General features: G+C 44.6%; 43 protein-coding genes and 1 riboswitch (2 of these 44 cut by a window edge). Of the genes, 25 read left to right on the top strand and 18 right to left on the bottom strand.

Going from position 1 to position 57,671, the window contains the following annotated elements; translation table 11 throughout:
* The 4 genes in view from eboC to ABID99_RS09410 are tightly spaced (at most 30 nt apart) and all read left to right on the top strand, a layout consistent with a single transcriptional unit that may run on beyond the window.
* On the top strand, positions 1 to 196 hold the end of the coding sequence (gene eboC / locus ABID99_RS09425) for a UbiA-like protein EboC (RefSeq protein WP_255485360.1). The gene continues 689 nt to the left of window position 1, outside the view; 196 of the gene's 885 nt are visible here — the last part of the coding sequence; its start codon lies beyond the left edge, outside the window; it ends in the stop codon at positions 194 to 196.
* A gap of 30 nt (positions 197 to 226) precedes the next feature.
* The gene (locus ABID99_RS09420; protein ID WP_176627211.1) at positions 227 to 1,399 is read left to right on the top strand and encodes a 3-dehydroquinate synthase; all 1,173 of its coding nucleotides are present in this window, start codon (positions 227 to 229) and stop codon (positions 1,397 to 1,399) included.
* 21 nt (positions 1,400 to 1,420) lie between these two features.
* Entirely contained in the window at positions 1,421 to 2,632 is a 1,212-nt protein-coding gene (eboE, locus tag ABID99_RS09415) for a metabolite traffic protein EboE (RefSeq protein ID WP_373613537.1), read from the top strand.
* A 13-nt stretch (positions 2,633 to 2,645) separates the two neighbouring features.
* Positions 2,646 to 3,998, top strand: a complete 1,353-nt coding sequence (locus ABID99_RS09410) for an alkaline phosphatase family protein (protein ID WP_176627215.1) — start codon at positions 2,646 to 2,648, stop codon at positions 3,996 to 3,998.
* A gap of 101 nt (positions 3,999 to 4,099) precedes the next feature.
* Here ABID99_RS09410 and ABID99_RS09405 read toward each other — a convergent pair whose 3' ends face one another.
* The 7 genes from ABID99_RS09405 to ABID99_RS09375 all read right to left on the bottom strand — a co-directional run bounded on the left by ABID99_RS09405 (position 4,100) and on the right by ABID99_RS09375 (position 10,922).
* Positions 4,100 to 5,188 (bottom strand): MBL fold metallo-hydrolase, encoded by a 1,089-nt coding sequence (locus ABID99_RS09405; RefSeq protein ID WP_373613536.1) that lies wholly within the window; start codon positions 5,186 to 5,188, stop codon positions 4,100 to 4,102.
* 302 nt (positions 5,189 to 5,490) lie between these two features.
* The gene (locus ABID99_RS09400) at positions 5,491 to 5,724 is read right to left on the bottom strand and encodes a hypothetical protein (RefSeq protein ID WP_176627219.1); all 234 of its coding nucleotides are present in this window, start codon (positions 5,722 to 5,724) and stop codon (positions 5,491 to 5,493) included.
* A 116-nt stretch (positions 5,725 to 5,840) separates the two neighbouring features.
* Entirely contained in the window at positions 5,841 to 6,215 is a 375-nt protein-coding gene (locus ABID99_RS09395) for a DoxX family membrane protein (RefSeq protein ID WP_090526117.1), read from the bottom strand.
* A gap of 45 nt (positions 6,216 to 6,260) precedes the next feature.
* Complete coding sequence (locus ABID99_RS09390) at positions 6,261 to 7,652, bottom strand: MATE family efflux transporter (RefSeq protein ID WP_176627221.1); 1,392 nt, start codon at positions 7,650 to 7,652, stop codon at positions 6,261 to 6,263.
* Positions 7,653 to 7,814: 162 nt separating this feature from the next.
* On the bottom strand, positions 7,815 to 9,029 hold the full coding sequence (locus ABID99_RS09385) for a PEP-utilizing enzyme (protein ID WP_373613535.1): 1,215 nt from the start codon (positions 9,027 to 9,029) through the stop codon (positions 7,815 to 7,817).
* Positions 9,030 to 9,045: 16 nt separating this feature from the next.
* Complete coding sequence (locus ABID99_RS09380; protein ID WP_373613534.1) at positions 9,046 to 10,461, bottom strand: PEP/pyruvate-binding domain-containing protein; 1,416 nt, start codon at positions 10,459 to 10,461, stop codon at positions 9,046 to 9,048.
* Between the two features lie 5 nt (positions 10,462 to 10,466).
* Positions 10,467 to 10,922, bottom strand: coding sequence for a MarR family winged helix-turn-helix transcriptional regulator (locus tag ABID99_RS09375; RefSeq protein ID WP_090526120.1), 456 nt, complete (start codon positions 10,920 to 10,922; stop codon positions 10,467 to 10,469).
* 132 nt (positions 10,923 to 11,054) lie between these two features.
* On the opposite strand from ABID99_RS09375, the gene ABID99_RS09370 reads away from it, so the two are divergent.
* On the top strand, positions 11,055 to 11,288 hold the full coding sequence (locus tag ABID99_RS09370) for a hypothetical protein (RefSeq protein WP_373613533.1): 234 nt from the start codon (positions 11,055 to 11,057) through the stop codon (positions 11,286 to 11,288).
* A 44-nt stretch (positions 11,289 to 11,332) separates the two neighbouring features.
* On the opposite strand, the gene ABID99_RS09365 is transcribed toward ABID99_RS09370, so the two are convergent.
* The 4 genes from ABID99_RS09365 to ABID99_RS09350 all read right to left on the bottom strand — a co-directional run bounded on the left by ABID99_RS09365 (position 11,333) and on the right by ABID99_RS09350 (position 22,141).
* A complete protein-coding gene (locus tag ABID99_RS09365; RefSeq protein ID WP_373613532.1) occupies positions 11,333 to 13,492 on the bottom strand; it encodes an FG-GAP-like repeat-containing protein in 2,160 nt (719 codons plus the stop codon).
* Positions 13,493 to 13,677: 185 nt separating this feature from the next.
* The gene (locus tag ABID99_RS09360; protein WP_373613531.1) at positions 13,678 to 17,250 is read right to left on the bottom strand and encodes a VCBS repeat-containing protein; all 3,573 of its coding nucleotides are present in this window, start codon (positions 17,248 to 17,250) and stop codon (positions 13,678 to 13,680) included.
* Between the two features lie 109 nt (positions 17,251 to 17,359).
* Positions 17,360 to 18,919: a RagB/SusD family nutrient uptake outer membrane protein gene (locus ABID99_RS09355; RefSeq protein WP_090526123.1), complete on the bottom strand. Its 1,560-nt coding sequence runs from the start codon at positions 18,917 to 18,919 to the stop codon at positions 17,360 to 17,362.
* 24 nt (positions 18,920 to 18,943) lie between these two features.
* Positions 18,944 to 22,141 (bottom strand): SusC/RagA family TonB-linked outer membrane protein, encoded by a 3,198-nt coding sequence (locus ABID99_RS09350; RefSeq protein WP_373613530.1) that lies wholly within the window; start codon positions 22,139 to 22,141, stop codon positions 18,944 to 18,946.
* 1,278 nt (positions 22,142 to 23,419) lie between these two features.
* On the opposite strand from ABID99_RS09350, the gene ABID99_RS09345 reads away from it, so the two are divergent.
* Positions 23,420 to 24,313: a sialate O-acetylesterase gene (locus ABID99_RS09345; RefSeq protein WP_373613529.1), complete on the top strand. Its 894-nt coding sequence runs from the start codon at positions 23,420 to 23,422 to the stop codon at positions 24,311 to 24,313.
* A 37-nt stretch (positions 24,314 to 24,350) separates the two neighbouring features.
* Here the strand turns inward: ABID99_RS09345 and ABID99_RS09340 are convergent, their stop codons facing one another.
* Complete coding sequence (locus ABID99_RS09340) at positions 24,351 to 28,535, bottom strand: two-component regulator propeller domain-containing protein (protein WP_373613528.1); 4,185 nt, start codon at positions 28,533 to 28,535, stop codon at positions 24,351 to 24,353.
* 562 nt (positions 28,536 to 29,097) lie between these two features.
* On the opposite strand from ABID99_RS09340, the gene ABID99_RS09335 reads away from it, so the two are divergent.
* Positions 29,098 to 30,219, top strand: a complete 1,122-nt coding sequence (locus tag ABID99_RS09335) for an alpha/beta hydrolase-fold protein (protein WP_091164058.1) — start codon at positions 29,098 to 29,100, stop codon at positions 30,217 to 30,219.
* 160 nt (positions 30,220 to 30,379) lie between these two features.
* Here the strand turns inward: ABID99_RS09335 and ABID99_RS09330 are convergent, their stop codons facing one another.
* Positions 30,380 to 32,932 (bottom strand): glycoside hydrolase family 9 protein, encoded by a 2,553-nt coding sequence (locus ABID99_RS09330; RefSeq protein ID WP_229701548.1) that lies wholly within the window; start codon positions 32,930 to 32,932, stop codon positions 30,380 to 30,382.
* Between the two features lie 478 nt (positions 32,933 to 33,410).
* On the opposite strand from ABID99_RS09330, the gene ABID99_RS09325 reads away from it, so the two are divergent.
* From ABID99_RS09325 to ABID99_RS09300, 6 genes are read left to right on the top strand one after another with little or no spacing between them, the layout of a single operon-like run.
* Positions 33,411 to 35,321, top strand: coding sequence for an alpha/beta hydrolase-fold protein (locus ABID99_RS09325; RefSeq protein ID WP_373613527.1), 1,911 nt, complete (start codon positions 33,411 to 33,413; stop codon positions 35,319 to 35,321).
* Positions 35,322 to 35,358: 37 nt separating this feature from the next.
* Entirely contained in the window at positions 35,359 to 36,702 is a 1,344-nt protein-coding gene (locus ABID99_RS09320) for a family 43 glycosylhydrolase (RefSeq protein ID WP_373613526.1), read from the top strand.
* 29 nt (positions 36,703 to 36,731) lie between these two features.
* Positions 36,732 to 37,913: an endo-1,4-beta-xylanase gene (locus ABID99_RS09315; RefSeq protein ID WP_373613525.1), complete on the top strand. Its 1,182-nt coding sequence runs from the start codon at positions 36,732 to 36,734 to the stop codon at positions 37,911 to 37,913.
* A gap of 10 nt (positions 37,914 to 37,923) precedes the next feature.
* Entirely contained in the window at positions 37,924 to 39,498 is a 1,575-nt protein-coding gene (locus tag ABID99_RS09310; RefSeq protein WP_373613524.1) for a glycoside hydrolase 43 family protein, read from the top strand.
* 54 nt (positions 39,499 to 39,552) lie between these two features.
* The gene (locus ABID99_RS09305; protein ID WP_373613523.1) at positions 39,553 to 40,590 is read left to right on the top strand and encodes a hypothetical protein; all 1,038 of its coding nucleotides are present in this window, start codon (positions 39,553 to 39,555) and stop codon (positions 40,588 to 40,590) included.
* A complete protein-coding gene (locus ABID99_RS09300) occupies positions 40,562 to 41,656 on the top strand; it encodes an alpha-L-arabinofuranosidase C-terminal domain-containing protein (RefSeq protein ID WP_373613522.1) in 1,095 nt (364 codons plus the stop codon). The genes ABID99_RS09305 and ABID99_RS09300 overlap by 29 nt, the downstream gene beginning before the upstream one ends.
* Positions 41,657 to 41,894: 238 nt before the next feature.
* On the opposite strand, the gene ABID99_RS09295 is transcribed toward ABID99_RS09300, so the two are convergent.
* Positions 41,895 to 43,577, bottom strand: a complete 1,683-nt coding sequence (locus ABID99_RS09295) for a S41 family peptidase (RefSeq protein ID WP_090527561.1) — start codon at positions 43,575 to 43,577, stop codon at positions 41,895 to 41,897.
* A 198-nt stretch (positions 43,578 to 43,775) separates the two neighbouring features.
* Between ABID99_RS09295 and ABID99_RS09290 the strand changes: the two genes are divergently transcribed.
* Positions 43,776 to 44,861, top strand: coding sequence for a sensor histidine kinase (locus ABID99_RS09290; protein WP_090527556.1), 1,086 nt, complete (start codon positions 43,776 to 43,778; stop codon positions 44,859 to 44,861).
* The gene (locus tag ABID99_RS09285; RefSeq protein WP_373613521.1) at positions 44,854 to 45,546 is read left to right on the top strand and encodes a LytR/AlgR family response regulator transcription factor; all 693 of its coding nucleotides are present in this window, start codon (positions 44,854 to 44,856) and stop codon (positions 45,544 to 45,546) included. Before ABID99_RS09290 ends, ABID99_RS09285 begins: the two co-directional genes overlap by 8 nt.
* A 48-nt stretch (positions 45,547 to 45,594) precedes the next feature.
* Here ABID99_RS09285 and ABID99_RS09280 read toward each other — a convergent pair whose 3' ends face one another.
* From ABID99_RS09280 to ABID99_RS09270, 3 genes are read right to left on the bottom strand one after another with little or no spacing between them, the layout of a single operon-like run.
* A complete protein-coding gene (locus tag ABID99_RS09280) occupies positions 45,595 to 46,305 on the bottom strand; it encodes an SDR family oxidoreductase (RefSeq protein WP_090527550.1) in 711 nt (236 codons plus the stop codon).
* Positions 46,306 to 46,311: 6 nt separating this feature from the next.
* Entirely contained in the window at positions 46,312 to 47,520 is a 1,209-nt protein-coding gene (locus ABID99_RS09275) for a PLP-dependent aminotransferase family protein (protein WP_373613520.1), read from the bottom strand.
* Between the two features lie 31 nt (positions 47,521 to 47,551).
* Entirely contained in the window at positions 47,552 to 47,803 is a 252-nt protein-coding gene (locus ABID99_RS09270; protein ID WP_373613519.1) for a GntR family transcriptional regulator, read from the bottom strand.
* Positions 47,804 to 47,977: 174 nt separating this feature from the next.
* Here ABID99_RS09270 and ABID99_RS09265 point away from each other — a divergent pair, with 174 nt between their 5' ends.
* The 5 genes from ABID99_RS09265 (at position 47,978) to ABID99_RS09245 (ending at position 52,572) form a co-directional block, all read left to right on the top strand.
* Positions 47,978 to 48,418 carry a carboxymuconolactone decarboxylase family protein gene (locus tag ABID99_RS09265; protein ID WP_373613518.1) on the top strand — a complete coding sequence of 147 codons (441 nt, stop codon included), beginning with the start codon at positions 47,978 to 47,980 and terminating at the stop codon, positions 48,416 to 48,418.
* 483 nt (positions 48,419 to 48,901) lie between these two features.
* Entirely contained in the window at positions 48,902 to 49,093 is a 192-nt protein-coding gene (locus ABID99_RS09260) for a cold-shock protein (protein ID WP_090527544.1), read from the top strand.
* A gap of 70 nt (positions 49,094 to 49,163) precedes the next feature.
* Positions 49,164 to 49,616, top strand: coding sequence for a cold-shock protein (locus tag ABID99_RS09255; RefSeq protein ID WP_090527541.1), 453 nt, complete (start codon positions 49,164 to 49,166; stop codon positions 49,614 to 49,616).
* A gap of 58 nt (positions 49,617 to 49,674) precedes the next feature.
* Positions 49,675 to 50,001, top strand: a complete 327-nt coding sequence (locus ABID99_RS09250; RefSeq protein ID WP_090527538.1) for a hypothetical protein — start codon at positions 49,675 to 49,677, stop codon at positions 49,999 to 50,001.
* Between the two features lie 165 nt (positions 50,002 to 50,166).
* A complete protein-coding gene (locus ABID99_RS09245) occupies positions 50,167 to 52,572 on the top strand; it encodes an outer membrane beta-barrel protein (protein ID WP_373613517.1) in 2,406 nt (801 codons plus the stop codon).
* Positions 52,573 to 52,836: 264 nt separating this feature from the next.
* Here the strand turns inward: ABID99_RS09245 and ABID99_RS09240 are convergent, their stop codons facing one another.
* Positions 52,837 to 53,766: a rhodanese-like domain-containing protein gene (locus tag ABID99_RS09240; RefSeq protein ID WP_176627256.1), complete on the bottom strand. Its 930-nt coding sequence runs from the start codon at positions 53,764 to 53,766 to the stop codon at positions 52,837 to 52,839.
* Positions 53,767 to 54,053: 287 nt separating this feature from the next.
* A riboswitch (TPP riboswitch) is annotated at positions 54,054 to 54,145 on the top strand.
* Positions 54,146 to 54,210: 65 nt separating this feature from the next.
* Between ABID99_RS09240 and thiS the strand changes: the two genes are divergently transcribed.
* The 5 genes in view from thiS to ABID99_RS09215 are tightly spaced (at most 17 nt apart) and all read left to right on the top strand, a layout consistent with a single transcriptional unit that may run on beyond the window.
* Complete coding sequence (gene thiS, locus ABID99_RS09235) at positions 54,211 to 54,414, top strand: sulfur carrier protein ThiS (protein ID WP_176627258.1); 204 nt, start codon at positions 54,211 to 54,213, stop codon at positions 54,412 to 54,414.
* Between the two features lie 17 nt (positions 54,415 to 54,431).
* Positions 54,432 to 56,315, top strand: a complete 1,884-nt coding sequence (thiC, locus tag ABID99_RS09230; protein ID WP_176627260.1) for a phosphomethylpyrimidine synthase ThiC — start codon at positions 54,432 to 54,434, stop codon at positions 56,313 to 56,315.
* The gene (locus ABID99_RS09225; RefSeq protein WP_373613516.1) at positions 56,315 to 56,923 is read left to right on the top strand and encodes a thiamine phosphate synthase; all 609 of its coding nucleotides are present in this window, start codon (positions 56,315 to 56,317) and stop codon (positions 56,921 to 56,923) included. Before thiC ends, ABID99_RS09225 begins: the two co-directional genes overlap by 1 nt.
* Positions 56,920 to 57,564 (top strand): thiamine phosphate synthase, encoded by a 645-nt coding sequence (locus ABID99_RS09220; RefSeq protein WP_176627264.1) that lies wholly within the window; start codon positions 56,920 to 56,922, stop codon positions 57,562 to 57,564. Before ABID99_RS09225 ends, ABID99_RS09220 begins: the two co-directional genes overlap by 4 nt.
* 10 nt (positions 57,565 to 57,574) lie before the next feature.
* On the top strand, positions 57,575 to 57,671 hold the 5' portion of the coding sequence (locus ABID99_RS09215; RefSeq protein ID WP_373613515.1) for a thiazole synthase. 671 nt of this gene lie beyond the right edge of the window; only the first 97 of its 768 coding nucleotides appear in the window; its start codon is at positions 57,575 to 57,577; its stop codon lies off the right edge, out of view.

Here is a 57,671-nt window from a genome sequence, read left to right as displayed (position 1 = left end):
ATTCAAACCGTTGCTCAGAGCTATAAGAGAGCCTATCGGCAAAAATATTGGTAATGCCGTAAAGGCCGGGGTGATCTCCCTGATATTGATGGACGCTTCCTGGTCTGCCACATTCAGCTCACTCACATTCGCCCTGATGATCGCCTGCCTCTTACCGCTCTCCATGTGGCTGTCGAAAACCTTTGCAGTCACCTAATTAATTTCAATAACAATAGATCTTCCTCCGATGGAACATTTGCAACAGAACTTCAGCGTAAAATATAGTTATAACGTCTTTTTTACTTCGGCTTTATTCGCAAAGGACAATCCCCTTCTGAACGATTTTCTGACAAACGCTGCTACTTCAGGCGCGTTAAGGAAGATTCTTTTTGTGGTGGATCAGGGGGTGGCCGACGCCCACGAGCATTTATGCTCTGATATCAGTTCTTATTTTCAGGCGCATACTGCTGTTCATCTGGTGCCCGAGATCTTGCTGATACCCGGCGGCGAGTACGTAAAGAATGATGAACGCTATTTTGATATGATCCTCGAAGCGGTAAATAATTACGGTATAGACCGGCATTCATACATCGCAGCAATTGGTGGCGGGGCCGTATTGGATATGGCAGGTTATGCTGCTGCAGTAGCCCACCGGGGAGTAAAGCTTATCCGCATACCAACAACTGTGCTGTCTCAGAACGATTCAGGGATCGGGGTGAAGAACAGCATCAATTATTTTGGGAAAAAGAATTTCCTGGGCACATTCGCACCCCCTGCCGCTGTTTTTAATGATGACCAGTTTTTGACCACGCTGACCGACCGAGACTGGCGTTCCGGAATATCCGAAGCTATCAAAGTTGCCCTAATCAAAGACCCTGTTTTTTTCAACTGGATAGAACAGAACGCACCCGCCCTCGTGAGCCGCGACGCGACAGCAATGAATTACCTGATTTGGCGCTGCGCGCAGCTGCACATGCAGCACATTGCCGGCGCCGACCCCTTTGAAAGCGGCTCATCACGCCCTTTGGATTTCGGGCATTGGAGCGCGCACAAACTGGAATATCTCAGCGGCTTCGACGTTCGACATGGTGAAGCGGTAGCCATGGGGATAGCCCTGGATACGGTTTATTCCTGCCTTTGCGGCCGTTTAACCGCTGCGCACAGTGAGCGCGTGGTAAGCCTGATCCAAAACTTAGGTTTTGAAATCAGCCATGGGCTCTTAAAGATCAGCAGAGATGACAGCCCATTATTGCAGGGCATGGAGGAGTTTCGCGAGCATTTGGGCGGAGAGCTCACTATTACGTTACTCAATGCTATTGGCGAAGGTGCCGAGGTGCATGAAATTGATACCGAGCTTTTGAAACAAGCGAGTATTGAACTATACAACCGGCAATTCGAACTTCAGCAAACGCAAATTTAAACAATATAAACATCTGCCCTCATGAAAATAAATGTAGCGCACCTGACCTATTGTACCAATATCCATCCCGCGGAGAACTGGCCGGAAACTTTCGGAGCCCTGAAAAACCATTTCCCGGCAATCAGGGCGGCCCTTGCAGGGAAGGAACAAATGGGTATTGGCCTGCGCCTTTCTAATATGGCGAGCCTGGGTTTGCTGGCAGAGGAAGATAACTTAGCGGAGTTCAAACAATGGCTGTTTGATCATGATGCTTATGTTTTCACGATGAACGGTTTCCCCTATGGCGGTTTCCACAACACCGTGGTCAAGGACGAAGTGCATGCGCCGGATTGGACAACAGTTGAGCGCGTGGATTATACCTTACGCCTGTTTCATATATTGGCCGAATTACTTCCTGAAGGTTTGCAGGGAGGAATTTCAACCTCACCCTTAAGCTATAAGCCATGGCATGCGGCCGGTGAAGCCCGGAACACTGCAAGGGCGATCGCCACGGAGAATATTTTAACGGTGGCGGCCGCACTTTTTGAAAAATACAGTTCGACTGGAATCCTGATGCACCTGGATATCGAACCCGAGCCGGATGGCTTCCTGGAATCAGGCCGGGAGTTTATAGATTGGTTTGAAAACGACCTGCTGCCGCGGGGTATTTTAGTGCTGGGAGAACAGTTTGGCCTGTCTCCGGCTGATGCAGAAGCAGTTGTAAAACAACATATTAACCTATGCTATGATGTTTGCCATTTTGCTATCGGCTATGAAGAACATGAGCGCGTCATTGATGAACTGGCCGCGAAAGGTATCCAGGTAGGCAAGATACAAATCAGTGCTGCCTTGAAGGCCCATCTTCCGGTGGATTTGGCAATGAGGGACGAGGTGACCGACGCGCTTGCCAGATTCAACGAGCCAACCTATTTGCACCAGGTGATCGCGAAAACTGCAAATGGAGAATTGATCCGCTATCCCGATTTACCGGAAGCCCTGGCAGATAGCCGGAACCCGGTAGTCAATGAATGGCGTGCGCATTTCCATGTACCTGTTTTTGTGGAGGATATGGGTGTGGTGCAATCAACACAAAACGATATTATCAGGGTGCTCAACAAGTTCAGGAACGCTGCTTTTACACAACACCTGGAGGTGGAAACATATACCTGGAGTGTATTGCCGGATGAGCTGAAGGCCCCCCTAACGCAATCGATCATCCGGGAATTGGATTGGGTTAAAGCGCAGATATCATAAGAAAGAAACTAATATGAATAAAACGGTAGTTATCGATGTAGTAGGTTTATCCACGTCTCTGATCGGCGAGCATACGCCATTTCTTAAATCTTATACCAAAGACAGACATCTGACGCATATAACACCTGTATTACCTGCTGTTACCACCGCCATGCAGTCCGCCTACGTCACCGGTAAATTTCCTGTTGACAATGGCATTGTAGGTAATGGGTGGTATGACCGCGCGGATTGTGAAGTAAAATTCTGGAAGCAGTCAAACAAACTTGTGGAGGGACAGAAAATATGGGAAAAGGCCAAGAGCGAAGATCCATCTTTCACGAGCTCGATAATGTTTTGGTGGTACAATATGTACTCCTCTGCGGATTACTCCGTGACACCCAGGCCAAACTACCTTGCCGACGGACGAAAAATACCGGATTGTTACTCGGAGCCTGCCGATCTGCGTGACCACCTTCAGGCGAAGTTGGGGCAGTTTCCGCTTTTTCAGTTTTGGGGGCCCGGCGCCAATATCAAATCAAGCCGTTGGATAGCTGACGCTGCAATAGAAACAGATACGTTGCATGACCCGACGCTAACGCTGATATACCTGCCGCATCTGGACTATTGCCTGCAAAAATTTGGTCCGGATTTACCGGTTATTGCCAAGGACCTGAATGATATTGATAAAATTATCGAAGATCTGGTTTCGTTTTACAAGAAAAAAAATGCCGAGATCATCATCCTTTCCGAATATGGTATCTCCCCGGTGGACCGCCCGGTTCATTTAAACCGGGTATTGAGGCAAAACGGCTTGTTAGGCATCAGGATTGAACGTGGACTGGAGATACTTGATCCGGGTGCTTCCAAAGCCTTTGCGGTAGCTGATCACCAACTGGCACATGTCTACATCAACGATGCGAGCGTAACGGCAAAAGTCAAAGCGCTGCTTGAAGCCGTGCCTGGTGTTGAACGGGTGCTTACCCGGGAAGAGCAGGCCGCATATCACATCGACCATCCCCGGGCCGGCGACCTGGTCCTGATCGCTGATGAAAGAAGTTGGTTCACTTATTACTTTTGGCTGGATGACGCGCTTGCCCCGGATTACGCGCGCGTAGTTGACATCCATAAAAAACCGGGTTATGATCCTGTTGAGATGTTTATGAGCTCAAAGCTCCGCGCCGGCTACAAGTTGCTGCGCAAAAAGGCTGGTTTCAGGTATGTGATGGATGTCATTCCCCTGGATGCCGCCCTGATTAAAGGCTCTCATGGCCGGGTGGATGTACCGTCAGAATATCAGCCGGTGATCATTACCGATAACCCATTGGAAAAACAGGACCTGATAGCGACCGACATTCATGATATCATCTGGAGGCACCTGAAAAATTGATTAGCTAAGCTGGCCTTGTATACTGATTGCCGGTTGTTCAAATGATTATCCTGCCATCCGATATGGTCCTTTTTATTAACTGTTCAATATTACAAAAGCAGTTATTCAAAATTCCACCACGCAACCTGTTTGAGGGGGCTGCCTAAAGTGTAAGGCTCCCCAATACGCGGAACGTTTAGTTCGACACCCAACTCCTTTGCTGCAGGCACAAGCCTTTTTATCGGTTCGTTCCAGGGCTGGTTAGCTTCAATAAACTTAGCCCAGTGAATAGGCTGTAACAAACGGGCATGCAGGTCAGCAGCAGCCTGTGCGGGTTGCCCTAACCACAGGTGCGTCCATGGCCAATTGGGGCTATACTGTCCGCATTCCAAAAACGCCAGATCAAATGGCCCGAATTGCTGGCCTATTTGTTTAAAATGCGGCCCGTACCCGCTATCGCCACTGTAAAACAGCCTATAACTGCCAATCTGAAAAACGTAAGAGGCCCATAATGTTTTATTCTCATTCTTATACGTACGATTGCTGCGATGTTGGGCTGGGGTGGCGGTAATCCGAATACCACCGGACAACGTAATCGATTGGTTCCAATTAAGTTCGATGATCTTTTTAGGGTCAAACCCCCAGTATACCAGATCAGCGCCTACTCCCATCGGCACGATAGCCATTTTAATACGATCTTTTAATTTTTTCAAAGTTCGATAATCCAGATGATCGTAGTGATCATGAGAAATGATCAGCGCATCTATTTGAGGCATATCATCGGCGTGATAATGCTTTGTACCCGGGAATGCGGTAATCAATCCGGGCACCGGTCCGGCATGATTGCTAAAAACCGGATCAATGAGCATATTAAACTGCTCGCTTTTTATAAGTAAAGATGAATGTCCAAACCAAACGATCGTAGGTGCAGGAGCAGCTAATGAATTCAGATCGGTTTTAATCCACGGAAGTGCATGAGATGGCCTGATGGTTTCAGGACGTCTGCTCAAAAAAAGAAATTTACGTTTGACCGTCGAATCGGAAAGTTCAGCCAAATTTATAAAAGCTCCATTTTTATAATTTGGTAAAGAATCCAACCGGGTAAGTTCTTCGCCATCCGGATTTTTACCCAGAGATTTAACTACGCCGCAACCACCGACCGTCAATAATAACAGTGCAGCCAACACAATTCCCAAACACGCTCTTTTCATGCACTAAATGATGAATGTAACGTTAAAAAACAACATTTATTTTATAAATGCGTAATCTGTCTTCCCGGCTGCCATATTCCCGCAATTTGAGCCGGCCGTTCTGAATTTATTTCAAAACATAACAAAAGACGAATTTTAAGGCAGGTGAGTTTCCGACGCAAGCCGGCCAGTGTCCGAGAACGATATTGTTGGCTATCGACGGCGAGACGAAATTATCGTGGGAACAAGGGCAGACTCAGAAACAACTCTGATAACACTTTACTCCACCTCAATTCAACGTAACCGGATCCCCCAGGGACGTGCTAATATTCGCGATTTTTAATTACAAGGTTATCTACGCTGAGATTACCGACATGGAGGTTTCTGATTACAGCTTTTTTAACCATGATTCGGCTAATCACCAATGCGCCTATAGCAATCGCGCCAATAGCCATAGATCCCAATGCTAACACAGCAATTGCTGATGCCCCGGTTGCAGAAGCTCCGGTTACCCCGACACAGTTTGTTTTGCCCGTTTCCTTTTCAAAAAGTTTCATGTGATTTTTAATAAAGTCTCTCAAATACGTAACACGACTTGCCTATAATCATTTGTAATTTCCAATTCACCGGACGGTTATTATTTAGTTGCGGAATAGCCAGACTATGCCATCCGCTACCGGATCATGTGAAAATATTTCTCCCTGTTTTCAAATAGCACCCAGATGAGCACCGCCCAAAGCACAAGCACCATCGGTATTCCCGAAGATAAAGAAATAACAGTTAACAATATGCCAACCATAACTGGAAAAATGATCACCGCGCCTAAAGCCCTGAAACGGGGAATAATCACCAGTATCCCTCCAATAATTTCGGCGATGCCGATAAGTGGCATCAGCCATTTGATCTGCATAATGGCGCCAAACATGGCCATAGCATTTGGCGGCATATCTTTTGGTACAGGCATGTAATTTAAAAACTTGTTCAGGCCTGCATTGATAAACATCAGCCCGAATAACAGGCATGCAATGAATAGGATTTTGTTTTTCATTTTTATGTGGTTTAATTGTTTTTTAGTAATTCAATATGGACGGCCTTACACTTTCACCTTTTTCCAGTTCCCTTTTTTAAAGTAATACCAGGAAACCAGGGCTAAAAGCGCCTCCGCCGCGGGCACCGCTGCGATGGCGCCTGCCGAATGCCATCCTAAGCCTTTTGCGAGTAAGTAAGCTAAAGGCACCTGAAAAAGCCAGAAGCACCCAAAATTGATCCATGTAGGCGTTTTGGTGTCACCGGCCCCGTTTAAGGCCTGGCTCATGACCATGGCTATAGCATAAAAAATAAATCCCGAACCGATGATCCGGAGCGCCGTACTGCCAAAGTTCAAAATAACGGGTTCGGTTGTAAATATGCTGATGATGGGACGGGCAAAGAACAGGAACAGCAGCATGACGAAACTCATCAATACAGCATTATATCGCGCCGTAAGCAACACACTTTGAGCCGCCCTTTCAACATGACCTGCACCTAAATTTTGCCCTACCAGGGTCGCAGCAGCATTACTTAACCCCCAGCATGGTAAAATAAAGAAAACAAAATTCCGAAAAGCGATCTGGTAGCCGGCTGAAGCTGCTGTACCGCCGGTTTCAGCAACCAACCGCGTCAAGATGATCCAACTGCCGCTTGCAATGATAAATTGAAAGGTTGCCGGCCAGGCCACAGCGATGATGGTTTTTACCACAGCCGGATCCCAATTAAAGTGAGCACTGCGAAACTTCAGAATGCCGCTGCCTTTAAACAGGTGATATACCTGGAAGGTCACCCCGCAACTCCTTCCAATTACGGTGGCCATAGCAGCGCCCTTCAACCCAAAAAAGTGAATGAAAACCGGGCAGAGAATAATGTTTATAATGCTTGCAATCCAAAGGCTCTTCATCGCCATGGCGGCGTCACCCGCGCCGCGAAAAATTCCGTTGATCAGAAACAACAGGATAATAATAAGGCTGCTGCCCAGCATGATCCGGGTAAAAATAGCTCCGTCCCTCACCACTTCTTCGCTTGCTCCCATTAACTTTAAGATCTCAGGTGAATATAAAACACCAGCCATACTTACTATTATAGTTGTGATCAGGCAGATTACCAGCGCCTGGGCTCCTGCATGCGCAGCGGCTTCCGGTTTCTTTTCACCAATCCTTCGTGCTACGATTGCCGTTGCCGCGGTGCTTAAACCAATAGCGATGGAATAGACAATGGTGATCACCGACTCCGTTAAACCTACCGTGGCTATAGCGTTTTGCCCAAGTTTGCCTACAAAGAACATATCTACCACCGCAAAAACGCTTTCCAGGCTTAATTCCAGGATCATTGGGATAGCCAGTAAAAAGATGGCTTTCGGAATACTGCCTTGCGTATAATCCTGCTGCTCGCCATTAAGAGAAAGCTTAATGGCGTTCCAAAGCTTTGAGCTTGTGATCTGTAATGTACTCATCGTTGCTTATTTAAAAATTTTGTACGATTGCCGGTTTACTTTGTTGTTTTCGTAACACGATCCTGATTGATCATAAACTTAATCAACGATACAAAGATGGGACGCACGCCGTTGTTTCGCAGTGTGCAAAAGCGACAATCCCGGGGGTAATTCGCGACAAGATTATTTCCACAATGCATCCACTTCGCTCATAATCTCCACGTACCCTGCGGTTCCATGCACACGAATGCGTTGACCATCTTTAATTAGTTTGGTTGCGTTTTCCACGCCAACAACCGCAGGCAAACCGTATTCACGGGCTATTACAGCGCCATGTGTCATTAGTCCGCCAACTTCTGTAACCAGGCCCTTGATGGCTAAGAATAAAGGGGTCCAGCTTGGGTCGGTAAAGGTTGTAACCAAGATATCGCCATCTTCCAGATCAGCACCTTCTACGTTTAGCACCATGCGTGCGCGCCCTTCAACTATGCCGGAAGAAACGGCGAGACCGGCCAGGGCCCCTGCCGGGATATTTTCACGGCTGTAATGACCGATTATCGCTTCACCTTCAGAAGTAATAACTCGTGGCGGTGTCAGCTTTTCATAAAATTGATAATCCGTTTTGCGCTGGTCAATAAGCTGGTAATCTACTTTTCCGGTACGCACCGCCTCCTGCAACTCTTCAAAATAAAGATAATAGCTATCTTTTTCATCATGAAGCACACCGGCTTTTACGAGGCGTTCGGCTTCCTGAAGCAAAGTCTGCTTGTAGATAAAGTACCTGCTCACGATATCGTATTTCGGATATTCGCGGTAGCCGATAAAATTCCGCAACAGGTCAATCATCTGCTTCGTTTCCCGGGTTTTTTCTTCACCATCGTGCAATTGTTTCAGGCGCAACATTAAGTCTTGTTCTTTTTCTAAGGCTGCCTGCTTCCCCTGCTCAAATCTTCGGGTACTCTCTCCCGGTTTAAGGTTTTTGATATTGCTCAAGATTATCGGAACCAGCGCAGCTGGATTTTCCCTCCATCGTGTACGGGTAATATCGATCTCGCCGGCGCAACGCATGCCATATTTGTTAAGATAAGCAATGAAAGCGTCGTGTACTTGCGATCCGCCCTCCAACTGGCATAACCCATTCAATAAATTATTCTGTTTTGCCCCTTGCAGATAGGCGATGACCTCCGGATAGGGACGAATCACATCCGCCAGGTCCAAAAGTTCAAGGCCCATTTCTGAGGTAATGTTGTTTGGAACAGAAAGCGACAGAACATCTGCTGCGTTGATTTCACCAAGCCACTCTTTCATCTTGTCATTGATCCAGGCCGATGCATGGATGGCCGCCATGATCACGTTCAGATTTTTCTTTTCTAAAGACAGCTGCCTCCGTTGCTGCATATCGTCCAGGATGTAATCAAATACATCGGGGCCTGTTTTTTGCCCGGATGTTATCTTTCAATGCTGATACCGACCTTTCGCTGCTGCTGATGAGATCGGCCACAATCCCGGCATCGGCTCCCGCTTCCGCAAGTATATCCGCCGCCGACATCCCGTGATGACCTTTAACCTGTCCGGGAATATTGGCTCCAGGGTCCTCTTTTACAAAGTTTCGATCGATTACAGTCATCAGGGCATCTTTTATGAGTGGATCTGAATGCCCCAATACATTTAAAAGATTCTCCCTGCCTGCCGGCGAAGCCAGCCCCTTCGAGATATCAACAAATAACCTTCCGCCAGCCATTTTGAATATCGCGCGGTTTCCGGTTAACATCCAAACGGATATGCCGAGTGGTTTAAATGCGTCAGTCATCATTTGTTGATGTCCTACAGATACATAAACCCGGTTCTCCAAGTCGTCTGCCGCTGGCACAGGATATAATGTGGTGATTGGCCGGCTTTGTACAACATAGAATTTATCGTCACTTAAACACCATTCAATATCCTGGGGATGGCCGAAATGTGCCTCGATCATCCTGCCGGTTTGTTCGAGTTGTAAAATTTGCTCGTCAGTTAGCGCTTGCTTATTTTGTTGCTCCGGCCCTATCTCTTTTTGCTCAGTACCGCCATTTTTAATGATCTCAATAGCGATCCTTTTCTCCGAAATCTTCTTTTCAATAATTCTTGAAGCACGGACCTGGTAATTATCGGCGTTAACCAAACCAGAAACCAGTGCTTCCCCCAAGCCGAAGCTCGCATCTATCGAGCTCACTTTCCTGTTACCAGTAACAGGATGGGCCGTAAATAGCACGCCGGCTACCTTTGCAACTACCATTTGCTGTATAATAACAGCCAGGTAAACCTTGCGGTGGTCAAAGCCATTCTGAAGCCGGTAGATGATGGCACGTTCTGTAAAAAGAGATGCCCAACATTTGCTGATGTGTTTTAAAATAGCGGCTTCGCCGATAACGTTCAGGTAGGTATCCTGTTGTCCGGCGAACGATGCGGTGGCTAAGTCCTCCGCTGTCGCACTTGAACGAACGGCGTAAGCGTAATCACTTCCATATTGGTCCATATGCGCAACGATCTGGTTTTTCAGTTCCTGAGAAAGAGCTATCGATTCTATCAGCGTTCTGATCTTTTTGCTTATTTCATTGATCTCATTCTTTTGGTTTTCGGTTAGCAATGCTAATTGCTCCAGCAGTGAATTAAACTCCTGGTCGTTCCCAACAGTTTCTTTAAACGCTTCAGTGGTTATACAAAAACCGTCAGGCACATTAAGCGCCTTAATTTTGTATAATTCTGCCAGATTTGCCCCCTTGCCCCCGATTAACTTAATAAACGTTTTATCGGCCTTTTTTAAATCAACAATGTATAAACTTCTGTTTTTCATATACCTCACTTGTCTTTAAACTGATTGGCTGTTTCATTCATAATTGCAATCGATCCTTCCAAAAATTTTTCGATAATTTTCAAATCTTCTTCAGCGAAAGAACCGATCAATTGCTCCGAATGGCTGCGATAATCCTTGTAAAGCGGAGCCATGAGCTGCATTATCTTTTCAGTATCCGGCACTACCAATACTTTTCGCCTGTCCGTTTTCGCAAATTCTCTTTTGACCAGGTCTTTTTTCTCAAACCGGTCAATCAAACCTGTAACAGCGCCGCTGGTAAGCCCTGTTACTTCCATAAGCTCACCGGCTGTCATGGCCCCTTTCACCAGGAAAAAGCCCAGGTATTTTTGATCGGTACCTGATAGTCCGGCTTTTCGAGCGATATTTTCATGCATTTGAATGGATGTATAAGCATACAACTGGCTTAGTTTTCTTATCCGGGTAATAGCTTCGCTTTTCACAATATCTTTGTAACTTTGATTATCTTAGTTACAAAGATAATTTTATTTTATTAATTGAAAGAAGTAATTTAGAAATCGGTGAATATAATTACGTTGTTTCCGCCTCCCGACCTTGACGAATATGTCACTGGTATGCTGATCATTGAAAGCAAAACCCTCAGTGCTGATTTTATTTTGCCGCTTTATGCCAATGGCTGCCCTACACTAGTGTTTCAAACGGCGTTAGGAAAACGTTCTGGATCGGATACCGGATATCTTAACCTCTATGCACAAACAATCCAACCGGAAACGCTCATGATCAAACAGCCTTTTACGTTGATTGCCTTTTTATGCTCCCACATATCGTCCAGAGCTTATTTGGTGTAAGTGACCGTGAATTAACCGATAGCTATCTCGACTTAAGCGAGATCTCACATTTTTATCGCCATATTATTGATACTAAGTTTTTTTAATTGAACCACGGCCACTTTCCCTTTTCCTTCTGTAATATGGTCGAACTGGTTTACCTGCAAATTACGAAACCGTTGAACAGTATGGCTGCCAGCCCATGTTATTTCAAGCTCTTCGATAAGCCCGGCATGCCCTACCCCTATTTCCGCCTGTATGGGCGATGAACCAAAACTACCACCCGAGTTTAAGTCGCGGTAAACACTTCTTTTAACACCATTGTCAACAAATGTTATTTTTAACCGACTGCCAATGGCAGCTTTATTACTTTTTATCCCTTCTGCCTTTATACTTATCCAGTTGTTATCATTTTGACCAGGGTTTACATACAATGCACTGGTATAGGCATCGCCGGCGTAAGCCCCGCCCATTTCAATGAAGATATCCTGTAAGCCACGGTTCCTGAAATCTGCAAACGCTACACCGTGGCCTTTTTGCAAGTTTCCCGTTCCGGACGCGCTTGTAACTTCCTCAAACCGCTGTCCGTCTACGTTCCTGAACATTTTATTGGGTATAAGGGAGCCAAAATCGGGGTTGCCTGTGCCAAAATACAGGTCGGGAAAGCCGTCATTATCAATATCACCAAAGTTTGCGCCCATGCTGAACACTACTTTATCAAGACCCGTTTGTTTGGTAACATCGGTGAAAGTGCCGTTATGGTTATTTTTATACAGGTAAATGTTTCCTGCATTGGGTATGGGCTTTCCGAGCGCTTCGGCAGCCGAATAATATCCCAGCGGGGCCTCGAATTTGTAATCTGCAATCAGGATATCCTGCCAGTCATCATTATTATAATCAAAAAACCAGGTAGTAAAAGTGCTGTTGGTATTTGCCAATATCCCGGATTGCTTGGTAACGTCTTCAAAGTCGGGGATATTCCCGCTGTTACCTTTATTTTTTAAAAGGTACTTACGCCCGTCCATTGTTGAAATAAAAATATCCGGCCACCCGTCATGGTTAAAATCTGCCGATGTAACCCCTTTTACGTATGACATTACATCGCAATGCGCTTTATGGCCAACCTCAGTAAAGGTATCGTTCCGGTTATTTATATAAAGCATGCTCCGGTGGATATTGACGCTGTCGCCGTTGTTAAAACCCTCCGCCCCTACAAATACATCAAGCCATCCATCATTATTAAAATCAGCCCAGACTGCCGCCTGTGTAGGGTGATAAAAAAGTAATCCGGCGGGTATCGTCACATCCGTGAATGTGCCATCGCCATTGTTACGCAGCAGTGAGGCAGGCTGGTTACCAAAACCGTTCTTTTTCCAGGCACCCCGCAGTACAAAAATGTCCATCTTCCCATCGTTGTTGTAATCAGTTTGCTGAATATTCAGCCCACCGGTAAACTTCCGCAACCCGCTTGTTTCAGACTTGTCAATAAATGTTCCGTCCTGGTTATTTTGAAAATAATGCATTTGATCATCAAGTTCCGTTCCTGAAGTTACTATGTCAAGGTAACCGTCGTTATTGAAATCATCCGCTATAACGCCACCCGCCCTGCTTCTCAGTTTAATACCAACATCGGCAGCCATATCGGTAAACGACTTTATTTTTGTCGCGGATGTTTTATTGAGATCTGGGATTAAAAAGGGCTTGGGCACACTATCGGGGTAGTGCCCCAGTGTCATGTAAGCGATATTGAGCATCCAGCGGGATTCCAGGTCGGCCGGATGCTTCTTCAAAATACTTTCATAAACTGCAATGGCATGTCGCGACCCTGTTTGATTCACGTGAATTGCGTTATCCCTTATTGGGTAGGTACATGACATCCGGTTGTGGTTCAACATACAATTAGTCCGCTCGCCTAACCTCATGTAGGCCAGTGCCATATCCGGTTCAAATAAATCACGTTTTGAGCTATCGGCCCCCCTCACCATCTTTTCGTAAATGGCAACAGCCTGTGTTTCGTCACCGGTTTCCAATAAAAGCTTAGCCTTGGTATTTAAAAGATAAAAATCATTTTCCCTGCCCGGCAGTTTAAGTAAGCTATCGCACTGCGCCACTTTCGCTTCGGGACAAAACGGATTGCGGCTGTTGTAATCCTTTTGGTTCAGACCGGCAATGATCTGGATCATTTTACCCTCGGATGATTCGCGGCATGATGTAATAAATGACATGGCAAGTATCAATAGCAAAAATTTTGCATAAATATTTAACGACGTTTTTCCACGGGCCAAATTCAAAGCAAAATTGACAATTACATTCTTCGGCATTCCTTCAGTAAAATTAGCTACACATTATTTTTTCTTAAGACTCTGATCAATATTGAAGGTGTTATATTTTGAATACCACAAGCGGATTATTAAAGCTTAATTTCCCTACACCGGCCATCGTTAGATACAATCTTAACTTTCTGCACGTCCGGGCTTATTTTCAGAAACCTTGCCGATTGTGATAAAAAAGACGAGCCATAATAAAACTCCTGCCGGGTAACCGAACCATCTTTTGCAGATACTTCCGCATAGGCATCCTGCGGCCCGATCTTTATAGTTTTTCCCGGTGCGTTGAGCTTTAACAACTTCAAATTGCCGTTATGCTCGCTGGCCGCGAGGTAGTAACGGCTATCTTTCCCCTTAAGTTTTACCAGGGCTTTCCCATCGCCGGGAAAACAGATCCCGCTTTGCAAAATCGTCAATGGCTTAAACCCTCCTTTGCCATCGCCTTTTAAAAGCAATCCGTTTAAGGCATCGTACCGGCCTACCGAAACATTTGTGCCGTAATCATTCCCGTTAATAGCTACGTCTAAATTGCCATCACCGTCAAAATCATCCACTACCATTCCGTTAATGGCAGAAACCTGCGCATAGTTTGGCAGAGGGTACATTTTAAATTTCCCGTTTCCTAAATTTTCGAGATAACATGAAGTAAGCGTATTGGCTTTTAACCGCAAGGCATTTTTCAGTTGTTCAGGCGATAACAAATCCTGCAACGTTGCGTGGCCAAAGGATCTGTAATTAACAAACTTTTTTCGGAGACTGATCATTTGCTTAATAGCATCGTCGCGAACAAAAGATGGAAATTCACGTTTCACCCCGTCAGTGTCGGGGAGGAATAGGGATGGAAAGGCATCAGTGGTTTTACGTTTATCAAAATCGCCTGCCGTGATATATACGGGCTCTTTATCGCTGGCTTTGAAAAAACTATTCTTTCCCAGGTTGCCAACAATATAGTCTATCTTACCGCAATGCCTGAAATCGCCGGCCGCGATGGAATTCCACCAGCCGATCTTATCAGCAATACCAGACGCTGCTGTGGAGTTAACGAATTTGCCCCCAACGTTTTTGATAAACGTAATGGGCATCCATTCACCCGCTATAACAAGATCCGGCCAACCGTCATTATCATAATCTGTAACCAGGGCATCACAGGTTAGCCCCAGATTTTTTAAGCAAGGGGCAACTGATGCCGTTACATCTGTAAATTGCAGCTTCCCGGGTTTACTGTCGTTTCGTAAAATAAAACTGGATACCGGGTTGGGATAATGCCAGGCATCAACACGGCCCGTCACCAGCAAATCGAGCTTGCCATCCTTATTATAATCGAACGCTCTGACACATAGCTTACTTGTAAAATTACCGGGTAAGGCACCTTTTTGTTCGCTGAAACGCCCGCGGCCATCGTTGAGGTAGATGCGGTCTGCATAATTTTTTGAACCCGGCGCGCTTTCATATCCCCCGCTGGCCATATACAGATCTGGCTTCCCATCGCCATCGGCATCAAAGAACAATAAACTTTCATCCTTATAATTTGCACTGTCCGGTTTTACATCAATTAAATTTCGCTGATTAAATTTACCGTTAGCCTGCTGCAGGAAAACCTGAGCGGGAAATTTCTTGTTACCACCGATAGCAATATCATCAAGCCCGTTGCCATCAACATCTTCGGCTGCAAGCGCCGGAGCATACGCCGAAAATTTATGAGGCAATAATTTCTGGATGGTAAAATCCGGAAAATCATCATCCTTGTGCCTGTAACTAATACCTGCCGTACCTGTAACTTCTGTAAACAGTGCACCCCTGTTTTTTTGGGGTATAACCCAACTATAAGGCTGACGCGCATCATTGATATTCACTTTCAGCGTTTGGTTAGCGCTTACATTTTTTATTACCTGCTTATAATTATTCGGCCATCTCACTACTACAGAATCGAGCTTATTGACTTTGCCGAGGCCAAAGTGCGCGATGTTTTGGATAGAAGATAAATATCCACGATAAGGATTGTTCTCGTATACCTGGTGTTGCTTGCCTGCATAATAGATATCTACCCAGGCACCAATGCCATCCCTGTTAAAGTTGTTGCCATTCAATTTTACCTGCAAGTAATTTGATGGTTTGGAGGTAAGTGCGCGGCTATTGTTTTTATAGATAAGAGCCTCGTCATTGATGTTATTGATCACCATATCCATTGCACCGTCATTGTTCAGATCAGCATAAGCGGCGCCGTTTGAAAAGGTCGGTAAATCCAATCCCCATTGGCTGGAAACATCACCAAAGTTTAGGTCGCCATTATTTTGAAAAGCATAATTATGGATCTTGACTGTAGGAATCTGGTCAATAACAGTTTTTTTTGAGGCTGTGGAATAAGGATTGTTTCGGTAAACGATAAAGTCATGATCAGTAACATCCTTCGGAAATCCATTGGTTACAATGATATCACGGTAACCATCATTGTTGAAATCTGTTATCAAAGGCGTCCAGCTCCAGTCGGTCTCTGTAACTCCGCTCAAGAACCCGGTTTCACTGAATACGGAGTTCTTGATAGAATCATTCTGCCCCAATCCCGGCCCCTGGTTTATCTGCAAGGTGTTACGTGCATATTGATATTGGTATGCATAATGATTAAATAACTCGTACGACTGGTAGCTTTCCGGCATCGACATCATTTTTTTCCGGTAATTATCCGGTGGTGACATGTCCAGTTCAAATACATCGGCCAAACCATCGTTATTTAAATCTTCGATGTCCTGCCCCATCGAGTTCATCGAGGTGTGCTTAAAGTATTCTTTAGATCTATTGGTGAATGTACCATCACCATTATTGATGTAGAGAATATTGGGCGATATAAAATCGTCGGTAACATAAATGTCCTTCCAACCGTCTTTGTTTATATCCACAATAGTTGCCGCGTGCCCATAGCCTTCAATGGATATACCGGCTTTTTTGGATACATCGCTAAACACCGGGTGTTTAAGTTGGGCATCCCATTTGCTTTCATATAACCTCCCTGTACTCTTACCGCTGCCGTCCGCGATTATCGGGCGAAACTGGTTTGCGTAATAGCCATCGCCGGGGCGGTTAACGGTAAGATACATGTCCAGCTTGCCATCATTATTGTAGTCAAAAAAGGTTGCCATGGTAGAATATGCGTGTATATTTAGGCCATATTCTTTGCCTTCTTCCTTAAAGTGCGGTACCCCCTCTTTATCTGCCCCCTGGTTTATGTAAAGCAAATTTTGCCTTTTAACGCTATCCTGTAGCAGCGAATTGCATACATAAATATCCTGCAAGCCATCATTATTAATATCAATAACGGCAACGCCTCTGCCCCATTTTCCTAAACCATTAACGCCGGCTTTATCGGTGATATCATCGAACTTGAAGTCGCCACGGTTTAGGTACAGCTTGTTTGATACCATATTACCCGAAAAGTAAATATCCTGCAAGCCGTCGTTATTAAAATCACCTATACCAACTCCGCCACCATTGTAAACGTTGGCATTGTCAATCGGGTTGATAGAGTCGTTTTCGGTAATTAAATTATTGAAAGTAACGCCCGAATGCGAAGACGGTATCAATTCGAACAGTGTTGCTTTCTTTTTAGCACATGAAAAAAGAACAACACTAACGAGTAATAAAGCCGGGTAAAATTTCTTCATTTATAAATTGGTTTTATATGGAAAAGATAGGCTGCTATGCACAGCCTATCTCTTTTAACAAGTCCGAAACTCTATACTTTTTAATTGCTATATATAAGCAAGTTAAGTATTAATAGCCAGGGTTTTGATGTCCGTTTACCTTAGGGTTATTATCCAGCTCGGCCTGAGGAATTGGCAATAGTTCATCTCTTCCTTTTCTGAAATATGGGAATGGGTCAGTGGTGAAGTATTGCTTTTTCCTCCAGCGAAGGATGTCGATATTTCTTATTTCTTCGCAACCCATTTCCACCATTTTTTCGTGCATGATGGCTTTTACCACATCAGCTTTTGACGCTACAGGAAATTGCGCTGTTGGATAAAGAGGCATAGCAACATCCGCACGTGCACGAACCATATTGAGGTAGTTAATTGCTGCAGGAATATTACCCAGCTCATTTTCACATTCGGCCAGCATCAATAAAACCTCGGCATAACGGATAATGCGTTGATTATTGCCGCCCGGGTGGAAACCCGCTGCCGGCAAACCTTCCTTGTAGATGATCATGAACTTACGAAAACTGATCTTTTTGGTTACGCCGTTCATCACTGACGAGTTGCCGTTCTGGTCGCCGTCTGTTAGCACCGACGCACCTTTATTATAAGTGTCGCCCGATTGGTAACAGGTGTAGTGAAAACGGGGATCAGATTTGGCCGCGCCGGTAGCAGTGTTCTCAAATTCGTTAATCAATTTGTTTGACGGAATAAGATTTCTCCATGCTATGGGGTTGTATTCCTGGTTACGTACGGTAGACTGCGCTTCAGTAGGACTGTCACCGCCCCAGTTAAATCCGCCGTCGCCTTTGTCAACAAAAACGATCTCGAAGATGGATTCGCTATTGAATTCGGTCTCCTCCTCAAAGTTGTCGAGGTACCTGGCAGTAAGGGTATAGCCGTTTGCTCCGGTTGTCGGGATCTTTAAAAGCGCAGCTTTAGCACCGGCATAATCACCGGTTTGCATTAATACGCGGCCCAGCATAGCATTTGCCGCAGAAGCGGTTGCCCGGCCTTTATCGGTACCGGTTTTTTCAGGAAGAACGGCTGCTGCATCCTGAAGATCTTTAACAATTAAGGCATAAACCTCTGCTTCGGATGAGCGTGGCTGAAAATCGCCAACTGCCTTAGCAGGCGTTGTATAAACCGGCACCCCTCCCCATTGTGAAACCAGGTCGAAATAAGCCCAGGCGCGCAAAAACTTAGCCTCGCCAACCAACCGGTCACGCAGGGCCGTGTTATCAGTTACATTAGGCCCATTCGCAATAACTACATTCGCCCTGAAAATAGTTGTGTACCAGGTATTCCAAACAGAGTTCATCACCGAGTTGGCAGGATCAACATTACCGTTAAGCATCTGTCCCCTTGGGGCTTCAAGCTGCCCGCCGCCGCTTGCAACTTCATCACTTCTGAGGTCGTGAATAAAAAACCACTCCCTTGATACCAGCCCCAGGCTATGTATGGCAACATAAATAGCGTTTACCCCCTTGGTTAACTGATCGCTGGTTTTGTAGTATTGGTTCGTTGTTACATTATTAGGGTCGCTGGTGTCAAGGGACCCTTTTTTGCAGGAGTTAACCGTTGCCGTTACCATAATAGCTGTAAGGGCCGACCATATGTATATTTTCTTCGTTTTCATTGCTGTATCTTTTTAAATTAATCATTAAAAGGTCGCCTGTAAACCTAGCTGAACTGTTCTTGGCTGCGGATACTGGCCGTAATCAATACCGTTGGTAAGGGTACCATTACGAGAGCCGATTTCGGGATCAAGACCTTTATATTTAGTAAATGTTAAAAGATTGGTTGATGCCACGTAAATCCTGAGCCTGTTCAACGCGTTGTCTGTTTTTGACTTTAACCATGAGGTTGGGAAATTATAGCCTATCTGCATATTTTTAACCCGCAGGTATGAGCCGCTTTCAATCCACCTGGTTGAAGGCCTTTTGTTGCCGTTCGGATCACCTGAAATGGCGCGCGGGATATTTGTGTTGGTATTTGTAGGTGTCCATGCCTTTAACACATTGGTACCGGCATTGAAAAGCCTTGGCATGCCTTCGAGGATAATCCTTTCGCCATTAAATATCTTGTTGCCATAAACGCCCTGGAAAAACACTATCGCGTCGAAATTTTTATAGGAAGCGCTGTAGTTTAACGAGTAGGTGAATTTTGGCAGATAGCTACCAATAAAAGTGCGGTCAGCATCAGTGATAACACCATCGTGGTTTATATCCCTGAACTTGATATCGCCGGGAGCGGCATTCGTTTGCTTTGCTGAATTAGCAACTTCACCGGCGTTTTGGAATATCCCATCTGCAATATAGCCAAAGAATGATTGAACCGGCTGCCCAACTGCTGTTTTGGTTATAGGATCACCACCGCCATAATCCGCGTCGCCGCCGGCGGTAATGGAAGCATTGGCGGTACTAAGCGTTAAAACCTTGTTTCTGTTGAGGGAAAAATTTCCGGTAATATCATATTTAAATTCGCCGTGTGTTTTATGATAACCTAAACTAACTTCAAAACCGCGGTTACGCATTGAACCCACGTTAGCTAAGGTCCCGGTACCGTTAAAACCGAGGCTGGGCGAGGTAGGTACTGTTAATAGAAGATTATCGGTTTTCCTGGTATAAACCTCGGCAGATAATGTAAAGACATCCTGGAACAAGCCCAGATCTAAACCAATGTTGGTTTGTTTAGTTGTTTCCCATGACAAATTGAGGTTACTTAAACCACTGTAAAACGAAGCATTTCCAAGATCGGCCAGTGAACCGTTGAACGGATAGGTAGCTATGTTAGATGATATCGGTTGCAAATAAGGATAATTGCCCAATACGGTGCCATTGATACCTGTTACACCATAACCGGCCCTCAGCTTTAATGACGAAACCGACTTGAGCGACTTCATGAAATCTTCTTGGTCTACCTTCCAGCCTAATGACGCGGCAGGGAAACTTTCATGTTTATGCCCCGGCGCAAATACAGATAAACCGTCGCGACGTATAGAGCCTGATATCAGATATTTGCCTTCAAAATCATAACCCAAACGGGCTACTTCTGAAACGAGGAGATTGGTGCCGTAGGTATAATTAGTGAAAAGATTAGTCGCGCCATTTAGTGTCCTTACCGTATTGGTATTTTGGTTACCCGAAGAAACCTGATTGTCGCCGCGTGAGCTTTGGGCCTCGTAAACTAAAACGGCATTAACATGGTGCTTGTTGCCGAACGTTTTATCGAAAGTAAGCTGCTGCGAGTACAGTTGCGTGGTGCTGGTGCCCCTGGTGTAATTAATAACCGCGGTTGGCGATTGAGAGGTACCACCGTCATTATAAATAGGCGTGTAAGTATTATTCATGTTGCTGCCATAGTCAATACCATAAATTGATTTAAAGTTAAGCCATGAAGTAAACTTCAGCGTAGCGTAAGCATTACCGTGGATAGTATAACCGTGATTGGTATTATCAATCAGTTTGGCCGCTTCAATCGGGTTGGTTGGGTCTGAGCCATCGAAACTATTTTGCGGCCCCATAAACCCGCCGGCATTATTTGGATTGTAGATTGGCAGATATGGCTGCATCCTCACCACATTTGTTATGGCAGAACGGTTACCCGCATCTACGCCGTAACGCTGATGATTGATGATGGCATTGAATGTTTCGCCAAACGACAGGATTTTACCAATCGTATGATCGGCGTTAACCCGAATCGCCTTGTGGTAAGCGCTTAAGCCCTGGGCGATACCCTGCTGATCGAAGTAATTTGCCGAAGTATAAAAGCGGGTCACCGCGTTGCCGCCGCTCAATGCCACATTGTGCTGCTGAATCGGAGCATTACTCCTGAAATACGCGTCCTGCCAGTTGGTATTTGTTTGAGCAAAGGTTTGGGAACTACCCGCATAAATTGGTTTGTTAAAGTTTTCTGGCAGCAGGCGCGGCGGTATAGCTATAACAGGAGTGGCTGAACCGTTAAGAGCGCGCTCATATTGCAAGTATTGCTGGGTATTAAGCAGGTCATACTTTTTGATTACATTTTGTATGCCATAGTATGAGTCGATAGTTACCTCTGTGCGGCTATTGTTGCTCCCCTTTTTAGTGGTAATGATGATAACACCGTTTGTACCCCGGGAACCATAGATCGCCGCAGCACTCGCATCCTTCAACACATCGATACTTTGAATATCCTTAATGTCAACGCCTGTGAGGCTACCCGGATATCCATCAACGATGTATAAAGGATCAGATCCGAAATTCACAGAGCTAATACCACGCAATGAAATAATAGCCCCGGTTCCCGGACCGCCATTATTGGTAACAGTAAGACCGGCTATACGGCCTTGTAACGCTTCAATACCGCCAACAGGTAAAGAGGCCAGGGTTTTGCCGCTAACTGATGAAACCGCCCCGGTAACTTTGGCACGTTTTTGCGATCCGTAACCAACCACAACAACCTCTTCCAGGTTCTTGGTATCTTTTTTCATTTGCACCTTTAGCTCAGCAGCGCTGGTAACCGTGATCTCTTGCTGTGCAAAGCCAATTAACTTAAACACCAGCACAGCTGAATTGCCGGGCACCACTATTTTAAAATTACCGCCGGCATCAGTTGTTACGCCTTGTGTTGTGCCTTTTATGGAAACCGCTACGCCGGGCAGGGGTTGGTTATCATCATCAGTAACTTTGCCCGAAACGTTGAATGCAGGCTTCATTTTCAAAGCGCCATTTTTGTTAATGGTAATGCCATTTAATGAACCTGCCGAACCACGATTATGTGCAATTGACACCGATGGCATTGCGAGCGCGCATCCGGTTAAGATGAGCGTAGCGTAACGCCATTTGTTATTATAAATTTTTTGTAAAGAATACTTCATGTTATTAAGGTTTAAAATTTTCGATTCGATTAAGGAAACGTTGACCTGATTTGCTCTCGGGGCAACATTTACCGATATCGTTTAAGCTGTAAATGCCTAAAATTATCCTGGCCTTACCTAATGGTAACTACCGGATTTAAATGAACGACGAAACCTATCCGTTAGCTGTTCCGTACTTATCCAGGATCTGAAAATCTCTTTTTTGTCTTTCCATAATTTTTCTTGTTAGTTAATTGATTGATAATTGATATGTAGGTGTTATTAGTTTTCAATTTCAAACAGTATCCCACGCCGAACCGGACAGCAAACGACAAATGCCACGAATGCTCCATTATTGGTCAACATGTTTATAATTGGTAATCTGTACGTTGTAATACCAACAGTACTTATTGTTACAGCCGGCTAAAAGCAGATTGTAATAACAGAGGTAAAATTATCTTTCGCGGTTGGGCAGGTAGCGCAGTATTTATCTTAATCTTACAACATTTGTTTAAGCAAGCTCCCTACAGCAAGGTTTGCTTTGAATTTTAAAACAGTTTTCCCGCATGATATATGACGTGCCTCAATGTAGATTTTTGAGACCGATAAAAAATTACAAATCATTGATTTTAAGCTATTTAAATACAAAACAAAAATCAAAACGAGTTGAACACTGGTGATTTTCTTTACCAGAAACTGGCACTGGTTTGTTAATTTGAAGGCAAAAATACCGCCAACAACAATCGATTGCGAAACTTGCCCGAAACACGGTATTTAGGTATTGTTAAAACAATAAATCTTATTGATTTATAGCTATAGAAATAATAAATATTTTTAGCATACCTGCTTACAGGAAACAAATAAGGACAGCCTCGCGCTGTCCTTACAACCAATTTTAAAAAAAGAAAAGTAATAAAGGTGAGGTATTATATCTTGTAAGTATGTGATAAAGTATTTGCGCGTTAACGCAAATGCTACAAATAATTATTGATCATATCAGTAAACTTTGTTAAGGTTATGTAGTCCAGGATTAGTACACCTCAAGCAATCAAATGTATTAAGGATGGTAAACTTTAAATGACACACATGTTGAAAAGGTTAACACATTGGTTTACTAAACGCACAATCGCTCCCCCATTCCTAACTTATTGCTGTTCTTTGTAGACTATTGCAAAATGCCCTAAACAATTGTTATAGCACTTTCAACAATTGTTGTAATAGTATGATTATAGGTTGGCCTATTTTTATCAGCAGACTGGCAGCCAATTTTGATTGCTGCAAAACCTAAAAGAACATCAAATGAATCTAAGGATCTTTTCTCTTACCCTGTTGGCAATCGTCTTGTTATTTGTTGGTAATGCATCAGCCCAAAACAAAAAGTTTTATATTTTTTTGTGCTTCGGTCAATCAAATATGGAAGGTAACGCCCGCATACAGCCACAGGATACCATAGTTGATCAGCGTTTACAAGTACTGGAAACCGTGGACTGCCCTAACCTTAAACGGGCCAAGGGCAACTGGTACACCGCCGTGCCACCGTTGGCACGCTGCAATACCGGCCTCACCCCTGCCGACTACTTTGGCCGCACCCTGATAGCAACCCTGCCCAGCGATGTAACAGTTGGTATTGTGAACGTATCGGTAGCTGGTTGTAAAATTGAATTGTTCCAAAAAGACAGTTATAAGGATTATGCAGCCACCGCACCTTCCTGGATGGTGAATATGATCAACGAATATGGCGGCAATCCCTATGGCCATTTGGTCGAGATGGCTAAACTGGCACAAAAATCCGGCGTGATTAAAGGCATCTTGCTGCACCAAGGCGAATCTAATCCAAATGATACGCTTTGGACACTGAAAGTGAAAGGCATTTATGATATGCTATTAAAAGATCTTCACCTGAAGGCCAGAAAAGTTCCCTTGTTGGCTGGCGAGCTTGTTAATGAAGACCAGGGCGGCAAGTGTGCTGCTATGAACAACATAATTGATAAGCTTCCTGAAGTTATCTCCAACGCATATGTGATCAATTCAAGCGGCTGCCCGGCTGCATCAGATAAGCTGCACTTCACCGCTGAGGGCTATCGAATTTTAGGCACACGATATGGATTACAAGTGCTCAATCTGTTGGGTTACAAGGCACCCGCCATCACCAATCCTGTACCTGTTCAAGCAACAGGGAATACCGGCAGGTAATATCGATATTTTTCTATCCGATAAAATGAAAGCTTTCTTAAGCCACACTTTTGACATCTATTTTTTTTACCCGGTACTCGGATGGCAGAACATTATATTTTGCCTTGAATGATTTGGTAAAATAATGAGGCGTCGAAAAACCGATGGAGTATGCTATCTCTGCAATGGTCAAATCGGTTTTTTCGAGCAGTATGGCTGCTTTGTCCAGTTTTATGGAGCGGATAAATTCCACAGGTGGCTCGCCGGTTAGTTCGGTGATCTTGCTATAGAATGATCCCCTGCTCATACTAAAATGATGGCTGATCTCCTCGACGGAAAATTTAGGATTGTTGATGTTTTTCTCAATATACATCACCACATCTTTAATGAACCGTTCTGACGAGGATTCAATATCCATATCTGCCGGGATAACTTTTATTTTCTTCTGATAGGTTTCTTTAAGCGACTTATTTAGTTGAAGCAGGTTTTTAATTTTGATATTCAGGATATCGAAGTTGAAAGGCTTGGTCAGGTAATCGTTCACGCCCAATTCCAGCCCTGCAAGTTGCTCCTTTTGGCTGGTCATCGCCGTTAATAATATAATGGGGATATGGCTGGTTCTTTTATCGGCCCTAAGTTTACAACTTAGCTGGATCCCATCCATATATGGCATACTGATATCACTAACTATCAGGTCGGGATGTACGGCAAGTGCTTTATGCCACCCTTCACGGCCATTAGCCGCCTCCGAAACTTTGTAAGTTGCAGCCAGACTTTCGGACAAGTATTGCCTCATTTCATCATTATCTTCAATGACCAGAACATGGAGCCGGTTAACACCTGTGGCAATCGCCGTCTTCGGTTTATTGTCCCTGTCATCGTCGATAACGATTGGGGCAGCCCCGGGCGTATTTTGCTCAAGCATTGCTGTCTCCGATAGATTAATTACAGGCAATGAAATTGATAAGGAGAAAATTGAGCCTTTGCCTAATTCACTTTTCACACCAATCTCGCCGCCATGCAACTGCACAAGTTCGCGTGTTATCGATAATCCTATCCCGCTTCCCTGGTTAAGTATGGCAGGCTGGGCATCTGCCTGATAAAACCTGTCAAAAACATGCTTAACCTGCTCGGCTGCTATACCGGTACCTGTATCCGCAACCGAAATACCCAAGCGGTATGAATTGCCATCTTCTGAGATAACAGGGGCGGTAACTTCAACAGTAATTTGCCCGCCAGGCATCGTAAATTTAAACGCGTTGGATAGCAGGTTAAATAATATTCGCTCAACCTTATCATGATCAAATTTTACAAATAACCTTTCACCGGCAGTTTTAAATACTGTAACAATTTTTTTTCTATTGGCCAGATCATAAAACGAATCTGCTACTTCGCGAACAAAAGAAATAAATTCCCCTTCAACCAAATTCAACTTAAGCTCATTCTCTTCAAGTTTCCTAAAATCGAGCAGTTGGTTAACCAGGTTAAGCAACCTGCGCGAGTTTCTTTTAATAACACCTAATTGTTCGGTAACAGGCCCGCTGTTAGGCTGCTCCAAAAGCTTATCAACAGGCGCCATTATCAAAGATATCGGTGTCCGGAATTCATGGCTCAGGTTGGTTAAAAACTTAATTTTCATCTCATCCAGTTCATGACGGGCTTCGGCTGCTTTACGTTCCTGCTCATCGTGCAATTTCTTTTTAAGCTTTTTAACACCCTGCCTGCGGATGAGCAACAACACGCCAAAGGCCAGCAAAACATAAAGCACATAAGCATATATAGTCATCCAAAAAGGCGGCTTCACTATAATTTTCAACGATGTACCGGTATCATTCCATTTACCATCATTATTGGATGCCCGTACCCGGAACGTGTATTCTCCCGGATCAAGGTTGGTATAACTGGCCGTTGTTGATGTTCCTGCATTTTTCCAGGTATTGCTAAATCCCTCTAAAATGTACGAATAGCGATTTTGCTGTGGAAGGGTATAATTGAGCGCCACAAAGTTTATGGAGATGTCTTGTTTATACTTTATGGTGATCTCTTTTGCCTCACTGATATTAACAGGCAAGGGGTTATCACGATTAGGCGAAATACGTTTATTATCTATACTCAGGGTAGTTAATACAACCGGGGGCAGATTTTTATTAAGCCTTACATCTGATCCCTTAAAATAATTGAACCCGTCTACCCCGCCAAAGTAAAGCGTGCCATCTGCGGCAATAATACCCGACCCGTTTAAAAAAACATTGTTTTGAAGCCCGTTATCGTTACAATAAACATACAGTTTCTGATCAGCAGGATCAATTCTCCCGATACCCTGGTTTGTACTGAACCAAATATTATTGGTTTTATCCTGCAAAATTTTACAAATTACACCGTTCGGCAACTGGCTATTGTATTTAAACGGGGTTATTTTTTTAAGCCGATGATCATAAAAGAAAAGGCCATCGCCGTTGGTACCTATCCACATATTGCCGTTAGTATCGCGTTTTAAAGACAACACCTCTGCTATAGGCAAACCTGTATTGATTGGATTAAGTGTATCGAACACTTTGGTAGCCGGGTTATAAATAGCGATGCCCGTACCGTACGACCCGATCCACATATTACCGTCATTATCCTCTTCAAAAGCCCTGATATAACCATTTGATGGCATTTTATAGCCTTTTACGGAGACTAAGGCAGGTTTAAACCGGCGGAAGCTATCAGCCTTCGCGTCAAAAATATCGATACCCGCGCCGTTAGTACCTATCCATACATTACCAGAGCGGTCTTCCTTGAAGCAGAAAATGTTATTTTGACTGATATTTAGCTTTCCGCTACCGCCGGTGAATTGTGTATAGCTATTGTTTGCAGTATTGAGTTTAAAAAGCCCGTGGCCGAATGTTCCTATCCAAAGTTGTTTTTTATGATCCAATAACATAGCCAGAACAGGCAGGCCTGCCGAATTTATTTTTTCCTTCGGCTGAATAGCGATATGAGTGAAACGGTTGGTTTTGTTGTTGAAAATGCTAAGGCCGCCGCCGTCCGTTCCCACGTATAGTTCATTGTCATTTTTTTGCGCGAAAGATGATACGATTGGCGCGCGCAAACCGTAAGGGTCTAACTCAGTGGGTTGCACATAATTAAACAATGTGAGGTTTTTGTCGTATTTATTGATGCCGCCCATATAGGTACCCACCCAATAAATGCCTTTAGGATCGATATAAATGCTGCGGATGGATTTACTGTTAAGGCTGTACGGATCGCGCGGGTCATGGCGGTAACGGATGGATTTCCCGGTGTGGATATCCATAACATTCAAACCGCCTTCGGTACCAACCCAGATGTGGTCTTTATCATCAGCGGCAATGCTGTAAACAATGTCACCACATAGCGACGTCTCATCCTTATCATTATAACAGTAATTAACAAAGTGTTCACCATCCTTATCCAGGCGGCTTAAGCCATTAGCTGTACCTACCCACAAATTGCCCGCTTTATCCTGCGAAACTGTCATTACAACATCCGAGGGTAAACTACGGGTATCGTTTTTTTGATGACGGAAGGCTTTAAAACCTTTATGCGTATCATCATATAAATACAAACCTAAATTGGTACAAATCCATATCCTGCTGTAACTATCCTCAAAAATACAGCCCATGCTTTTAACAGGTATCTGCCCTGGTTTGCCTGTCCCGGTTTCAAAATGGCTGATATATTTACGATCGGGGCTGATCACATCAAGGCCGTTTACCGTTCCCACCCAGATCTCATTTTTATCGTTTGCACAAACGGCGGTAATAACACCCTGGCTTAAACGCTGCCCTTTTAAGGGCGAACTAAAGCTTTTGAAATCATCCGCCGCCTTATCGTAATAATACAAACCAAAACCGATGGTGCCTACCCATAGCGTACCAGCACGGTCCATACTGATGCTGCTTATTTCGTAGGAGCCCGGCTCTACCTGCCTTTTGGCACCCAATGTATAAACTTTAAACTTCCTTCCGTCATACCTGTTCAGGCTTTCGGAGGTGCCAACCCACATCATCCCGTTATTATCTTTTACGATGGCATTTACGGCGTTACCCATTAACCCTTGCCTGGTGGTTAATGCGGTAAATTTCAGGTTAGGCTTTTGAGCATTTGCCAGGAAACTGAGGTTGGCCAAAACGACTAAGGTGAGTATAACGCGCACAGTGCCTGCCAGCACTGTATTGATCTTTTTGCGAATACACAAATCGGGTACAGAATGCATCATAACAAACAGGTTACTTTTTTCCGGAGCGGATAACCCGCAGGAAAAAATTGTTGATGAACTATGGTTTTAAAATTGGTGTGATTGACGTCTTCGAACAAAACATCATTATCCAAATCTACATTTTATGATGATGAAACAGGCAAACATTTGTTCAAAGAAATAACACACTTGTTCAATCACACAGGTAATTATTGTACAAAAGTACATATCGACGAATTTGCGGCAATGATATCGCTCCACATGGCATCGACAAATGTTGTAAAATTATGCTAAAAACTGCGTGCCTTGTTTTTAATATAAAAATACTTTTATAATAAGAAAAAGCCGCTCAAAACAACAGGATAGCCATTATAAATTATTTTTAAATATTTCATCCCGGATCAACTTTTCATAAATAATGAAAACTGGCTCCGGTTAAAGTCAAAACAAAACAACTACTTAATATGTGTAACAATAACAATTAATCACAATTTAATCATTTATCGTATTCCGTGTATTCACCGGATCAAAACAGCCCGGCACTTTACTATTAGCCACAATTTATAAACCTCAATATTCTATTATGAAACCAAAATGTTTACTTGCCTTGTTGGCCGTTACATGTGCCTCCAGTCTCTGCATGGCACAAACAGCTTCAATTGCCGAAGATTTCAAACCATCAACTTTTAACCAGCCGGGACAAGAGTACCCCCAGGTAAACTCGCAAGGCTACGCGCGCTTTCGTATCAAGGCCCCACAGTCCGACAGTATAAAAGTTAGCCTTGGCCTTGGCGGGCGCGGGGGCACCAAACTCACAAAAGGAGCCGACGGGTTCTGGACCGGCACCACAGAAGGACCGATGGATGAAGGATTTCATTACTACCACTTAACCATCGATGGCGGGGTATTTAATGATCCGGGCACATTAAATTTTTATGGATCCACACGTTGGGAAAGCGGCATTGAGATCCCCGCGCACGACCAGGATTTTTATGCGCTTAAAGATGTTCCGCACGGCAATGTACAGCAGATCCTTTTTCCTTCAAAAAGCACCAATACCCAGCGCAGGGCTTTTGTTTACACGCCACCAGGGTACGAAAAGGATAAATCAAAAAAATATCCGGTACTATATCTGCAGCATGGCTGGGGCGAAGATGAAACCGCGTGGAGCAACCAGGGCCATGCCAACCTGATTATGGATAACTTAATTGCAACCGGTAAAATACAGCCATTCATTATTGTAATGACTTACGGCATGACCAACGACGTGAAGCCCGGCCCTGGCGCATTTAAAAGTTTTAAGATTGATCACTTTCAAACAGTTTTAACTGACGAGCTTATCCCCTACGTTGATGCAAGCTTCCGCACACGTGCAGACAGGGCTCACCGTGCCATGGGGGGATTGTCAATGGGCGGTATGGAAACGCATATGATAACACTAAACAAACCCGAGCTTTTTGCCTATTATGCCCTGCTTAGCGGCGGAACTTATTCGCCGGATGAGCTTAAAGACAAAACCAAACCTAAACTGATATTCATAAGCTGCGGCAGCAAGGAACGGCCCGACGGCGTTAAAAATGCCGTGGTTGCTTTAAAAGGTGCGGGATATGACGCGGTATCTTACATTTCTGAAAACACCGCACATGAGTTCCTGACCTGGCGCCGTAGTCTTTACGAACTTGCGCCTTTGCTATTTAAAGAGTAAATACCAATTACATTCACGTGGCCATACACAAAGAAGCCCTGCCGGCAAAATGCCGGCAGGGCTTCTTTGTAATAAACGGGTTGACCTAAATCCACCTCCCCGATCTCTTCTATTCGAAATCGGGGAAGTGATTGTTTAATTGAAATAATGCTCCTTTAACTTAATTATGCTGACCTAACTGATTAACAGCTCCTGACAAAACAATGTACTGCGCACAGCCGGCTATTGTAACTTCATTCTCCCCCCAGAAAAACGGCCAGTCTTCCTTATTCTCCGGAAAATCGGGTTTAAGCAGCAAAATACCGGGCACTACGCCGCCGGCAATAAACCTGAAGTCGGCCCGGTTATTACCGTAGGTTACTTTTTTTGAACGTACACCTACCGCCGATACAAACGAAAGGTTGGAATAAGGATGACATCCAAAGATATAATTCAACCCTTTGTAAACATATTCCGGACCGATTATATTAGGGAAATACTTATTGGCGTAATAGTTGGTAATGGCGTAGTTAATAACCTGCCCGCTACCACCCCAGCCTCCTGGAGTAACCGGCACACCGTAGGGGTTCTGTTTATCGTACTCATCGCATGAAGCTTTGTACTTTTGCATATAGGCTGCTATTTTATCCTGATAATCTTTATCCATATAAGGGTAAGCGTGGAGCGCGCTTATCATAACAAAGCCGGGAAAGCGATCAAGCATCGGCATAATCAGCTTTTTGAAATGATCTGCATACTGCTGATCTTTGGTTGTGATATACAATTGAAGAGCGGCAAGCATTTCGTTACCGGCAAGGAACCTGTTACGTGCCCGGGCAGCCGAGTCCATGTGCATTTTCAGGCTGTCGTCTTCGTGCCAGAGTTTCAACGCACTTTGCAAACTTTTAACAGACAGCGTATCGTTGTACCCTTTTAGCGCCCTGCTAGCAGCGGCAAGCGCGGCGGTAGCCTGGTAATCCAATGCTATATTCCTTGTAGTGAATGCCCATCTGTCATCCATGGTACCACTTGATTTACCGTCGGTTTGGTAGGGCTTCAGCGAGGCGTTATAAGGCAGGTTATCTGTTTCGTTAACGGCGTCCCCGAGGTGATGATACTGGTGCAAATTAGGCACTATGATTCCGCGCGCCGGGTGGCCAATGTTCACTACCTGCGCCACCAGGTTAAGTGTACCATGTTCTATTTGCTGTAAAAGATCAGGCTTACCGTCAGGGCGGTGTATATCTACGTACCGGGTTGGGTAATCTACATATGTTTCGTCGCGATCGATCTTGAAATTCTCCCAGGCTTCAACAAAATTCAGCACAACGCTGCAGTGCGATGGCGTTTCAACATCAAAATCGCCGGCATCAAACCAGCCGCCAACATTAAGCCCGGGGATGCGCTCAAGCGGTTTATATTTTGTGTCAGTAGTTGGCCCCATCTGGTACGTATCAAAATGCTGGTGGTTTGGAGGTGCCTGCAAGGCGTCATCAAGAAAAGGCGCGCCGTGCCATACTCGGTAGGCCTCGTTAACCATCATGTGATCCATCTGAACCGGGAACCAAACATCCATTGTGGGATGCCCTATATTTTCATAAACATTTGCATTGATGGGGAATGCATTGGTTTTTTGGTCGCCGTAGGCTATCACATATAAACCTGCTTTTTTCACACTGCTGAAGTCGAACTTCAAATAATTGTAACGGGTAAATTGTCCCCAGTGCTGTACAGCTGCTTTAAGCCGCTCAACGTATTTCCCATCGGGAGTTATCTCAAAAAGTGTGGCGGTTTGTAATGGCGTGTCATTTTTATCCAGTTCTATTACTGCGGTCTTTTGCTGCTCCGGGCGGTAACCAACCTGCGAAAACTCAATTACGGGCGCACGCTTCCAACCAGGTACGGCATTTGGCTCAATATACCAGGTTAATACTTTGCCCGTTTTTCCTGCCGGTAATAAACTGCGCACAATAAACCATCCGTTTTGCGCAAGGCTTCGGCCGTCAAACAACTTAAGGTCGGCATCAAATGATTGAATTTTAATGGTGCGCTCAGGATCTTCGGGCGCCATCACCAATGTTTTACCGGTAGCCAATGGTGCGGGCTCGATAAATTCATTGCGGCCACGATCGTCAAATGTGCTGTGGCCGGCAAACTGCGGGATTTTTTGACTTGAAGGAAGCATTTTTGTTAAACCTGCCGGGTACAGCGGAAACTCGCCCGGTTTTCCATCAATCAAAAATGTTTTCTCAAAGTAAGCAGATGGTATAATTTCCAGGTTGAAACCTGCCCTGCCTGCTAACTTTTCCGGCACCGGTTTATCAAGGTATAAATTCAATTCAACGCCATTGCCTTTCGGCGTAACGGTGATCCTGGAATCAAAATCATAATCGGCGTAACGCATGGTAACATCAATTTGATGGTTGACGCTATCAACCTTACGGTTAACCAGTGTGGGCACCAGGTCCCATTGCTCGGGTGTGTTTTGCAGCCGTACCGCGCCGCCTGTAATTGTACGCACGCCGTGATGTATCAACTCAACACCTGCTGTCTTTTCGTCCTGAAAGATCCCATTATACTGGTTACTAAATACGAGGACGTTGACGCCGGGCGTTTCGAAATAACCCAACTTGTTTAGTTTTAGTTTTTGAGCCGTGCCCCGGAGGGATGACAGGCAAAAAATTAATGCCATCACCATCATGACCGGCTTCGGTAAGTAAATTTTCAATTGCATGGTTTATAAGATTTATTAAAGAAGTTTATGATCGGAATACCGATTACGGACTGTACGAAAGTATCCGTACAGAAAATGGTTTGCTACCACAATCCAATATTTTGATACCACGAATGTATCTGCATGGATGCGTTCCCAAAAATGCTATATGATTGTTACAATCAGACGCAATTAAACACAGCCTCAAACATTCCAGATATCTAAAACAAACTGGTTATCAATACAATTAACGATTCAAAAAAAGAATAGCGGGCGTATTTTCCGGCTTCCTGTTCATTTACGCAAACCGGTTTGATGATTCATTTTTCAGGTCTTAAACATTCGTGCTATCATTATCATGATTTGTGTTAACCGCGGCAAAGTGCTTGCCCTACTTTCGGGTATTCCTCAAACGAGCAAAAACTAACACAATTTAACCCGCTTTAGCGTCCTTAATCCGAAAGGCAATCAGTTTAGCGTATTAACTGACAACAAAATTATGAAGAAGATAGCCTACCTCACCGTCATCGGCATTTTGCCTGCCTTGCTGGCCCTTTCACAGCCAGCTCTTAAACATTCACCGGCCGGTTTCGACACTTACCGCGCTGGTATAGCACACGGAAAATTAGACACCGTTACCTACAACTCAAAAACAGTTGATTCCAAACGGCGCGCAGTAGTTTACCTGCCACCCGGCTATACCGCTAAAAAAACATATCCTGTTTTGTACCTGCTGCATGGTATTGGCGGCGATGAATTTGAATGGCTTAACCAAGGCACGCCCCAGGTGATATTGGATAATTTGTATGCCGATAAAAAACTGGAACCAATGATCGTTGTGTTGCCCAACGGCCGTGCCATGAAAGACGACCGTGCCACCGGCAATATAATGGCTCCGGATAAAGTTGCCGCGTTTGCAACTTTTGAGCACGACTTGCTGGATGACCTGATCCCATTTATTCAAAAAAAATATCCAGTTTATACCGATCGCGAACACCGGGCACTGGCCGGATTATCAATGGGCGGTGGTCAGTCACTTAATTTTGGGCTGGGCAACCTGGATAAATTTGCCTGGGTTGGAGGCTTTTCATCAGCACCCAATACCAAAAAACCTGAAGAACTGTTACCTGATCCCGATGCAGCCAAAAGCAAACTTAAGTTGCTTTGGATCTCCTGCGGCGATCACGACGGGTTAATGTCGTTCAGCAAACGTACCCACGATTACCTCGAACAAAAAAATGTGCCGCATATCTTCAATGTCGAGCCGGGAATCCACGACTTTAAAGTTTGGAAAAATGATCTTTACCTGTTTTCGCAATTCCTGTTCAAACCTGTTGATATCGATAAATATAACATGATGATTTCGGGCGGCCCTGCATCTACCAATATCAGAGGCTCAAAATATCCTTTTATCCAACCCGACCACCGGGTGCTTTTCCGTGTCAAGGCGCCGGATGCACAAAAAGTTCAGGTTGACCTGGGCAAGAAATATGACATGGTAAAAGACACGGCAGGTTATTGGACAGCTACAACAGATTCAATTGGCGAAGGCTTCCATTATTATTCGTTGATTATAGATGGCGTTGCTACAACCGATCCTTCCAGTCAAACCTTTTACGGCATGGGGCGCATGGCCAGCGGCATAGAAATACCATTTGACGGCGGCGATTATTATGCGTTAAAAAACGTTCCGCATGGCGATATCCGCATCAAAACCTATTTTTCAACCGTCACCAAATCATGGCGAAGGCTGTTCATTTACACTCCGCCTGGTTATGACGCAAGCCAGCTTAAATACCCCGCGCTGTATATATTACATGGCGGCGGCGAGGACGAAACCGGCTGGGCAACCCAGGGCAAAACCAATATGATCATGGATAACCTGATTGCGGCCGGGCAAGCGAAACCCATGTTAGTGGTAATGCCCGATGCCAATTTCGGCGGAGGTTTTGGTGAAGCCGGTCTCAAAACCTTCGCGAGCGAAATAAAACAATGCATTATCCCCTTTATAGAAAAGAACTACCGGGTTAACCGTACCGCGCAGGGCCGTGCCCTGGCCGGGCTTTCCATGGGTGGACTAAATACCCTATATACAGGTATCTACAATACTGATACATTCAGTTACCTCGGCGTATTCAGCTCGGGGTGGATTTTACCTGTACAAAACAGCATCGCTGATGCACAGTATGATTTTATGAAGAAAAATACTACCAAAATCAACACCAACCTAAAAGCATTCTGGATTGCGATGGGCGGCAAGGAGGATATCGCGTATAAAAACTGCCAGGTTATGCTGGGCAAGCTGGACGAGATGAAGATAAAACATACTTATTACGAGTATCCGGGAGGTCATACCTGGCCTGTTTGGCGAAATGATCTTTACAAATTTGCCCCCATCCTGTTTAAATAATTAATGATCAAAAAATCAGATCAAAGACATTCCGTTCATGAAAAATATTAAGTTCTGGCTATTGCTATTCGGATCAGTACTGGGCTTCGCCGGGCAATCCATGGCACAAAATCCATTGATCAGGGACCAGTTTACGGCCGATCCCTCGGCCCGCGTTTTTGGCGACAGAGTGTACGTTTATCCATCGCATGATATTAAGGCAACACCCGGCCATGGCCGCCCTGGTTGGTTCTGCATGGAAGATTACCACGTTTTTTCATCAGCAAACCTCACCGACTGGACTGATCATGGCATGATCATCAGTCAAACAACAGTGCCCTGGGCCGACCCTGCTTCGTACAGCATGTGGGCTCCCGACTGCATTTTCCGCAACGGCAAATATTATATGTACTTCCCTACTACCATGAAAGGCAGCGAAAACGGTCGCGGCTTTACCATAGGTGTTGCCGTGGCCGATAAACCTTATGGACCGTTTACCCCTCAGCCAGAACCTATAAAAGGGGTGCATGGCATCGATCCTAATGTATTTATTGATAAAGACGGACAAGCCTACTTGTATTGGGCACAGGGAAACCTGTATGCTGCAAAACTTAAAGAAAACATGCTGGAACTTGCTTCAGAACCAATAATTTTAGCCCAACTGCCTGATAAAGGGCTGAAGGAAGGCCCTTACCTGTTTGAACGCAATGGCATTTATTACCTCACCTATCCGCATGTGGCCAATAAGATTGAGCGATTGGAATATGCTACCGGCAACAACCCGATGGGGCCTTTTAAATTTGCAGGCGTGATTATGGATGAGTCGGCTTCCGGCTGCTGGACCAATCACCAGTCAATCATCCAGTTTAAAAATCAATGGTACTTGTTTTACCACAACGACGACCTATCGCCGAATTTCGACAAAAACAGATCGATAAGGTGCGACAGCCTGTTTTTTAACGCCGACGGAACGATCAAAAAAGTTATCCCAACCCTGCGTGGCGTGGGGATCACCAAAGCCTCAGAAAAAATACAGATAGACAGGTACAGCGATAAGGACAGTACCGTTAAAATCTCCTTTCTTGATACCGCAAAAAGATTTGACGGCTGGAAGACTACGTTCAACAATGCAGGCAGTTGGATCCGTTACAATCGTGTTGACTTCGAAGGCAAAAAGTTTAAAGAATTGCAGATCCTGGCAAATGCAGCAAGTAAAGCAACTATAGAAGTGCGGCTTGGCGATCCCAACGGACGCATATTGGCTTCGGCAAACATTGCCGAAGGGAACGATTGGCAAGTTATACAAACCCGCCTCTCTTCTCTCCCATCTAAAACCGCCAACCTGGTAATAGTATTAAAAAGCGGCACCAGCGTTAATATCGACTGGATAAGTTTCAAATAAATTAAAATTACACCTGCAACTGATCCAACATGAAATTTAAAACGATTACAACATTAAAATTCCCGCTGTTACTAACTGGATTTGCCGCTCTGGTATCCTTTACGAACCGACAGGCACTACATCATAACGCAGATTATGGCCGAGCTACAACCTCATCACATAAGGCTGATAAGGGATTGAAAGATTATTACCGAAAGTATTTTCCTATCGGTGTTGCAGTAAACGCGGCTGCACTTAGCGGACCTGAAGCAGAACTGATTGCAAAGGAGTTTAACAGTGTTACGCCGGAAAACGATATGAAAATGGGCCCCATTCATCCGCGCGAAAATGAATATAACTGGAAAAACGCCGACGCTATCGTAGCATTCGCGCAAGAGCACCACATGAAAATTAGGGGCCATAATTTGCTTTGGCATGCGCAGGCTCCTGCATGGATGTTTAAAGACAGCACGGGCAAACAGGTAAGTAAAGATGTGTTGCTGAAGCGGCTTAAGGATCATATTACCACGGTAGTCAATCATTTTAAGGGTAAAATATACGCGTGGGACGTAGTTAACGAAGCCATTGATGATAAACCCGATAACTACCTGCGTAACTCATTATGGTACCAGATCTGCGGCGAGGATTTTATTGCCAAAGCGTTTGAATATGCCCATGAAGCCGACCCGGAGGCCCAGCTTTTTTACAACGATTACAACAGTGAGGTTCCATCCAAACGGGATAAGATTTGTAAATTGCTCAGGAACCTTAAAGACGCCGGGGTGCCTGTAACCGGAGTAGGTTTGCAGGGCCACTGGAAATTAAATGACCCCAGTTTGCAACAAATAACTGAAGCTATGGATAAGTATGCAGCACTTGGATTAAAGCTGCAGATCACGGAGTTGGATGTTACGGTACGTACCGGCCCGCCGCGTAAAGCAGGCGATCAAACGCTAACGGATTCCGCTTATACGGAAACTATGGCCGCTCAGCAAACCGAAAGGTATAAGGCCATTTTTGAAATCTTCAGGAAATACAAAAAGGTAATAACCGGGGTTACTTTTTGGAACGTATCAGACCGGTACAGCTGGCTTGATTTCCGCGGTGGCGGTATTGCCGGCGGCGCAGCTGCGACCGAGGGCACAACTCGCAAAGTTATCAAAGCCTACCCGCTGTTGTTTGATGAAAAACTTCAACGAAAAAAGGCATATTGGGAAGTGGTTAACTTTTAACGTAAAATGAATGAAAACAAAAAATATCGCATTTCTTAAACTGACAGTTACCTGCCTTTTATGGCGACTGGCAGTTATGCCTTTAAACGCGCAAACAGCACAAAATCCTATCATATATGCAGACGTTCCGGATGTATCGATGATCAGGGTTGGTGATACTTATTATGCAAGCAGCACCACTATGCATCTTAATCCGGGGCTGCCAATCATGAAATCAAAAGATTTGGTGAACTGGCATATCGTAAGTTACGCGTATAATACGCTTGATGGTGGAGATGCCCTCAACCTGGCAAACGGAGCAAACGCATATGGCAGAGGATCATGGGCAAGCAGCTTGCGTTATCATAACGGTACTTTTTACGTTTCCACATTTTCGGGCACTACCAATAAAACCTATATCTACAGCACAAAAAACATTGAAAAAGGCCCATGGAAAGAAATGTCCTTTAAACCGGCATTACATGACCACTCCCTTTTTTTTGATGATGACGGCAAAGCTTATATGATCTATGGGAGCGGCAAGATCATGCTGGCCGAACTGAATGATGACCTGTCTGGCGTCAATCCTGATAAAAAACCGCAAATCCTGATCGAGAATGCAAGCGCTGCTGCCGGTCCCAATATTGGTTTGCCTGCCGAAGGCTCGCAGCTATTCAAAATTAAGGGGAAATATTACCTTTTCAATATCAGCTGGCCTAAAGGGGGTATGCGTACCGTTTTAATCCACCGGGCCGACAAGTTGACCGGTCCTTATGAAGGCCAGGTAGGGCTCCAGGATAAAGGCGTGGCCCAGGGCGGGCTTATCAATACCCCGAAAGGCGATTGGTATGCCTATTTATTTCGTGATTTTGGCGCCGTTGGCCGGATGCCGTACCTGGTACCGGTTACCTGGACAGATGAATGGCCTGTATTGGGTGTTGATCACAAAGCACCAGATACGCTGGATTTACCCGCGAATAAAAGCTTAATACCGGGTGTTGTATCCCCGGATGAATTTAGCCGTAAAAACGGGGAGCCCATACTGCCTTTGGTATGGCAATGGAACCACAATCCGGACGATCAGTTATGGTCGTTAAAAAAGCGGGCCGGCTACCTGAGATTGACCACCGGGCGACTGGACAGCACAGTACTATCGGCACGTAACACCTTAACGCAGCGCACTATTGGCCCCGAATGTTCGGGAACAACTTTAATTGATGTTTCCAACATGAAGGATGGAGACTTTGCAGGGCTGGTTTTACTGCAACGAAAGTATGGCTTCGTTGGTGTAAAATCAGATCATGGCTCCAAACAAGTAATTATGATCAACGCGCAATCCGGATCGGCTATTGAAGCGGCCAGCATACCTCTAAAGCAAACAACTATTTATCTTAAAGCAAGCTGCGATTTTACTAAGCGAACAGACAAAGCCTACTTTTTTTATAGTCTCGACGGGCGCAAATGGGAACCTATTGGCACACCGCTGCAAATGGTTTATACGCTCCCCCATTTTATGGGATACCGCTTTGGCCTGTTTAACTATGCAACCAGGCAATCTGGCGGTTATGTTGATTTTGATTTTTTCCACATCAGCAATGCACAATAAAACAACTATGCATCAGCCCGATCATCATTTCAGAATAACTAAGGAATACCAACAATGACAAAAAAGCTACTATTCTTATCTGCTTTATGTTTAAGTGCATTCAGCGGTTTACAGGCGCAAACCCGCCTCAACCTGGATCTTACCAAAGGTGTGAACGTAAGTCCGAAGCTTTACGGACTTATGACCGAGGAGATCAATCATTCCTATGACGGAGGTTTATATGCCGAGCTGATCCGTAACCGGGTTTTCAAGGATAACCCAAACCAGCCTGATGGCTGGAGCGTTGTTCAGGATGGCGATAGTAAAGCGTCGATACAGCTGATCGGTGCCGATCCGGCTAATGTGCCTTTTGATCAGGGGCGCAATGCTATTAACGCGGCACTTACAACCTGCCTTAAGCTTACGGTTAGCCAGGCAAACGGTAACCGCGCGGGCATTGCCAACAGTGGCTTTTGGGGTATTCCGGTTACACCGTCAACTACTTATCGCTGCTCCTTTTATATCAAAACCGGCACTGTCAATTTTCCGAGGGGTAACAGGCCTGATGCTACGCCGCCTGCAACAGCAGTTACAGAAGATGGCCCCGGTATTATCAACATTAGTTTGGAAAGCACCGATGGCAAAACAACCTACGCAAGGGGTACAATCAACCTCGAAAAAAGCACTTACTGGAAAAAGCATGAGTTAACCATCACAACCGCTGCAAATATTAAACCTACTGCCGACGCGCGTTTTGTGATTTCATCTAACCGGACAGGCACTTACTATTTTAACCTCGTTTCCTTATTTCCCCCAACATATAAAAACAGGCCTAATGGCAATCGCATTGATTTAATGCAGATGATGGCCGATATGAAGCCGACCTTTCTACGCTTTCCGGGCGGCAACTTTTTAGAGGGGCCATACCTGGGAGATGCCTTCCCCTGGAAAACAACCTTAGGCCCGCTGGAGCAGCGCCCCGGCCATACAGGCAGCTGGGGTTACCGGGCAAGCGACGGTATGGGCCTGCTGGAATTTTTAGAGTGGTGTGAAGATTTGAAAATGGAACCGCTTTTAGCAGTTTTTGCCGGGGGGTTACTCATTACGTGGTGACCACATAGATGCGGGGCCTTTATTAGAGCCATATGTTAAAGACGCGCTGGATGAAATTGAATATTGTATTGGCGATACCAAAACTTACTGGGGTGCAAAACGGGCTGCCGACGGCCATCCCGCCCCTTTCAAACTGACAGATATAGAGATAGGCAATGAGGACTGGTTTGACAGGTCGCATAGCTACGATGGGCGCTTTAAACAATTTCAAGCTGCTATAAAAGCTAAATACCCCCAGTTACGCTGTATCTCAACCATTGAAAGTTATAAGCCCGACAAGGTAACCAGTGTTAAACCCCAAATGGTTGACGAGCATTATTACCAATCGGCCTGGCAGATGGAAGAAGACGCGGCGAAGTACGATAGCTATGACCGTGCAACCAGCCCTAAAATATTTGTAGGCGAATGGGCCACCCGCGAAGGCGCGCCTACCACTAATCTGAATGCAGCCCTCGGAGACGCCGCCTGGATGACCGGGATGGAACGCAACAGCGACCTGGTGGAGCGGTCATGCTATGCACCATTATTTGTGAACGTAAACCAGGCAGGCAATGGCCAACCTAAAGCCTGGCAATGGGACTCTGATCTGATTGGTTATACAGCCCTTAAAAGTTATGGATCACCATCCTATTACGTACAAAAAATGTTCGGCAGCTACCTTGGTACCAAGGTGGTGCCAATAACAGCAGAAAATGCCCCCTTACGCAAACCAGCAGTTAAAGACACCGCCGGCATAGGCCATTGGCCGGCAAACGCGCGGCGCCCTAAAGCCGAGCGTGCGGCGTTATTTTTTGTTTGTACCCAGGATGCTAAAAATGTGTATCTGAAGGTGGTGAATACCGATGATATGGCCCGGGAAATCACCATCAGCCTGAAGGGCGGAGATGTGGCTGCAAATGGCACCCTGGTAATACTAAAGGGCGATAAACCGGAAGATACCAATACAATTGACGAGCCTAATAAAATCGTGCCGGTTACGTCGACCATAACGGGACTCGGCCGGTCATTCAAACACACCTTTCAGCCTTACTCTGTCAACGTCATCAGGCTGTCGAAGCGTAAATAAGCCATTGAGCTGAAGTTCAATTCAAATATATTATCAAATGCGAAAAGTCGGGAGTTGCCCGACTTTTTGTATTTAATTTAAGTTTTCGGGCGAATGGGCTTGCCCTCTTCACCTGGCTTGAACCAAAATTAATTTGCTCGCTACTGGCCTATAACCGGCTTAAGTATGCAGCGCCGGCAAGGAGCACGGCGTACTTGTGGATTTTAATCTGTAAACCTGTTTTAGGATCGGGACACTATCAATCGATCCCTTTACTTTTTAAGTATGACAAGGCTCGAGCCAAAACCAAATCATCACTCCTTATAACACTTTCCACAGTCTTTTTGACATATATGTCAATTTTGACCCCACGCCTTTGTGTTGGCGTTTTATTAGTATAGTAAACTCCGTAGCTGGAATAAGATATAACCATTTTCCCACCAACGGGTATGCCAATTTTAACGCCATCGGCCCCGGCTGTTTGGCTGCCAATGGTCACAGCACCCGGAATGGTCTGAAAACACATTACTGAATACTCCCCCTGGCTTTGGTTTCTTTCGTCAGCCAATACAATCACCTGTCCCTTATAGGGTGTTTTATTGATTTCACCCATCTTAGCGGACTGTTTCCAGGTAAAATAACCAGGATTGTCAGGAATCATTAGCAAAGAGTAATCTATTGATTTAGGATTTGGCAGAAACATGCCGAATATATTGTAAAAAGCATCATTTTGTGGATAATTACGTACGTCAAATATTACTGCTTTCTTGCTTCTGATCAGATTTTTTATGGTATCCAAATTCCCGCTCCAAATTTGTGCGGCGTATACATAAGCGATAGAATTTCCAACTGTTTTGTATCCGGTCGCATTAGATTGATATTCGGTTAAGTCCCGCCAATCCCGCTGTGATGGTAAAATACATTTTACTTTAACGTCCATTATCCGGACTCCCCTTTTAATTTTCAGTTTTTGGTAAGCTTTTGGGGTATTGAATAATACCCAGGACAGATAATGGTTACGTGATGCATTGTTCGATCCCGAAACATAAGCCCTAAATTGTTTCATTCTTACACCAACAGGACTATTGTCAATACTTAATACAATATCTCCCTTCTGTAAACGGGCTTTGTGTGTTAAAGTGTCGTTGACCAATTTGGTTATTATCACCGTGTTATCTACAATTTTTGCATAAACTGGTGCGGTGTATTTACCAAAAACAAGATTATTTATCGATGTATTATCCCCATCCTCGAAACTAAACTGTGCATGACCATCGTTGAGGGCAACGGTAAGTTGAAGCATGGCTCTATAATAAGAGAGAATATCTTTTGTATTGATCAATTTTGGGATAAACCGAGTAAGGACATTGTTCCAATCCTCGCCAATAAGGTATTTATATGGTGCAAAGTAATTGATGGCATTCCAGAAACGGGCTAAAAATAACAAACGGTACTGTTCATTTGGAAGAATCATGTTTTGGTATTTTTTTTCGCCGCTGTAGTCAGCCGCTTCATAATTTTGTTTTATGTATTTATTAGCACCTTGATTACGATAGACGTATATTTCTTTTAGTTTATTTTGAAGCTGATGACTGATGTATTTCGAATTTGCTATCCAACCCAAATTATGATTTAGCTTAAATAACGTATCGACAGTTGGTCGAGGCTTATTTTGGGGGATGGGTCCGAGGTTGTCTATGGTAGTAATTAGCATCTTGTTAAGCTTGCTTACAGATGCGTTTTGCATTTTATCAATATCATGCACATAAACAGAATCCCAGTCAACTATCCCGCGAGCTACTGATGGATGATGATATTTTAAAAAACCCCATATCTTATCGTAAATTGCGATCTTTTCATACCTTGTTTGACCAAAACCTGCGGTGCTTGTCAGCAGAAATAATAATACACAGGATAGCTTTGCGCAAAGGAAGTGTTTCATAATAATGACAATTAAGTATAAGTTATATGGAATTGGTTTATATAAAACAAAAATGACTCCTTGAACGCGGTAAGCTAAATAAATTAGACGAACTTGTTTATCCGCCTGTTGAATCCTGTCTTTTAATAGTTCAACATGCAGAACAAGGTGTTCATCGAAAATTCTATTGCTTATTATTTAATAAGTGTAAATTGAGCCATGCCATTTGCTACGCTTAATTATAAACAGAAGGGCTTAGTTGCCGAAACATCTTACTTATTTGTGATTAGTATTTTGAGCCCATTTGCAGTAGGCTTGGCAACCTGGTCTCAACATACATTGGCAAACTCATTTGGTTATGTTGTAATCAATGTTTTGCAATTACCTGTTATCATTTTACTTTATCGCTGGTATTTACCCGTTACAATCGGGAAAAATCGCTATTGGATGTTTATTATTTTATTGCCGATATATTTTGTTTTATATGGTTTAAATGAGCGATTCGGAATATTAGCGGTTATGTACATGCCTTTTATACCGGAAGTTTACCGGAACAATATCAGTGGTGCCCGGCCTTTAGATTTTACCCAGGGATATTTTAATACGGATATTGGCATTACTATTCTCGTTATATTAGCAGCTACTTCTTTATATATTATTAAGCTGCTATTCAAGCAGCAATATAAAGTCAGTACGCTGGAAACCGAAAAATTAAAGCTTGAACTCAACCATTTAAAATCACAGATTCGACCACATTTTTTCTTTAACACTCTTAATAATATGTATTCGTTGAGTGTTCATCATTCTCCTAAAACGCCATTGATGATTAAGGATCTCTCAGAAATTATGCGTTACGTGCTTTATGACACTCGTCATGAAAGAGTATCATTACAACAGGAGATAGATTTTATTAAAAGCTATATCAGCCTCGAAAATTTACGCCATACCAAGCCTGATATAATTGACTTTGCTGTCCAGGGTGATATTGACAATATAAAAATTGAGCCATTGCTGTTTATGCCACTAATCGAGAATACTTTCAAGCACGCCCTACATCGGGATATCATGGACAATTGGGTAAAATTGATTTTGGCGGTCGATGAAAACGAACTAATTTTTCAAACATCCAATGCCAAGCTTCCTGCTAATGATAACTATGACAAATCGCAAAGTGGTATCGGTCTGCTAAATGTGCGAAAACGACTCGACTTGCTTTACGCTGGCCGGCATGAGCTGATTATTTTTGAGGAAGAAGAAACTTTCACGGTAAGTTTGACCATTCAATTAGACCCTTTAAATGATTAATTGTATAGTAGTTGATGATGAGCCACTGGCAAGGCAGCTGATAGTTTCCTATATCGAACAGATGCCTGATCTGCATTGTTTAGGAAGTTACCCGACAGCCGTTGAAGCATTTACTGCTTTGCATCAGCACCGGGTAGAGGTGATCTTTATCGACATAGAAATGCCTGGAATCAGTGGACTTAATTTTATAAAATCCTTGAAAACCCATCCGAAAGTTATTTTCATAACTGCATACACCGAATATGCCGTTGAAGCTTTTGAAATAGAGGCTACGGATTATCTGGTTAAGCCGGTCATGTTTGAGCGTTTCCTGAAGGCAGTTCAAAAGGTCGGTCTGAATAAAAATGAATCTCAACGGATCAATCAACCAACGGCTGAAATAACAAATATCTTTTTGAAGGTTGATAAAAAGTTAGTAAAAATTAACCTTTCATCTATCATTTATATTGAGGGTTTAGGTGACTACGTTAAAGTGCATACACCCAACCATACTTATGTTTCATACATGGCCCTGGGCAAACTCGAAGCACTACTTCCAAACTATGAATTTATCCGCATCCACCGCTCTATTATTATTAATAAGCATCTTATTCAATATATTGAAGGTAACTTTGTAAGAATTGCTGATATTGATTTACCAATTGGATTAACCTACAAAGCAAATTTGTTTAAGAGCGTAGAATAAGTGAACTACTAAATGCATGTTACAGTTATCTCATTAAAATCCTCTGCATTATATCAAATGATCCTTTGGTAAAATCATCAATTTGGGTATTCGTACATGAGCGGGTTGTCGCAGGATATAGAAAACCGCCTCGACAACATCAGCGACATTTAAAGGTTCATGTATTTGCATACTATCTTTAGGATGAACCTCCCAGTCGTTGTGAAGTTCGGTCATCACCAGGCCGGGCTCTATACAGGATACCTGGATGTTTGTTCCGGCAAGTTCCATGCGTAAAGCTTCAGATAGTGCTTCGATAGCAAATTTGGTGGCTGCATATGCGCCGGCCGTAGGGCGTACTTTGGTACCCAGCACGCTCGACAAATTGATCACATGCCCATATCCCTGAATTTTGAAACGCTTGAGTAAAGAATAAGTTAACCTGAAGGTAGCTTCAATATTTAACCGCAACATTCCGGTCATTTTATCAATATCCGTTTCCGCTATGGTGCCGGTATGAAGCGTTCCCGCGCAATTGAACAGATAATCACATTTTCCGTAAGTTTTGTAAATATATTCTACCAATGCATCCTGGTAACCGGCAGAGGAAAGATCACCGGGAATAATATCTACAAATTCAGATTGTAGCTCCTTCAATTTTTCCTCCCGGCGTGCCGCCAGTATCAGCCTGTAGCCTCCCTTATTTAATGCTTCGGCAATAGCGCGACCTATTCCGCTGCTGGCTCCTGTTATCAAAGCTATTTTTTCGTTAAAATACATTTTTCTTCATTTTAAGCTTACCTGGCATGATGTTAATTTTCCGAGAGTTTCGGCTATATATTCCAATTCTGTAACAGTTGAGGATGCGAAACCCAATCGAAGTGATTGTTCGGCCGACTGGCGCGTAAATTGACCCGAACCATCATTAATATAAATATCCCTGGCCAGGGCCTGTTTTTGCAGGTCGTAAATGTTAATTGATTGGTCAAACGTTGCCCATAATGCCATTCCGCCTTCGGGCATTTTGAAATCAACTTTGTCTTGCAGGTGATATTTTAATAACTCACAGAATAGGTCCCGCCGCTCATGATAAGCCCGCAATGATTTACGTACATGTTTTTGTATGATGCCTAATTGCAGTAACTCGGCTACCGCGTTTTCCACCAGATTGTCGCCCTGCCGATCTACAATACGGCGTAAAGTTGCTAACCGCTGTATTACATTTTCGGGGCCAACCAGGTAACCGATACGAAATGCCGGGGCGATGGCTTTAGTAAACGACCCGCAATAAAGCACGTGCCCGGTAACATCTGCGCCAGCCAGCGGTTGTAAAGGCTTGTTTTGATAATGAAAATCATAATCGTAATCATCCTCGAAAACAATAAAATCAAATTCCTTTGCCAGTTGCAATAGCTGCATCCGTCTGTCTGCCCGCAAGGCTACTGTAGTAGGGTAATTATGGTGTGGAGTAACATACACCATACGGATAGGCTTTACCCGACAAATTTCACGCAATTCATCTACTATTATTCCATGTCCGTCAACCGGTATTTTTATAACGTTTGCCCCCGCCTGTAAAAAATTCATATTTGCCCCGGTCCAGCCTAAGTCGCCAATAACAATGTTATCGCCGGGCTTAAGTAAGGCTGTTGACACCAGATATAATCCCATGATGGTGCCGCGGGTGATCAGTATATTTTCAGAAGTGATATTCAATCCCCTGGTTTCGGCAAAATAAGTACATAATTCTTCGCGAAGCCATATTGAACCTTTAGGGTCGCCATACCCTAAACGGACATATTGGTTGCCTGCCCGTAGTTGCGTGCGGTAAGCCCTTGATAAGTCAGTCAACGGCGCTAAGCGACCATCAGGATAACCATCATCTAAATGATATTGGCTGGTATGTTTTATAAGCTTTCTGGCTAAATGGTCGGCATTGTCAATGTTATAGCCGGCTGTTTTTAAGTTGCTCCCTTTTTGGGTAGACCTCGCCATTAATTTTTCCGGCGCTATAAATGGCAATTTTTCACTTACGAAAGTGCCGTTTTTTTCCGGTTTCGGATTGTAGCCAGCCTTGCACTAACAATTCATCGTATGCGCGTACGATAGTCTTTCTGTGAACTTTCAGTTGTTCGGATAATTCCCGGGTACTCGGTAAGCGGTGCCCTGTAGTTAATGTTCCGCCTTTAATCAGTTTCAACAATTGATTCGCTATTTGCTGGTAAACCGGCTCAACAGAATTTGAACTAATGATAATTAGACTTGCAAGTGAATACATATCAAATTGGACTACCTATTATATTCAAATTGGACGATTTTGATAGTCCGGTAAAAATATATTTTTATAATCAAATATCGAATGCGAAAATCACCTGCAATTATCCGAAGATCGGATCAGTAAAAATTGGAAATTGATTTATCATTAAACGAGCATAATATTTTAACAACAAATATGTATAAACGCAAATTTTTAAAGGATGCCGACGCAAAGGCATTTGACGCGATGATGGGATTAGAGCGATACCTGGCAACATCTTCGCTATCAAAACTGCACTGGGAAATGATAAAAATACGGGTTTCCCAATTAAACGGATGTGCTTATTGTATTGATAAACATAGTAAGGATGCCATCGCTTTAGGCGAGAGTGCGCAACGCATTATTTTGTTACCTGTATGGCGGGAAACTAACTTTTTTTCAAAAGAAGAACAGGCCATATTAGCCCTGGCCGAAGAGATGACTTTGATAGCAGGCAAGCATGTATCTGATAAAGTATATGACACTGCTATTGAACTACTTGGCCAACAGTACACTACCAAGGTTATGATGGCAATTATTGCTATGAATGCCTGGAACCGTGTGGGCATTACTACGGGAAGAAGGGCTGAGAAATAAACGCCATAAGGCTAACAGAATTCTGCTCTATATCAACCTGATTTCCAAAAGGTACCGCCACCTTACTAAAGCAAATTCCAACCCAATCAGGCACGAGTGTGCGTCGCCGACAAAGAGCGGTTGCATACTCGTGACTCTCAAAGTACACGCTCGGCTGCCGCAAGTGTCCTCTCACGCTGCCGCAAGCGCCCATGCTTATGGCCCCGTGTTCAGGTAAATAAAGTTTTATTTACACCAACTTCACGGTTGCAATGATCACAACAAGAGATGCAAAGCCAAAAGAGCAGCATGCCGGCTATGCACACCATTTATCAAAATGCACACCAAGTTTTTTAAAAACTAAAGAAGACTCAAAAACATCCATTAAACAACGCTCCAGGCCCTTTTCGGCAGCAATCAATTAAATAAATGTTAAATAATTTTACGAAAAGTAAAATATACCAATAATTAAAGTTATATTGCACACTTATTAACAACAATATAATGCAACAAGGAACAGTAAAATTTTTTAATGAAGCCAAAGGTTTCGGATTTATCACACCTAACAATGGTGGCAGCGAAATCTTCGTTCATTCAACAGGTCTGATTGACAATGTTCGTGAGAACAGCGCCGTTAGTTATGACGTTGAAGAAGGCCGTAAAGGTCCGAATGCAGTAAATGTAAAAATAGCTTAATCACTATATCATCATTTTAAAAGCATCCTCCCATCCGGGGGATGCTTTTTTGTTACACTTAATCAAAAACATGGGTAGATCCACCGAAACATTTAACAAGAAAGAGCGCGAAAAGAAAAAGCTCAAAAAACAACAGGACAAAAAAGAAAAGGCCGAAGATCGTAAAGCCAACGCTGTTAAAGGACAGGGTTTTGAAGATATGCTGGCCTATGTTGACGCAAACGGCAACATTACCTCCGTGCCACAAGATCCCGGTAACCGGAAAAAGGTATTGGCGCAGGACATCCTCATCGGTACGCCAAAACAGGAGGAAGTTGAAGTAGAAATTGTAAGAAAAGGCACAGTAACATTCTTTAATGAATCTAAAGGGTTCGGTTTCATTAAAGATCTGCAAACCCAGGAAAGCATTTTTGTTCATGTCAACGCGGCTTCTTTTGCCATCAAAGAAAATGACAAAGTTACCTTTGAAATAGAACAGGGGCAAAAAGGGCCTACCGCTGTCAAAGTCGCTAAAGCGAGCTAAGGCTTAATTAACCATTGCAACAATAAACAAGATAAATCCTCATACAATAAATATCAGAATGACCGATAAACAAACAGCACACTACAAAGCCAGCGAATATATTTATGACCTGGGTAATACCGCTTTGGAGAATGGTTTTAAACCCGATGAGCATTGGGAGGTACAAATGGCTACCGCCGCTGAGAAAAAAGCTTTTGAGAAACAGTACTATCCCACAGTAGCGACAAGCGTACTGCCCGAACTGTTAAAAGCGACTTTTGCCCTGGTAAAAACGCAATTGAACCAGGTGATGAAGGCACAAACAGTGATACCGTCGGATCGTTTCGCCCCCGAGCCAGTGTACGAATACCTGGTTGCCTTTAATTTAAACCGCGTAAGGCGTTAATGTTGATAGTTTCCCAACCTGGCGCGGGTATGCAGGGTTGGGTTTAGATGCGGCATACCAGTGACTTTCAAAGTAAAAAAGTGATTTTCACCCATATTTTCGCACCTTAAATTGCAAACATCAGCCTAACCCTGATTATCTTACGGGATTATTAGGATTGACTGAATGACCCGTACACTTTTACTCTTTCTACTGGCCCTGTTACCCCTGGGCGGCTTTGCACAGCAGTTTACGCTGATAGTTGTTAAAGAAAACGCCCAGCCCGCCGATGGTGCTACCGTTAAACTGATACAGGCAAACAAACAGGCCAGTATGATCGTAACTAACGCCCGCGGCCAGGCCAGGTTTCAGAACATTGCGCAGGGAGCATTCAGCTTCTCGGTAACTTATACGGGATATCAGCCCCAAACCACCCGCAGCTATACCATTGCGGAGAATATTAAGCAGGATACCATCCGCATACAAGCCCTGAGTACTGTACTGAAAGAGGTGAACATCACTGCCAAAACGCCGCCGGTAGAGGTGAAGCAGGGAAAGGTGATCGTAAACGTTGATGCTTCGGTTACGAATGTGGGGGCCACGGTACTGGAGGTATTGGAGAAATCGCCGGGGGTAATGGTCGACCGTAATGGCGGCATTGCTTTACAGGGCAAGCCCGGGGTGCTGGTGATGATAGACGGCAAGCCTACCTACCTCTCCGGCGCCGACCTCAACAACCTGCTCAGCAGCATGAGCTCCACCCAGGTGGCGCAAATTGAACTGATTGCCAATCCCACCGCACGGTATGATGCCAGCGGAAACGCGGGGATCATTAATATTAAAACCAAAAAGAACCGGCAAAAGGGTTTCAACGGGTCGGTTACGGCTACGGTGGCGCAGGGAGTTTACTTCAAAACCAATAACACGCTCACGCTCAATTACCGCGCCGGGCGTGTCAGCACTTTCTTTAATTACAATATCAGCCGGCAGAAGTATCTTACCAACCTGTACGCGCTGCGTAAATACACCGGCGCCGACGGGGCGACCACCGCAACGCTGGATCAGCCATCACACTTCACCGGCACACTGCTGAACAATACGGCCAAAGCGGGGCTGGACTATGAAGTTTCGCCTAAAACAACGGTTGGCATTGTGCTCGGCGGAACCATGATCCATCGCGAGGGCAACAATACAGCTTCGGCGCGCTGGCTCAACCCAAGTGGTGCGGCAGATTCTGTCATCGCTACCGATAACGCCAATAACAGCCGGTTTAAAAACGGCCAGGTGAGCCTGAGCCTCCGCCATGCCATCAGCAAAAACCAGGACATCAGCGCTGATGCCGACTGGCTGCACTACAACATTACCAGCGACCAGAATTTCAACAACCGCCTGCAAACCACCGGCGGTTATAACGAATCTACACGCGCCAACATCCCCACCACCATCAACATATTCACTGGCAAAGCCGACTATACGCTTAAAACCGACAGCGATGGCCAATTTCAGGCGGGCTGGAAATCGGCACACAGCAGTACCGATAACTCCGCCGGTTACCAAAACCTCAATGCGGGCCAATGGACTGATGACCTGACCCGCAGTAACCATTTCCTTTACAGTGAGAACATCCACGCGGTTTACACGCAATGGGAGCGCAAGCATAAGGCCATTTCCTATCAGGTAGGCTTACGTTATGAGCATACCGATTATCACGCCCATCAACTGGGTAATGTGCTGCAAAAAGATTCGGCCTTTTCGCGCAACTACGGCAGCTTTTTTCCCAGCGGCTATTTCAGTTACCAGGCCGATACTGCAAATAGCTTTACTTTAACGGTAAGCCGCCGTATTGATCGCCCGGTTTACCAAACGCTTAACCCATTTTATTTTATCATTAACAAGTACACTTATCAAACGGGCAACCCTTATATTTTACCTCAATACAGCTGGAACCTGGAGCTGAGCCATCAATACAAAAACCTGCTCACCACCACGGTATCTTACAGCAATATCAACAACTACTTTTCGCAGATCTTTTTGAGCGACCCTACCCTTGCGGGTATTTTGCTGTATACACAGGGCAACGTGGGGCGCACGTATATCATCGGCGTATCCGAAGCTATCACGGCCTCCCCCACCAACTGGTGGACGCTTACAGCACAGGCGCTGTACAATTACAAAAAACTGAGCGGTTTTAACGGCAATCATTACACATCAGATATTAACCAGCTTAACCTCAATGCCAGCAACCAGTTCACCATGGGCAAACGTTTTACGGGCGAGGTATCGGGCTTTTACACCACCCGCGCCCGCAACGATGTGCAGGAACGGCTATACCCTACCGGGCAGCTCTCGGCAGGGCTGGGCATGTCGGTATTTAAAAAGAAGGCCACCCTGAAGTTGAGCATGCGCGATATATTCTATACCAATGCCATGGAAGGCTTAACGCAGTTCCCCAACGCCACCGAGTATTTTAAGATTAAGCGCGATAGCCGCGTAGTGGTGCTCGCGTTCACCTATCGTTTCGGCAAAACCTTCAAAACGGCCAAGCGCGACAACGGCGCGGCCGATGAAATGCAGCGTGTAGGGAATGGGTAAAGCCCCACCCAAACCCTCCCCGGAAGGGAGGGCTTAAAAAAATGCACATCAAAAAGTCTCCCCTTCCGGGGGAGATTTAGCGGGGGCTTATTGCTTTAATCTTGCGGTCGTTTGCAACAAGCGCTGATATTGCTTTTATGTAGAGACGCATCACATGCGTCTCCCATAGGTCAAGCTGCTTTACAGTTCATGAACATCAGGAATCTGTATGCGGAAGACCCATGTGATGCGTCTTTACATTAAACAATTGAATTTGAACTGGCATTAAAGAAATGTAACCTGCTGGCCTGATTGGGCCCATGCATCAATCCCTCCTACTAAAGGCCGGATGCGCTTCAGGCCAACTTTACGCAATTTCTCGGCATACCTTGCAGCGGTTATTTCATTGGGGCACGAACAGTAAATAACAATCTCCTTATGCCCGGCATATCGGTCGGCAATATCATTAAAACTGTTTTCGTCTATGGGAACTGAGCCCGGTATAAATCCATTTCTTGTGCGCTGATCTATCGGGCGTGCATCAAGTATCACAGGGTTCGATTCTCCGTCAATCAGTTCTATCAAATCATTCACAGTTAACCTATCCGTTTCAAACTGCCTGATAAGGCGATAACGACGCAGCCATTTGAACAAAAGGTATAAACCGAACAGCACGACGACAAATAAACCGCCCATCGTGCCATAATGACTTAATGCAGCGATCAAGCCATCAACCTGGTGCCGAAAAACTGCACCCAGCGTCACCGCCGCGCCGAGATAGATAAGTGCTGCGATAGATGAAAAAAACACAAATAATGTCACCCGCATTGCATAAACTCCGGCAACAACAGGTGCCAGTGTTGACAGCCCCGGAATAAATTTAACAATGGTTAACGCCGGGGCGCCGTAGCGTTCAAAAATATCGCCGGTACTGCGAACACAGGTATCCGGTGACATAGAAATTTTACATAATTTCCCAAGGATCCCTGTTCCGTATCTCTTCCCGGCAAAATATAATATAAGGTCGCCTGCTAAGGTACCCAGTGATCCGGTTAAAATGAGTATGATGATATTAGCTTCGGTTGCAGGCGTTACAGCAGTAGTTACAATCAATACTGCAAATGCAGGCAGCGGCAATCCAACACTCTGTAAAAGAGTGATCAAAAATACCAGCCACAGCCCATAGGTTTGTATTAAATCAACTAATGCGTTCATACTTCAGTTGCAGCTAAGATAAGACACTTATTTTTATTGACCGGCCCGATTTTGCCGATTAACAATTATTTGACATCAGGTTGAGAGTAGTCTATTATTTCATGGATTTTAGGCTAAGCCGATGATAGCTTGCCTGATGTTTTAAAATTATTTTCGCCAGTATTAATACCATTCAATCGTTTGACATTCAACACACTTACACGTTAAAACAAATTACCATCAATAGTAACCAGATAGTCTTAACATAAAATTGATTTGGATTAATCAATTTTATTCCTTTAGCTTTACTGCAACTTTAGGGGTGTCCTGACGGACTGAGATAATACCCTTTGAACCTGATCCGGGTAATGCTGGCGAAGGGAAAAGTGACGATAACACTATTGGTGTTGTTTTTTCTTTCCTAATACGGGGACATTCCTACAGTTGAAATTTTAATGCAACGTAATGGAAGTAACCGTTAATCAACAAAATTTTATTGTGCCTGATAACTGCAATGTGCAGGCTTTGCTCGCTGATGTCTTGCAGCACCCTGACCGGGGGCTGGCCATTGCCATCAACGAAGCTATTGTTCCCAAAACCCAATGGGAAAACCACAAGCTCAATCGGGGCGATAAAATCATCATTATTAAAGCCACCCAGGGAGGATAAACACCCAATAGCCTTTTATGAAAACAGAAAAAACACCTACAGCACAAGCCATCACGCAAACACCGTTTCCAGCCTCGCGTAAGATTTACGTTAAAGGGCAATTACACGACATTGACGTGGCCATGCGCGAAATAAGCCTGAACGACACCCAACTACATGGCCGTTTTGGCGAAACCGAGCCCAACGCCCCGGTAACTGTTTACGATACCAGCGGCCCTTATACCGATCCAAACATAGCCATCGATGTTAAAAAAGGTTTACCCCGCCTGCGCGAAAAATGGATCACTTCGCGTGGTGATGTCGAGCTGCTGGATAGCATATCATCAGCATATGGCCGCGAACGCTTAAACAGTAAAGAGCTTGATCATTTACGTTTTGGCTACCAAAGTAAACCTTTCCGCGCCAAAGCAGGCATGAATGTATCACAACTGCATTACGCAAAAAAGGGTATCGTTACACCCGAAATGGAGTACATTGCCATACGCGAAAACCAACGCATCGATCTGCTGAAACAACAGTTGAACGGGCAATACGATGTAATGAGCCAACAGCATCAGGGCCATAGCTTTGGTGCCAACACACCTAAAGGTTACATTACGCCCGAATTTGTACGACAAGAGGTAGCCGCCGGTCGGGCTGTTATCCCATCAAATATCAATCACCCCGAAAGTGAACCGATGATCATTGGCCGTAATTTTTTGGTTAAGATCAATGCCAATATTGGCAACTCGGCAGTTACCTCGAGTATTGAAGAAGAAGTAGAAAAAGCCGTTTGGGCATGCCGCTGGGGCGCCGATACCATTATGGACCTGTCGACAGGTAAAAACATTCACGAAACCCGCGAATGGATCATCCGCAACACACCTGTGCCCATAGGTACCGTGCCTATTTACCAGGCGCTCGAAAAAGTGAACGGCAAAGCCGAAGACCTGACCTGGGAACTGTTCAGGGATACGCTGATAGAACAGGCAGAGCAGGGTGTTGATTATTTCACTATCCATGCGGGCGTGTTGCTGCGCTATGTGCCTTTAACGGCCAAACGTATTACCGGTATCGTATCGCGCGGTGGTTCTATCATGGCCAAATGGTGCCTGGCCCATCATAAAGAGAATTTCCTGTACACGCATTTTGAAGAGATCTGCGAGATCATGAAAGCGTATGATGTCGCCTTCTCGCTGGGCGATGGCTTGCGCCCCGGCTGTATTGCCGATGCCAACGATGCCGCGCAGTTTGGCGAGCTGGAAACCCTGGGCGAGCTGACCAAAATAGCCTGGAAGCACGATGTGCAAACCATTATTGAAGGCCCCGGCCACGTACCCATGCACCTCATCAAAGAGAACATGGAGAAACAATTAAAGCATTGTTCTGAAGCGCCTTTTTACACTTTAGGTCCGTTAACTACCGATATCGCTCCGGGTTATGATCATATTACTTCGGCTATCGGCGCTGCCATGATCGGTTGGTTCGGTACCGCTATGTTGTGCTATGTGACCCCTAAAGAACACCTGGGTTTGCCCAACAAAAAAGATGTTAAAGACGGCGTGATCACGTACAAAATTGCTGCCCATGCTGCCGATTTAGCCAAAGGTCATCCCGGTGCGCAGTATCGCGACAATGCGTTGAGCAAGGCACGTTTCGAGTTCAGGTGGGAAGATCAGTTTAACCTGTCGTTGGATCCGGATACGGCTAAAGAATTTCATGATGAAACCCTGCCTGCCGAGGGAGCCAAGATCGCGCACTTTTGCTCGATGTGCGGGCCAAACTTCTGCTCGATGAAAATAACCCAGGATGTGCGCGACTTTGCCAAAGAGAATGGTGTTAACGAAGCCGACGCCCTAACCCGTGGCATGGAACAAAAATCAAAAGAGTTTGCCGAAAAAGGCAGCGAAATATACCTGTAATGGAATTGATCGTGATATCGGCCCCGGATACTGTGACGGATGAAGCACAAATAATCAATCGCTTGTTCGGGGCCGGGTTACAGCGCTTCCATCTGCGCAAACCGGATTGGAATCTCGATCAATGTACCAATCTGATTACTCAGATTGACCAGGCCTATCATCATGCTATAGTTTGTCATCAGCATCATAGGCTGGCCAAAGTTTTTGAGATGCACTATTTACATTATCCCGAAAAGGATCGTATCAAAAGCGACCACCTGGATTTAAATATTCAGCTTAATCAGGGTTACCGATTGAGTACTTCGATACATGATGTTAGCGTCACATCCTCACTAAAACATTTTGAGTACACATTTTTAAGCCCGGTGTTCAACAGCATATCCAAGCCAGGTTATCAAAGCATGCTGCCTGCCGGTTTTTGTTTAGACCGTAATAAGTCCGGACCAAAAATAATAGCGCTTGGCGGCGTGGATATAACCAATTTAAACCTGCTAAAAAAAATGAATTTTGACGGAGCGGCGGTTTTGGGTGCTATCTGGCAAGATCCCAAGCAGGCTGTTTCCAATTTTATAAGCATTAAAAAACAAACCGAACAATTAAATCCATGATTGATAAACTGCATTATATCTCTCAACAATCTCAAAATGGCACGCACCTTAGCGCTATCAAAGCGGCTTTGGATGCGGGCTGTAAATGGATACAGTTGAGGGTTAAAGATCAGCCCGAAGACATCATTCTGCAATATGCCATCGAGGCCGTTAAACTTTGTGACGGGTACGGTGCCAGATTAATAGTGAACGACCATCCTGAAATTGCAAAAAAGGCGGGTGCCCACGGGCTGCACCTGGGTTTACAGGATATGCCCATACAACAGGCCCGTCAGATTGTTGGCCATGATATGATCATCGGTGGTACGGCCAATACATTTGCGCATGTAAAACAGCGCGTTGCCGAGGGCGCCGACTATATCGGCCTTGGCCCTTACCGTTTTACAACTACCAAACAAAAGCTGAGCCCTATTTTGGGGCTGGACGGTTACCGGGATATCATGGATCAGATGCGTCTTGCAAATATGAGGATCCCGGTAATCGCTATCGGCGGCATTGTGCCGGCCGATATACCGCTGATCATACAAAGCGGCGTATATGGTGTTGCGCTGTCCGGCGCCATCACCCACGCCACCAACGCCAGGCAAGTGGTTTCGGAATTATACCATCATTTAAATCAACCTTCGTTTAACGAAGCTTAAAATCAACACTATGTTAACCATCGCTGATAAAACTTTTCAGTCGCGCTTATTTTCAGGCACTGGCAAATTTAACTCGCCTGCCATGATGGAGGAGGCATTGCTGGCCT

The organism is Mucilaginibacter sp. OAE612 (assembly GCF_041806395.1).
GTDB classification, from domain to species: Bacteria; Bacteroidota; Bacteroidia; order Sphingobacteriales; family Sphingobacteriaceae; genus Mucilaginibacter; species Mucilaginibacter rubeus.
The sequence above is the reverse complement of the archived record's forward strand: the minus strand, read 5'-3'. Positions and strand labels throughout refer to the sequence as shown.

Coding starts and splice junctions, on each gene's coding strand:
- ABID99_RS09325 (WP_373613527.1), top strand. CDS start 33,411: ATGAAGAAGATAGCCTACCTCACCGTCATCGGCATTTTGCCTGCCTTG.
- ABID99_RS09350 (WP_373613530.1), bottom strand. CDS start 22,141: ATGAAGTATTCTTTACAAAAAATTTATAATAACAAATGGCGTTACGCT.
- ABID99_RS09265 (WP_373613518.1), top strand. CDS start 47,978: ATGTATAAACGCAAATTTTTAAAGGATGCCGACGCAAAGGCATTTGAC.
- eboE (WP_373613537.1), top strand. CDS start 1,421: ATGAAAATAAATGTAGCGCACCTGACCTATTGTACCAATATCCATCCC.
- ABID99_RS09420 (WP_176627211.1), top strand. CDS start 227: ATGGAACATTTGCAACAGAACTTCAGCGTAAAATATAGTTATAACGTC.
- ABID99_RS09390 (WP_176627221.1), bottom strand. CDS start 7,652: ATGAGTACATTACAGATCACAAGCTCAAAGCTTTGGAACGCCATTAAG.
- ABID99_RS09410 (WP_176627215.1), top strand. CDS start 2,646: ATGAATAAAACGGTAGTTATCGATGTAGTAGGTTTATCCACGTCTCTG.
- ABID99_RS09385 (WP_373613535.1), bottom strand. CDS start 9,029: ATGCAGCAACGGAGGCAGCTGTCTTTAGAAAAGAAAAATCTGAACGTG.
- ABID99_RS09220 (WP_176627264.1), top strand. CDS start 56,920: ATGATTGATAAACTGCATTATATCTCTCAACAATCTCAAAATGGCACG.
- ABID99_RS09345 (WP_373613529.1), top strand. CDS start 23,420: ATGAATCTAAGGATCTTTTCTCTTACCCTGTTGGCAATCGTCTTGTTA.
- ABID99_RS09355 (WP_090526123.1), bottom strand. CDS start 18,919: ATGAAAACGAAGAAAATATACATATGGTCGGCCCTTACAGCTATTATG.
- ABID99_RS09225 (WP_373613516.1), top strand. CDS start 56,315: ATGGAATTGATCGTGATATCGGCCCCGGATACTGTGACGGATGAAGCA.
- ABID99_RS09275 (WP_373613520.1), bottom strand. CDS start 47,520: ATGGCGAGGTCTACCCAAAAAGGGAGCAACTTAAAAACAGCCGGCTAT.
- thiS (WP_176627258.1), top strand. CDS start 54,211: ATGGAAGTAACCGTTAATCAACAAAATTTTATTGTGCCTGATAACTGC.
- ABID99_RS09280 (WP_090527550.1), bottom strand. CDS start 46,305: ATGTATTTTAACGAAAAAATAGCTTTGATAACAGGAGCCAGCAGCGGA.
- ABID99_RS09285 (WP_373613521.1), top strand. CDS start 44,854: ATGATTAATTGTATAGTAGTTGATGATGAGCCACTGGCAAGGCAGCTG.
- ABID99_RS09245 (WP_373613517.1), top strand. CDS start 50,167: ATGACCCGTACACTTTTACTCTTTCTACTGGCCCTGTTACCCCTGGGC.
- ABID99_RS09255 (WP_090527541.1), top strand. CDS start 49,164: ATGGGTAGATCCACCGAAACATTTAACAAGAAAGAGCGCGAAAAGAAA.
- ABID99_RS09290 (WP_090527556.1), top strand. CDS start 43,776: ATGCCATTTGCTACGCTTAATTATAAACAGAAGGGCTTAGTTGCCGAA.
- ABID99_RS09370 (WP_373613533.1), top strand. CDS start 11,055: ATGCTGATCATTGAAAGCAAAACCCTCAGTGCTGATTTTATTTTGCCG.
- ABID99_RS09335 (WP_091164058.1), top strand. CDS start 29,098: ATGAAACCAAAATGTTTACTTGCCTTGTTGGCCGTTACATGTGCCTCC.
- ABID99_RS09365 (WP_373613532.1), bottom strand. CDS start 13,492: ATGTCATTTATTACATCATGCCGCGAATCATCCGAGGGTAAAATGATC.
- ABID99_RS09270 (WP_373613519.1), bottom strand. CDS start 47,803: ATGTATTCACTTGCAAGTCTAATTATCATTAGTTCAAATTCTGTTGAG.
- ABID99_RS09340 (WP_373613528.1), bottom strand. CDS start 28,535: ATGATGCATTCTGTACCCGATTTGTGTATTCGCAAAAAGATCAATACA.
- ABID99_RS09315 (WP_373613525.1), top strand. CDS start 36,732: ATGAAATTTAAAACGATTACAACATTAAAATTCCCGCTGTTACTAACT.
- ABID99_RS09380 (WP_373613534.1), bottom strand. CDS start 10,461: ATGAAAAACAGAAGTTTATACATTGTTGATTTAAAAAAGGCCGATAAA.
- ABID99_RS09405 (WP_373613536.1), bottom strand. CDS start 5,188: ATGAAAAGAGCGTGTTTGGGAATTGTGTTGGCTGCACTGTTATTATTG.
- ABID99_RS09360 (WP_373613531.1), bottom strand. CDS start 17,250: ATGAAGAAATTTTACCCGGCTTTATTACTCGTTAGTGTTGTTCTTTTT.
- ABID99_RS09295 (WP_090527561.1), bottom strand. CDS start 43,577: ATGAAACACTTCCTTTGCGCAAAGCTATCCTGTGTATTATTATTTCTG.
- ABID99_RS09305 (WP_373613523.1), top strand. CDS start 39,553: ATGACAAAAAAGCTACTATTCTTATCTGCTTTATGTTTAAGTGCATTC.
- ABID99_RS09250 (WP_090527538.1), top strand. CDS start 49,675: ATGACCGATAAACAAACAGCACACTACAAAGCCAGCGAATATATTTAT.
- ABID99_RS09330 (WP_229701548.1), bottom strand. CDS start 32,932: ATGCAATTGAAAATTTACTTACCGAAGCCGGTCATGATGGTGATGGCA.
- ABID99_RS09395 (WP_090526117.1), bottom strand. CDS start 6,215: ATGAAAAACAAAATCCTATTCATTGCATGCCTGTTATTCGGGCTGATG.
- thiC (WP_176627260.1), top strand. CDS start 54,432: ATGAAAACAGAAAAAACACCTACAGCACAAGCCATCACGCAAACACCG.
- ABID99_RS09400 (WP_176627219.1), bottom strand. CDS start 5,724: ATGAAACTTTTTGAAAAGGAAACGGGCAAAACAAACTGTGTCGGGGTA.
- ABID99_RS09240 (WP_176627256.1), bottom strand. CDS start 53,766: ATGAACGCATTAGTTGATTTAATACAAACCTATGGGCTGTGGCTGGTA.
- ABID99_RS09320 (WP_373613526.1), top strand. CDS start 35,359: ATGAAAAATATTAAGTTCTGGCTATTGCTATTCGGATCAGTACTGGGC.
- ABID99_RS09310 (WP_373613524.1), top strand. CDS start 37,924: ATGAAAACAAAAAATATCGCATTTCTTAAACTGACAGTTACCTGCCTT.
- ABID99_RS09260 (WP_090527544.1), top strand. CDS start 48,902: ATGCAACAAGGAACAGTAAAATTTTTTAATGAAGCCAAAGGTTTCGGA.